This window comes from Photobacterium sp. Hal280 (assembly GCF_037162255.1).
Taxonomy (GTDB): Bacteria; Pseudomonadota; Gammaproteobacteria; order Enterobacterales; family Vibrionaceae; genus Photobacterium.
On the sequence record NZ_JARLUO010000001.1, the window covers coordinates 1,209,748 to 1,267,238 of the forward strand.

The following is a 57,491-nucleotide window of genomic DNA, read 5'->3' on the forward strand; positions in this document are numbered from 1 at the left end:
ACGGCTTTGCGCCCTTTATTCGCGGTTATGAAGAAAGAATGCGTGCCCGGCTGGTGGACCCTCGCTGGTATTACATTCATATCTGGGATAATGACCAGATTATTGGCCAGCTGGAGTTTAAGTCTTATTCCGATGAAGCCGAAACGGGCTATATCCACCTGATTTATCTTATTCCTGAATACCGTGGCTCCGGTGTGGCCGATATCGTTCAGAAGTTTATGGCAGACACGCTTTATCAGGCGGGCTGTCAGGCGATGTTGTTAACGGTCAGCCGTACCAATGAAAGGGCATTACGCCACTACCGTCGCTGGGGCTGGCAGCGTGTTGGCGAGGATGGCAGCCTGCGCGGGACGGACATTTACCGCCGCGACATTCGGATACAACCGGACGGTGAATTGGTCCTTTGTTAGGGCTGCGGCAATTCAGAAATTCCAGTTCCTGGTTCAGGATATACCACGATTGCTGGGGCTAAGTTTTGGATGCGAACGGAAGTAAGTGTGTCCGATCATACGGTCAGCGAAACAGCTTATGTTGCAGGCTTTCGCTACCTGAACGCCCGCCGGTATGGCCTGCATACCGGTCTCGACCTTGCCTTTAGTGATGAAGAAAGTGCTTTTTACTTCAAGATGGGATCGGGGTTTTAGCCGGATTTTACGAGTCGATATGTTTGAGATGATCTGATGCATTATCACCTTGAGATAAAACGTCCCACCGCTGTTGTCTGACTGGCCGGGTAAACCCGCGGTTCATATGCACTCTCATGATTAAACTGCCCTGAATGCTGTGTTATTGCCTATTCTTAAAGACTGAAAGGGTTCACAGATAACCAGCGCCCAGAATACCGACTGGTGATATGCCGTCGTCTTTGGGCGGGCTGATTTCAATTCTGGCTGAAGTGATAGCACGATATGGGCAATACACCGGATAGAAATATCGCATACCAGATAAGCGGCCTGACAAAAACGTATTACACCGGTGAGATTGCGGTCAGGGCATTGCGGGGAGTCGATCTTGATATCCGTCAGGGTGAAATGATGGTATTGCTCGGCCCTTCGGGAAGCGGAAAATCAACCTTCCTGAACCTGATCGGCGGGCTTGATACCCCGACGGGCGGAAAAATTCTTTTCGAAGGTCAGGATCTCACCGGACAGGACGAGCGGTTCCTCACACAATATCGTCGCAACTATGCTGGTTTTGTTTTCCAGTTCTATAACCTGATCCCCAGCCTCAATGCTCGGGAAAATGTCGCCCTGGTTTCGGATATTGTGTCTGATCCACTGCCGGTAGAAGAAGCCCTGGATATGGTGGGCCTGAAAGCACGTGCCGACCATTTCCCCTCGCAGCTTTCCGGCGGCGAACAGCAACGCGTTGCGGTGGCACGGGCGCTCGTGAAAAAACCGAAGGTGCTTCTGTGCGACGAACCGACTGGCGCGCTCGACAGTGCGACAGGGATCAAGGTGCTGGACGCGCTGGCCGGGGTGAATGAAAAACTGGGCACCACGACGATCATTATTACGCACAATGCCGCGATTGCTGCGATCGGAGACCGGGTTTTGCATTTCGCTGATGGCCGGATTGTTAAAGAGGAGCGCAACGAAAAACGGCAAGTCGCTTCGGCACTGACGTGGTAGAGAGTGATGCGTGCGCTGGAGAAAAAACTGATCCGCAACCTTTGGCAAATTCGCGGGCAGGCATTGGCGATTGCCCTTGTCATTGCCTCTGCGGTGGCCATGATCCTGCTGTCTTCCGGAACCTACCGTTCCCTTGAATTAACTCGCAACCTTTATTACGAACAAAACCGTTTTGCCGATATCTTCGCCACCCTCAAGCGTGCACCTGACAGTACCATTGCCGACATTGAGCAAATTCCGGGCGTGGTCGGCGCAGGGACGGGGATTCGTCAATATGCACTGCTGAGAATGCCGGATGTCATTGAACCCGTCCGGGGGCTGTTTGTTTCAATGCCGGCGGGGAAAGTCCTGCTGAACAAACTGGTTCTGCGCGTGGGAAACTGGCCGGCAGCGGATTCGGCTGATCAGGTCCTGGTTCATGAGGCGTTTGCAGAAGCGCATGATCTGCATCCGGGAGATAAGATCAATGCGACGATTTATGGCAAGCAGCATCATTTTACGGTTGCTGGTATCGCGTTATCGCCGGAGTTTGTTTATGCACTGGGACCCGGTGATCTGATCCCGGACAGCAAACGGTTCGGTATTTTTTGGATAAACCGGAATGCACTGGCAGCGGCAAGCAATTTGGACGGTGCGTTTAATGACGTTGCGCTGAAACTGAGCTCCTCCGCAAATCCACATGAAGTCATTGCCCGGCTCGACCGGCTCCTTGTACGTTACGGCGGGACAGGCGCTTACATGCGTCAAGATCAGTTGTCTGATTCCTTCATCGACAGCGAGTTGAAGCAACTGAAGTCCATGACACGTATCATGCCGCCGATTTTTCTGGTGACAGCGGTTTTTCTGCTGAATATCGCCATTGGGCGGTTGGTGGAAACGGAGCGTGGTCAGATCGGTTTGCTGAAAGCCATCGGCTATAGCGATACTGCGATTGGTCTTCATTACCTGCAGGCCGCGCTGTTCATTTCCGGTATTGGTATTGTGATTGGCTGGTTCGCAGGGGCATGGATGGGCCATGGCATGGCGCAGTTGTATGTTGAATATTTTAAATTTCCCGTGCTTCGCTACCAGATCACGGCTGATGTTTTTCTCGGTGCGGCGGTCATCAGCCTGGCGAGTGCGGGACTGGGAGCAATGGCTGCTATTCGTAAGGCGGTCAGGCTGCCACCGGCTGTTGCCATGTCACCGCCCCTGCCGACGCTCTATCATACGGGGATGGGTGAGCGCACTGGCTTGATGTGGGGGGTGACGCCAACCGGCCGTATGGTCATACGGCATCTTGTGCGCTGGCCGTTTCGTTCTGGTCTGACGGTTCTGGGCGTGACGATGGCGATTGCTTTGCTGCTCTCAACACTGAATTTCTTTGATTCCATTGATGTCATGCTTGATTCATTTTTCCATCGCAGTAACCGGCAGGACATCACGATCAGTTTTACTGAAATCAGACCGGACAGCGCTGCCGCAGATATTCGTCATCTTGACGGAGTGATGAAGGTCGAGCTGCAGCGCAATTTGGCTGTGCGTCTGGTTTCCGGCCATCGTTCGAAACGGACCAGTATTCAGGGGCTTGATCCGGGGGCTGAACTGAGTCATCCGCTGGATATCCACGGTCGGGAAATTGATTTGCCAGCGGAAGGTGTGGTGCTGAATGAATGGCTCGCACGGTACCTGAATGTCAGACAGGGCGACAGGCTGGGGATTGAGATTCTGGAAGGGCGGATGCCGGATCTGTTCGTGCCTGTGGCTGGGGTTAGCAAGGAGTATGTCGGGTTGTCTGCTTATATAAACCGAACGAGGCTCAACCGCTATCTTCGCGACGGGCAGGTGGCTAATACAGCAATCATTACTGTCGATGAGGGAAAACGAAAGCGTTTTTACAGCCACATCAGACAAATGCCGTTTGTCGCAGGCGTAACGTCCCTGGAAGCGTCAGCAGCTCTGTTTCGCAAGATGATCCAGCAGAATCTGTTCACCATGGTGACCTTCTATGTACTGTTTGCATCGGTACTGGCGTTTGGTGTTGTTTACAATAATGCACGCCTGACCCTGATTGAGCGCTCGCGGGAGTTTTCATTGCTGCGCGTGCTTGGCTTCCATAAAAAAGAAGTGGCCTGGATCCTGGGGAGTGAGGTCGCGCTGCTGACTCTTTCTGCGCTGCCTTTGGGTTGTCTGCTTGGCTATGGGCTCGTCAGGCTGATGGTGACATTCATGTCGTCTGACCTTTATCGCATCCCGTTTGCGATCGATGCATCGACTTACGGTTATGCTGTAATCGCAATACTGATCGCCGCTTTCTTCAGCGGGGCGTTGGTTCTGTATCGTCTGGGAGAACTCAACCTTCTCAGTGTTCTCAAGGAAAGGGAATAACGTATGCTGGTCAGGAAATATCGCTGGACTTTCATCTTGACTTTCCTGCTGATGGCGGGACTTACCTTCGCCTTCTGGCCACGCCCGATCACTGCTGAGATTGTCGTTGTTACGGAAGGACCAATGACAGAAACAGTGGATGACGATGCCATCACGCGCCTCAAAGATGTTTACCTCATTACCGCACCGGTATCGGGTCGTCTGTTGCGGATCGATAAAGATGCCGGTGATGAGGTGACCGCCGGGTCAGTGCTGGCGGTGATGCAACCTGCTGTGCCGCAATTTCTGGACGGCCGGACCCAGCTTGAACATGAGTCCGCCATCCGTGCAGCCGCCGCGTCTCGTGATGAAGCCAAAGCACAGATAAAGAGCGCCTTGGCCCGCCTTGAGTATGCCCGGATCGATTTTAAGCGGGCAGGTAAGCTTGCCGAAAAAGACGCTGTATCGCTTGACCGGCAGGATCAGGCGCGGCAGTTTCTGTATGCAGCGGAAGCAGCGCTGGCCGCGGCAGAATCGGTATTGCTGCAAAGAGAAGCGGAATACAAGCTGGCGCAGGCAGCGATGTTGCAGCCTGGCGAGGCCGCATTAACCCAGGAAGACAAGGTGGAAATTACTGCACCAGTAAACGGAAAGGTGCTGCGGGTCTTTCAGGAAAGTGAAGCTGTCGTCAGCGCTGGCACGGCTTTGATGGAAACTGGAGATCCGGGAAATCTCGAAATTGCCGCGGATCTTTTATCTCGCGATGCAGTAAGGATCGCCCCTGGCGATCGGGTTGAAATAAATCACTGGGGCGGAGAAGGCGAATTAAGCGGTATCGTTCGGCTGATCGAACCGGCAGGTACGACGAAAGTTTCTTCTCTCGGCATTGAAGAGCAGCGTGTCAATGTGATCATCGACTTAACGGATCCGAAGCATGCATGGGCTGCGCTGGGTCACGGGTTTCAGGTGGATGTGCGCATCGCGGTATGGCATGACGGGCAGGTACTTCGCGTTCCTATCGGCGCTATATTTCGTTTCAAACGAGACTGGGCGGTATTTCGCAACGATGACGGCCGTGCCCGCTTGCAGGTGATTCGGCTCGGTCACATGACAGATCAGTATGCCGAGGTGCTGGAAGGTCTTTCTGCCGGTGATCAGGTGATTGCCTACCCCAGTGACCGTATTCAGGACGGCGTGCTCATCCGGGCGATGTCGCAGGCTCAATGAGTCTCTTGCTGCTGGTTTGCGCTATAGGGTGTCAGCGTATACAGAAGCAACCTTATTGAGCGGACTGATGATGGACCGACGATGATGTTTCTTGTTGACGGGCAATTCTCTCAATGCCCGGGCCATTTGATACTGTCTTTTGCGACTCATACAGGCTTCTTTCCTTCATTCTGAGATCTGTGTTCTGGCATGGCAGCCCTGTTAGCTGGGATACTCCAGTTAACGCAAACAATATGAAGACATAATGATTAGAGCATTTACAGACACAGACATGGAGCCGGTACTGGATATCTGGCTGAATGCCTCCCTCAAAGCGCACGACTTCATTTCCCCGAGTTACTGGCAATCACAGCTCGACAATATGCGCAGCATGTACCTGCCGGCTTCTGAAGTCTACGTCTGGGTTGAAAAAGAGACAGTCAAGGGTTTCTATGCCCTGTACGAAAACCAGCTGGCGGCCATTTTCGTCAAACCCGATGTGCAGGGGAAAGGCATAGGTAAGGCATTGATCAGTCATGCTAAAAAACGTCGTGAATCCCTGTCGCTGAATGTCTACAAACGCAATGACATCAGTTATCGGTTTTATCTCTCTCAGGGCTTTCGTGTCATCGGTGGTAATGTTGATGAACACACGGGCGAAGGCGAGTGGGTGATGGGGTATGAGGCCGGCTAAACCGGCCCTGAGTGCGGATGGCACTCAGGATCACTGAGCGAGGTTTACAGAGCCGCGGCGGCTGTCTGACCATTTACATCTGTCTCATCAGTGCAGCCACCGCGATGCCGGCGGCAATAGAGAGCAGCGGTTTTTTCAGCACCAGCGTCCCCGCAGCGGTCACCAGGAGTGCCGCTTGAGCGCCCGTATCTCCCTTGATGAACATGGGCGCTATGATTGCAATGAGCACAGAGCCTGACATCGCCGAGATAAACTGCTGAACACGCTGGCTGATAGGAATGTAAGACATAATAAAGACACCTCCCCAGCGGGTGGCGATTGTGACCACCGCCATGATGATGACAAGCAAGAGTGTGCCCATTTCAGATGTATCAATGCTCATTGTGATCCCCTTTCAGTAAGACGCCCGCCATGCCACCTGTGAGTGCACCAACAATCACGTGACTGTTTTCTGGCAGATACAGGTAAGCGGCAATCGATGAGGTGGCCGCCGCAGCCCATATCACGTACGTTTTATTATTTTTGTTGCCTCCCAGCGCCATGGTGAGCAGGAAACACCCCATCACCATGTCGACTCCAAAGGCGGACGGATTTTGGATGGCATTGCCGAAATAAAAACCGATCCAGGTCCCAATAATCCAGAAAAACCAAAGGGCGATGCCGCCGCCGAACAGTAAACCTAGCCCTTTGGACGTTTCATTTTGAGCAAAAGCCCGCATCGACAGCGCCCAGTTTGCATCGGAGGCAACCAGCATCACGCCATAACGAGTGGCTGGGTTCAGGGAGCGAATATGAGGGTACAAGGTTGCCCCGATAAGCAGATGCCGGGCATTAATGGCAAAGACTGTGATGGCTAACGGGAGCACTGGCACCTGGGTTCCCCATAGGTCTAAAGCCGCGAATTGCGAAGCCCCTGCAAACACAAGGGCACTCATGAAAACGGCGGCAGTGTCATTTAATCCTTCCTGAGCCGCAGCTAAACCGAAAGCGGCACCGAAAACGAATACGAACAACGAGATAGGGATTAAGCTGACAAAACCTTGCTGTATCGCATTCAATTCAAGTTTCAACTCTTGAGCATGCATAAACATCATCACTTTGAATCATCTGAGATTGTCGGAACAATAAACTGGAACGGGGAAATCGAAAAGCGCATAATTCAAAAACCATCCATTCGATAATCGAATAAATGAGCTATCAGGACTTACAGTTAGATTGGCTAAAGAGCTTTGTGGCTGTGGTTGATGCCGGGTCCTTATCCAATGCCACGACCTCTGTTCACCGTTCGCAATCTGCGGTGAGTATGCAGCTGAAAAAGTTAGAAAATGCCGTCGGACGGAAATTGCTCGTCAGAGGAAGCCGGCACAGTGAACTGACCGCCGAAGGCCAGATGTTGCTGGGATATGCCAGACGAATTCTTGACTTACATTCAGAAGCACAAGCCGCATTCCATGGTGAAGCGCTGGTTGGCCAAGTCAAGCTCGGGGTGCCGGATGACTACGCTGCAAAATACCTCACGCCTGTACTGCGTAATTTCGCACCGCGGTTCGGTGGGGTAGAGATTGAATTAAACTGTGAACAGTCCACTTCGCTGATCCCCAGGGTAGAGAAAAATGATCTGGATTTGGCCTTAGTCTCCAGAGACAACCCCAGTCGGGGTACACTCCTTTTCCATGAACCTATGGTCTGGGTGGGTGCATCTCAGTTTGAAATCTGGCGTCGGGAAACACTGCCGATTGCTGTCTATGAAAGTACCAGTCTTGCCAGAAGAAGTGCAATTCACTCGCTGGCTTTGCAGGGTAAACCTTACAAAGTGGTGTATAACAGCTCGAGCCTGGCAGGTCAGATTGCCGCAGTGGAAAGTGGTCTTGCGATTGCGGTCTTCACACAGTGCAGTGTGCCCCCTCATCTTGAAATACTCGGAGAAGAACAGGGATTGGGGCCGTTAGAACCTATGGAAGTCTCTGTATACCGGAGTAAAAAATCAAAAGGCTCCCCTGCTGTGGATTACCTTCATGATTTATTGGTTCGAACACTGAGAATATCAGCCGTTTGATTGTCACTCGGATTGGAAGCCTTTAGCATGAGTTTGCGCCGTTACCTGCCGCCGATGCCGTTCAATACCGGAGATCCAATCCAATGTCTTATTGATAGTTCATCCTGTTGTTGTATCGGATGGCGGGCAATTGTGTTCTGAAACCTGGATATGTCAGCAGTGCACTGACACCGTCTGGAGAGTGAGGCACGTTGGGAATCAGGCGCCGGAGGATACTCGTGCAGCCTAATTCCCAGTCAGCCGATCTTAATTTCCGCTGTTGATCATCAACTCTATCCGATAGTCAGCAACTTCGTTCCGGCGTGCGGCAGAGCGCATCATATACACTCTGACTTTGTAATCACCAGACGCAGGCAGTTTACCTTCATACTGGTTATCACTGACAGAACCGTTAAACATGGCAGCTTCGTTTTCACCTGGTGCCAGTATGTTGAAATAGGTGGCGGTATGCTTCGTTGCCATACTGACGTTCATCTGCTGGCCTTCTTTGGCATTGAGCACATAATCAACGACCTCATAGCCTTTGATGCTCCCTTCGATCACCGCGCCGTTTGTGCCTTTCTGAAATTGAACGCGTTCAGTGCGAATATCATCGGCAACGGCTGCGACTGAAAACATCAGCGATAAGCCGCAGAGCAAGAGATTCAGGGAATGACTTTTAAAAAGATATGCCTTCATACAATTTTCCTACTACTTCAAGAAGTTCAAAGTCGTGTTGTTGAGTGAACAGCAAAAGGCTAACACCGCCTGACAGATTGCATTCAGTATGGCTGCTTGGTTCTAATTTGCCAGTTTCTGACGGCTGAACCAGTGGCTGAATCTCAGTCACTGTGATTGCGTGTCGTCATCAGGCTTTTGACACTGCTGGTGTGGTGCGTCTGCCTCCCACTTCCCGCATCCATTTCATCAATGGGCGTTCGAATAAGTAGTAACTGAATGTGGAAACGCAGATCAGCACAGCGGTAAAGAGAAAGATACCCGTCAGCACGGTGACCAAGGATGTTTGCGCATACCACCATACGGTCCAGTCCGGGTTGATATGATGGATCACTTCCACCCCTGCGAGTAGCAATACAGAGTGCCACAGATAAATGGAATAAGAGATATCACCTAAAAATTGTGTGACTTTATTGTCGAGTAAACCGAGCAACAACGAAGAACGATTCTGCTGGTTGGCCGCGACGAGTACCAAAAGCGCAAACAGCACATAGGTGGTCATCGTAACTGTGTCGCTGATGCTGAACTGAAGCACAGTGATGAGTGCAATCATGAGCGCAATCAATAGCCCATCATGATTCAGCTAGTTTTTCATTCTGGGACCGAATGAGATACGGGATAACCACATCCCTAATGTGAAGCCGCAAAGGCCACGAACGAATGCACTCAGGGTTGAAGTGATATCCAATGTTCCATGCATGCTCACCATGCCGCTCAGTACCAGCATAATCAGGACTGGAAGCCAGGCGTTACGCTGTGCGGGTTGCAAAAGCACGGGTATGAGTAATGGAAAGACCAGATAGCACAGCCATTCAATACTCAGCGACCAACCGGCAATGTTCCAGCTTAAAGGCTGGGAAAGGATACCATTGACCAGAAACAGATTGGGGACCAGGGTTTCCGTTCGGTTAAACGGGCCGGTAAATGGTGGGATGCCTGTGGCTCCCCAGGCATCAAATAATGGGCCGGCATAAAAGCCGATTTGGTGAAGCGATTTGTAATATTCCCAGAAAAAGAGAACAGCCAGCGTGACAAAGAACAGAGGATAAATCCGACTGAAACGTAACCACATAAATCCTCGCCATTTTTTGAAGCTACTGCCTGTGGCGAACGTGGACTGATAAACATACATCATGACAAAGCCACTCAAGATGAAAAATATATCCACCCAGAGATAGCCGTTTTCCAGAAAATGTGTGGATTGCGCAATACCGTCCCGCCATTGCGGAAACAGAATTAAACGGGCATGAAAGTAGGTGACGATGAGTGCGGCAATCCCGCGAATCGGTGTTAATAAAGGAAGTTGACCTGGCATGTATTTGTCCTGTTTTTTATTTTTTCTGTCTTTGCAGGAATTGGTCCCGCGGTGGGCCATTGCCGTCCTGGCATTCTTTGTGATGATTTTATGGCAAGAAATGATAGGCGTCTTGTTGCATTTAATTTGCAAGGCATTGGAAGGTTAAAATCGTGACTCTCGCGGCGTATTCACTGTAACTAATTGAAATGTTGGCAGTTCAATGCAGTGTCAGTGCATCCGCTTCTGCTGCAGAAGTGGATGCATCTGTGTTTCTCGTCCCGATTGTTTGCTGATCAACCCCCCGATAATGGGGGGCTGATATGCCAGTGAACGTGCTGGTCTGATTATCCTGCACTGACCAGACGATCGATCATTCCCTTGATTGCCTTCATTTGCGGGGCGTCTTTGGTGTAATAGTTGTAGGGCGGCTGGCTTAAGGTACTGTAACCCCAGAAATCCCAGCAGCCGCGAGGGTTATAGGGGATGAATTCAGATTTTTTCACTTGCGGGAACAGCACAATGATCTCATTGGTATCGGCAACGTTCAGGTAGCCGGTTTCTTGAATATACCTTGTGCCGATGACAGCGATGCCCTGACGGCAACCGTGCACAGCGACATGCACTTTACAGGATGCCGAGCGGCAACTGGCCGGAATGTAGACATATGCTGTGTCATCCATGCTGGTGTTCGGGCTGCTGATGAATTCACTTTGATTAAATGCCACTAAGTCACCGCCCGGCGTCGTTGCGGGTGGGTTCAGCGGGCCGTAAATGTGCGCCAGAATTCGCATGGCCTGCGGGATATCACAGTTATTGATATAAGGCGCTTGTGTGAGATCACAGGGGGTATCTGCCGGATCGCTGGTAATAAAGGCATGGCCGGCATCCACGCTGCTGTTATAGCGGATCTGCGAGTCAGGCACCCCCAGCTTCTGGTAAAAGGTGACAGCAGAATCGACCACACCGGTGACGACCGTTTCATCCAGCCTGCCCGAGAAAAGGTAAACCTGATCGTTCTTCAGGTTTTCAGGATCGTCAATCCGGCCGTTGTTTGCGGTTACTTTAGCCAGCTCCGCTAAGTATCCGCTGTTGGGGAACTGGGATGACGAACAACCAAGCAGACTATTTTCACAGGGGTTCATGCAAGTGGTCGTGGCGTTAAGCAGCGGATTCACAAAGGGATTATTGCCCGCGCAGTTCCAGGGGCCACCCGCAACAATCCCGGCCCCGACCAGCGATTCAGAAAAGGCCACATGAAATTGTGCTGCCATGAAGCCACCGGATGACAGACCAGAAATCGAGGTTTGATTAGCCTGTGCATTTAATGGCGGCAGCAGCACGGTTGTTGCGTGCGCTGAAACAGAGAACAGCAATGCGAAGGCTAATAAGCGTTGTAGCAGCGTGTGCAGCATCTTGAACTCCTGTCTGATGAGATGACGTCCTTGTCGTACGCTTTGAGCGTGACTCTGGAAGGAGTATAGGTGCGGATAAGCAATTTGTTGCGCAAATGTGAATTTCAGATTTGAATCGAAAAGGCGGGTGATTTTTTGCGAACGGCTAAAATGACAACACTCACGCAATGGGAAATTGGTTGCTGAATAGTTTATTATCTGCGATATCCAAATGCTTACTTGGTGTTGAGTGAGCATTTGTTGAAGCCCTAAGGGAATGTTTACTTATCCCCCAACTTGCTGGGCTCCTTGCTCACTGGAACTTTTCAATCAATTCGCTCTGTATCTCTTCGGTAACCACATCAATGATCGGGGTGTGTTTACGGCCATGTTTGGTAATTAAGCCATAGGCATAATTGGGTAAACCGTTAACTGGCCGGGCGCTCAGGCCATCCTGTCTGACACCGCTCAGCAAAACGCTGTTGACAATTGTGATGCCCAGTCCGCTGGCAACCAGTGCGCAGGCCACACCAACTGAATGAGCCTCAATTTTTATCTGGGGTTTGATCCGGTGCTGGTGGAAAAAAATCGATATCTTTACGGGTATTACTCTGCCGGCCGAGTAATACCAAGGGCTGACGGGCAAAATCTTTGGCTTCAATCTGGTTCAAGGCCTTAAGTGGATGATCGTCCGGCATGACACAGACTGATTGCCCTTCTGCAACGCGCCTGAAGTCGAAGCGCGGATTGTCGTACAGACGCGTGAAGCCGATATCCGCATCCCCTTGATCAACGCATTGCTCTATATAACCGTAATTACCTGTCAGGATTTCGATCACGACATTTGGATTATTTTTCATCACTCGGGAGACAACTTTAGGGATGAAGTCGAATGCGAATGTATGAGGAACAGCAATTTTAATCAGCTCTCTTGTGCGATGCCCTTTCTTGATATCAGCCGCTTGCTGATAGAGTTTTTCAGATTTTTCCAACAGTTCTGAAGCGGTCATTAATAAACACTCAACGTCTTTTTTTGCAATGAGCCGCCCTTTGTAGCGAATGAATAATTCAATGTCTAACTCTTGTTCAAGCTGACTGATTAAGCGACTGACCCCTGACTGCGACAGACCTAAATCTTTTGCTGCTGCGCGGGTTGAACCTGAGTTCATGACAGCCTGTAAGGCTTTTAAATGTTTTATGTTCATTGGGTATTAGTACAAATCTGCATCGCATTATGCAGGAAACTCATACGGTTGTGCCTGCGTCTGAATTAACGATATGTTGCTTTCATATTACACATATTTAACAAAATGTGTGACACAATCCAGCTCATGGAGAGATAACAACAATGAAAGTAACGGAAGCAACTCTTACTCCGTCGTTACACGGAACGGCGAACAGTGGACCTATGAACCCTACAACAAAACAACTGAATCCGGTCATTATTTTGCTCTTTGTCGTCTTGGCCGCAGTACTCATGACTTACTTCATCGACTCAGGCACTTTCCAGCGAGAGGGAAAGGTCATTGTGCCCGGTACTTATCAGGTACTGGATAAAGAAGTTTCCCCGCTGAACCTGCTGGGCATTTACAGTGACGGTGCGCAAGCCAAGGCCGTCAGTTTGCTGGACGCATTGGTCAGTATTCCCAAAGCGATCGACAAGCAGGCCGGGATGATCTTCATGGTGCTGTTTATTGGCGGTATGTTTGGCGTGCTGAACAAAGTCGGAGCGATCGAGACCGGCCTGGAGCGTATGCTGTCAGTCACAAAAGGAAACGTCTACCTGCTGGTACCGGCAATGATGATCGTGTTCTCGATGGGAAGCACCTTTATGGGCATGGCTAAAGAATTCCTGCTGGTGATTCCCATGGTCTGTGCGATGGCTAACCGGATGGGCATGTCCAATCTGATCGGTCTGGCGATTGTCGCGATTCCGGTGAAAGTCGGTTATCTGGCTTCAATCACGAACCCTTATGCGCTGTCGATTGCCCAGCCGCTTGTGGATGTCCCTGTGTTCAGCGGCATGGGGATGCGGGTGTTCGTGTATGTTGTGCTGATGCTGATCGGGATTGCCTTTGTGCTGTGGAGCATCCGGAAAGAAGTGCGTGATACGCAAGTAGAACAGCAGTGGGATACCTCCCCTTGTCTTTGCGTCATCAGCTGGTTCTGACAACGCTGGCCCTTGGTGTGGGCTTCCTGGTATATGCTTCTCAGACCTGGCACTGGAAGTACGATGAGTTGTCTGCGTACTACCTGGCGTTGGGCGTGTTGTTCGCCATTATCGGCGGTTTGAATGCTAACGATACCGTGGATGCTTTTGTCGGAGGCATGAAGAAAGTCTTAATCGCCGGTGTGCTGATTGCTCTGGCAACCTCGGTCGCTTTGCTGCTGGCGCAGGGTAAAGTTTTAGACTCCATTGTCTATACGCTGGCATCACTGGTGGGGAATGACAATCCGACCTTTGCTGCTTACGGCATGTTTTTCTCACAGTTGCTCATTGATGTTGCGATTCCGTCAACCTCGGGTCAGGCCGCGGTGACTATGCCGATTCTTGGTCCGCTCGGGCAGCTTGCCGGGGTCGATCCGCATACCACAGTCCTGGCTTTCCTTATGGGGAATGGCGCGACAAATATTATTACTCCGACCTCAAGCGGCCTGTTGATTTTCCTGGCCACGGCCCAGGTCGGGTGGGGACAGTGGGCGCGTTATGTACTGCCCTTCTTCCTGATCATCATCGCGTGTGCGATGGTCTTTCTGTCAATCAGTCTGGCCGTTTACGGTTAATCATAAAGGTGGGAGGTGTCGCTGTGATGAAAAGCCTACTCGATCAGAAGGTGATGACCCGGGACAAGATTGCGCTGGCAACCGATGTGTATTTACCATCCGGCAGCGAAGGCCCGTGGCCGGTTGTTCTGGAACGGACACCGTATGATAAATCGGCCCCGTCCCGTTCGGAGATTAATCTCGACGGAACACGGCTAGGGCGACAGAAGATGGCCCGTGCATTTACCGATGCCGGTTTTGTGGTGGTGTTTCAGGACTGCCGGGGTCGATATGGTTCGGAAGGTGTTTTTGCCAAGTACATTCATGAAGCCGAAGATGGTTATGACACGTTAGTCTGGCTGACGCAGCAGCGCTGGTGTAATGGCAAAGTTGGCACCATGGGGCTGTCTTATGCAGCCCATACCCAGATGGCGTTGGCTTGTTTGAATCCGCCCGGGCTGTCAGCCATGGTGCTGGATTCCGGTGGTTTCTCCAGTGCCTATCATTGTGGGATTCGGCAGGGTGGTGCGTTCGAGATGAAGCAGGTGACTTGGGCATACCGGCAAGCACTTTGCAGCCCGGAAGCTGAGGCGGATCCTGTACTTAAAGCGGCACTGGCACAGGAAGACATTCTTGAATGGTTCAGGAAAATGCCCTGGAAGCCGGGCCATTCGCCGCTGCGCCATCATCCGGATTATGAACAATATCTGTTTGAGCAATGGTCGAAAGGGGAATTCAGTGATTACTGGCGTAAGTCCGGAATTTATGCGATAGACAATTACGCTAATATTCCGGATATTCCGGTCTTACTCATGTCCAGTTGGTACGATGTGTATGTCAAAAGTACATTGGACAATTTCAAGGCACTGAGTGAGAAAAACCGTTCACAAACCGCCTTGATTATGGGGCCCTGGCTACACGGCGACCGCAATGATACCTTCAGCGGCGATGTGGAATTTGGCAACACAGCGTCCTTTGATGGCAACCTAGATACAGATTGGCTGACTTGCCGTATTGACTGGTTTCAGCGCTGGCTCAAGGACAATACTGAGTCGACCGACAGACAGGAAACACCGGTCAGGTTGTTTCGGATGGGGGGCGGTGAGGGTAATAAAAATGATCAACAGCGACTCATGCATGGAGGGCAGTGGCTCACCGGAGAGTGCTGGCCGCTGAAAAATACCTGTTCCCAACGTTTCTATTTTTGTGAAAACGGGCAGTTAACTACGTCACCGTCAGCGCAACCTAACGAGAAAAAGCAATATATCAGCGATCCGGATAACCCGGTCCCTACAATCGGTGGGGCATTGACATCAGGCAAGCCGGTTTTTGTTGGGGGCGCGTTTGATCAAAGGGAAGACAGCCGCTTCTTTGGTGCTCGTGGTGATAACCTGCCACTGGCAGCACGTGCTGACGTGCTGGTGTTTGAAACAGAGCCGCTGGAATCTGATGTCGTGGTCGCCGGTGAGGTCAGTGCCAGATTGTTTATTGAAAGTGATGCACCCGACACGGATTTCACGGTGAAGCTGGTGGATGTGTATCCGGCCAACGAAGATTATCCGCAGGGATTTGCCATGAATATCACAGACGGTATTTTTCGCTGTCGTTATCGCCATGCCTGGGAACAGCCAGCGAGGCTGATAGCTGGTGAAATTGCAGAAATCACCGTAGAGCCCTTCGCCACCTGCAATCTGTTCCGTAAAGGACATCGTATTCGGGTTGAGGTGGCCAGCAGTAATTTCCCTAAGTTTGATGTCAATCCGAACAGCGGGGAACCGGAAGGGCAGGCGTTTCTGAAGCGAAAAGCACTCAATACCGTGTATTGCAGTGGTGATAAGGCCTCGTATATCGAGTTGTCTGTGTTGTCTGCATCCCAGTAATTGCACCTGTCCTTCAACCGGTGCCAATAAAAAGCCAGCCTCGGAGAACGAAGCTGGCTTTTTTGATTCAGGTTAGCTGGATGACAGGGCAATCAAATTTGTATCGAAAGACAGTTAATTATGAGACTAGCTGAATGGACAAACTTTTGCTGGGGTATCGAGGCTATGTCTTTGTCGGTTATACCCAGGAGCATAAACTCTCAGAAGGGGATATGACTCATCCCGTATTATTTACCTTATCAAAGGTAACCGATGATTTGCCTTTCCATAGCACCGGCGTGCAGGCAATGAGGGCGATTGCCACATACGTCATTGTTGAAAAGTCGACAGATAAATCCGAATTTGAAGTAACAAACAGGCTCCCTAAGGCGCCGCCCAGACCGACCGCGAAATGCTGGAGAGCGTTTTGCAGGCCGATAATAATCACCCGATCTTGTGGCGTGAGAGCGCTGATTAACTCGGTAATTAAGATAAGCGTTCGCGCAGAGCTGACAATGATAAAAATAACGAAGGCCAGTGCGGCAAGATTGACAACTTCTGTGTGAAAACCCAGTCCCACAGCAATCGCCATCATGAATGAAAGCCGGACGATTAACTTGCCAACTGCAGCATCACTCATTTTCGCTCTTGCGTAATATTGAATGAATACAAAAGAGCCCAGACCGCTTGCCATGTAACAAAAACTCAGAAGTTTTTCAGAAATAGCAAGATTGACCGTTAGCATGACAGGGTATTGGGTTGAAACGATAAAAGTGCTCAAAATGGCGGTGAAAATCAGTGTAGCAGCGAAAAGTAATGGTTTGTAATTTCTGAGTGGGCTGACTGACGTATTTTGCTTTGTATTCTTCGTAGAACCTGATGTCAGCAATGGTTTTGGAGACGCAAAATGAACGATTAAAAACAACAAGGCAGAAAATATCAAAGCCATGCCTAACAGCTGAAATCCAATCTGCCAGTGAGTGCCGGCGGACACCATGAGGAGACCTGGTACACCAAGCGCGAGTGCTAACGGAAAGGCACTGACCAATATTGCGGTGTTTTTCTTTTTTTCTGTTCATCAGAGATCAAGATTAAATAATTCAGGTTTACGACAGCCAATGCACCGCCAAAAAATCCCGTCCCTATCCGAGCCAAAAGCAACAGAGTAAAGTTATCCAGCGTTGAGGTGATGAGTGTCGTCATCGCAATCCCAGCAAGATAAAAAAGGATTCTCTTTCTTTCGCGAGTCACATCCTGCGAGCCTTGAATCAACAGACAAGTCAGCGCTGCTGCAATAGCGTAAACAGACGTCAGATAGCCGGACTGTGATGCCGGAACTTTCGCTTCCATGGCCATGACCGAGCTGAAAGGCACAATCACTAACGCATCAAGCGCAACCAGAAAATGAATGATGAAGCAAATAAAGAGATTGTATTCCGACATGCGGCGTGACGAAAAAAATGAAGTAATCATGATGAAGCCTTTCTGTCTTGAGGGGAGCGTCGATGAAAGACTTGATTGTATTCGCCCGGAATGAGTAATAAAGTGCGGTTTATTGGTTTGATAATCCAACAATTCGGGATAATAAATGATTGAGCAGATCGAGCAGCAATGGCTGAAAAGTTTTCACTGCGTTTATGAGCACAACAGCTTTAAAAAGGCAGCAGAACAGCTTCATTTACCCACATCAAACGTCAGCCGTCATGTCGCCTTACTGGAGGAGAAGCTCGATACCCGGTTACTGGAAAGAACGACACGTCGTATGACCCCAACCGAGGCGGGAGAGCAGCTCTACGCGACGACACGGGGCTTGTTAGCGGCGCTGAACGATGCACTTGAAGAAGTGAATCAGCACGCTCAATCGCTAGCAGGTTCGCTCAGAATCCTGATGCCGGATATTCCGGTACTCGCAAAGGCAGTCGTCGATTTTTGTGTTGAACATCCAGCCATATCCTTATCTTGTGAAACCAGCCTGAGCCCCAAAGAGAGCTTACTGGATGGGTTTGATCTGATTCTGAGTTATCAGCGAGGAAAATTAACCGATAGTGGCTGGGTGGCGAAAGAGATCGTCAGGCTGCGAAGCATTGTGGTCGCGGCACCGGGCTTGATCAGACAACATGGCCGTCCTGAGAAACTGGCCGATTTGAACCACTTGCCTTGTATCACGAGCTTAACGGCGTTAAATGGCACACCCTGGGTATTCAGACATTCAAACGGTCAGCTGCTTACGCAGCATGTGAAATCGTCATTTAAAGTCAACAGCGGCAACATGGCTAAGTTTGGTGCGCTGGCAGGTCTTGGCTTCGCGATATTGCCTGAGGAGTCGTGTACCGATGAATTAAACGCAGGCACCTTGCAGCACGTAGCGTTAGACGCTGAACCTGAGCCTCTGGCTCTTTACGCTTTCTATGCCGGGCGAAAACATTTAGCAAAAAAGATCACGATTTTCATTGAACACCTGCAAAAACACCTTCAAAAACAAATGAGCACTGAGTGAAATGCGCTGGATGCAGCGCGTTTGGGGCATGTCCGGATTGCTCAGGAAGATTGCAGTGTTTGCCGGATACAGTCGATGAACCAGTGATAACGTGAGGCCAGCTCACGATGGCGTTTCCGGACCAGATACAAAGGCTCTCTGGCATTGACGCTGCGGTGCACAATACGCAGTTCGGGTGCGTATGGCGACTCTGAAATCGTACTTTCCGGCAGGACAGTAAAACCAATGCCGAGTGAAACCGGCAGTAAAATCTGGCTGAGCTGATTGATATAGCTGCGTACCGGCAGTGAATCGTTCGGCATGGAAAACGGCAGATCCAGCAACACACTGTCGAGATACCGGCGGGCGTTGGGGTGATCGATAAACCCGGTTTTTGTGAGCAGCGCCGGCGACAACTCAGATTGATCCTGTGCGGCAGGAAAAACCAGACACAGGGTTTCTTCACCCATTTGCTCACGGTGAAAACGCGCTGGTGCAGGCGGCTCGGTGACAATACCCAGATCGATCTCGTCCTGTTCCAATAGGTGAAGCACACGCTGATCCGGCGCAGACTCAATGCTCACCCCCAACCTCGGATGGGCAAGCTGGCGCTCAAGAAAAAGCGGGTAAAGCAGATTGGCCAGCGTACCGGACATGGCAAACCGGCACGGACCGGCTTCCGGGTTATCCTGTAACAGCGCCTGTTGCAGGCGCTGTTCTTCTGCCTTCAAAGCCTGGCAGTGTTGATACAGCACTGTGCCTGCATGGGTGAGTTCAAACTTTTTCCCTGTCCGGACCAGAAGTGCCTGTCCCAGTTGTTGTTCCAGTTTACGGATGTGCTGACTGACACCGGGTTGGGTCATATGAAGCCGGGCAGCGGTTTCAGTGAACTGGCCGACCTCGACCAGCGTGGCGAAGGTATGGAGCCATTGCCTGTTGAGTCTCATGGATAACAAATCGTGATGGAAACAAGAATAAATGATAATTTTTAATTCGCATTTTGGCGAATTAAAGTGAAGCTCTCAACAACAGGAGGGTTTCCCCCATGAAAACGAACGAACATCAGCCTTACCCAAGAACATTTTCTCATATTGGTATTTCGGTGCCGGATCTGGAAGCGGCGGTGAAGTTTTACACCGAAGTGCTCGGTTGGTATCTGATCATGTCTCCGACAGAAATTGTGGAAGATGACAGCGCCATCGGTGAAATGTGTACCGATGTGTTTGGCGAGGGCTGGGGACGGTTTCGGATTGCACACCTCTCAACAGGGGATCGCATTGGGGTGGAACTGTTTCAGTTTGAGAATCAGCAGCAGCCGGAAAATAACTTTGAATACTGGAAAACCGGTGTGTTTCACTTCTGTGTGCAGGACCCGAATGTCGAGGAACTGGCAGAGCGCATTGTGGCAGCTGGTGGGAAAAAACGCATGAAAGCACCGCGCTATTATTACCCGGGTGAGAAGCCGTATCGCATGATTTACATGGAAGACCCGTTCGGGAATATTCTGGAAATCTACAGCCACAGCTATGAACTGCATTACGCCAGTGGCGCCTACAGCCAGTGAGCTGATGGGGAACAGAGAGTGGAATTAAAAAAGCCAGCTTCATTGCGAAGCTGGCTTTTGCTGTTATGTCAGTCAGACAAACCTTATGACAGGACAGGTTCTTCCTGAATGTTTTCCGAGGTTGCCAGATGCAGGAAGTGCATGTGGCGCTCGTACTGGGTTAAGGCATCGGCAATGATTTGCTCCTGATTGTAACCCATCACATCATATTGCTGGCCGCCCTGCAGCAGGAAGACTTCTGCGCGGTAGTAATCGTCATACGATTCATTGGCATAGGCTGGCAGCGCGAAGTGGCGCAGGCGAATGCCATAGGCAAAATCTTCCACCTCTTCTTTTTCAACCACTAACCGCACCCGCGACTCATCCAGCACCTGAAGCTTCACCGCCAGGCCCTGAACTTTCATTTCTTCGACCAGGTTTGTCAGCGCCGGTATGGCTGTTGAAGTCATGAATTTCTCAGCTTCATCCTGCTTCGGATGGTTCACCATGGCTGAAATACGGGATTTCCAGCTCACACTGGCCTGAGTGTACTGCACGCTGGTGTTGTGTGTCTGGATACTGTTTTGCAGCATGTAGTCGTTCCGCAGTGCTTTGAACAGGCAGTAACAGAACAGCAGCATCAGAATCATGATCGGGAAGGCGCTGGCAATGGTCATGGTTTGCAGGGCAGACAGACCACCGGCAGCCAGCAGCGCCGCGGCCACGATACCTTCAATCACAGCCCAGAAGATACGCTGCCAAACCGGTGGCTCAGCCGCACCGCCTGAGGTCAGGGTATCAATCACCAGTGAGCCGGAGTCGGAGGAACTGACGAAGAAAGTGATCACCAGTGCCACACCGATGACAGACAGTACCGTCGACATTGGCATGTGTTCGAAGAACTTGAACAGGGCAACGGGCACATTGTCACTCACGGCCTGGCTCAAATAAGCCGCACCGTGGTTCATGATGGCGTCGATGGCGGTGTTACCGAAAGCGGTAAACCACAGGAAGCCGAACAGGGATGGGATCAGCAGGACACCCACCAGGAATTCACGAATTGTCCGGCCACGTGAAATACGGGCGATGAACATCCCCACGAACGGTGACCAGGAGACCCACCAGCCCCAGTAGAGCAGTGTCCAGCCGCCGATCCAATCTTCTTTCGGCTCGTAAGCATAAAGATTGAAGGTTTTGTTCACGATATCGCTCAGATAGGCGCCGGTGTTTTGCACGAACGACTTCATGATCAGCGCGGTTGGACCGGCAATGATGACAACGGCCAGCAACAGCACAGCCAGGAACATATTGATGTTCGACAGGCGTTTGATGCCGCCGTCCAGACCCATAACAACGGAAACCGTCGCGATCAGGGTGATGGCGGCAATCAGAAGGACCTGAACTGTGGTGTTTTGTGGCATATCAAACAGGTAGTTAAAGCCTGCATTGACCTGCACCACACCAAAGCCTAAAGAGGTTGCGACACCGAACAGCGTGCCGATCACGGCAAAAATGTCGATCACATGACCAATCGGGCCATAGATTTTGTCGCCAAGGATAGGGTACAGGGCGGAACGTGGCAGCAGTGGCAGCTTATGACGGTACGCGAAGTAGGCCATCGCCAGAGCAACCAGCGCGTAGATCCCCCAGGCATGCAAGCCCCAGTGGAAGAACGTAATCTTCATGGCTTCACGTGCCGCTTCTACCGATTGCGGATCACCGACAGGCGGGGATGTGAAGTGCATCACAGGTTCTGCGACGCCGAAGAACATCAGGCCAATGCCCATGCCGGCGGAGAACAGCATCGCCAGCCAGGAGCTGTAGCTGTAATCGGGTTCGGAGTGATCGGGCCCGAGCTTGATATCGCCCAGGCGGCTGAACATCACAAAGATGAGGAAGATCAGGAATATAGCGACAGCCAGGATATAGATCCAGCTTGCCTGAGTGATGATCCAGCCTTGAATGTTTTTAAAATAGGCTTCCATGGCTTGCGGCCACATCACACCTATAAAGAGAGAGCGGCAATAAAAATTGCCGAGGTAAAAAATACCGGTTTATTTAAATCTGACTTAATTTCCATAAATCCTTCAAATCTTACGGTTGCTATGTCCGGTTAGGGGGCGCCATGATAGTGGCAGAGGCCTTAGTGAAAATTGATGTAAATCAATTCAACGGACAGTGAAATAGGCCATGATGTAAGCAAAATTTTGCGCCATGACCTCTTGTTAAGCAGGTATTCCAGATTTTTCTGCTTATGAAAAACGGGGAGATATTATCAATTTTTTGCTTAGTGTTCAAAGTGTGATCTTGGTCTAACTTTAGGTTTTAGCTCTAATTAATAATCTATCTTGTTGTTTTTTAAGGGTAATGACATCTATTTGAGTGATTTGATAAAAATTCGTGGGCGATTGTTTTGAGCTGTAAGTTTTTGGCTAAAAAAGAGCGCCAACAGGCGCTCCGGATCAAGTCGGGCCAGATTATCCACCCCAGCTCCGGCTGGAAGAACTGCCCCAGCTGGATTTGGCTGCAGCACTGGAGCCAAAACCGCCGCGCGAGATGGTACGGCTGACGGTCGGCTTGGGTTTCATCTGCTCCGGGCCGACTTTGATCTTCGACTTTTTATAGCGGTAGGAACCGTAGTCGTAGCCATCGGCTGTGGTCCAGCGGCCGTAATAACGGCTGCCCGGATAGTAGGAACTGAACATTGGCTGGCTGTAGTAACCGCGGTTACTGTCCAGCAACCGCGCAAACATAAAGCCGGCCATGGCAGGCATGAACCAGTTGTTTTCTGACGACTTCATGCAAGAGTTCGTTCCGAACTCAGTGGTACACTCCTGCAAGTTTTTGTATTTCGGTGCAGTCCGCTCCGCTTCCTTCAGCGCATTCTGATAGGCCGCTTCACACTGTTCGGAATAGCCCGGGTTGTCATCTTTACAGTCATTGACCGTATGGTAGATCACGGCATCTTCCTGCGGATCGCTGCAACCAGTCAGCAATCCCGCGGTAATGGCAGCGGTCACAGGCGCAATGGCGAAAGGGCGCCATTGCTTTCGCATACCGGAAAGATTGACGTCTTTAGTCCGTTTCATGACAGTCCCCCTTAATAGGTCATGCAGGCCGCATTGAGCAGGCCAACTGACACTGAGGTGGCAGCCATCAGCAGACCGGCAGGGATTTCTCCTGCTTCAATGCGCTCGGCAATACGGGGCATGAAACCAATCCGGACAATCACATAGGCCAGCATCTGCGCCAGTAAGGCAACGACACCCCAGATAGAAAAATCAATGAAGTTCACTGAGTTGCTGGCAGCACCAGAAATCGCCAGTGCGTAACCCAGAATTGAACCGGACAGGGTAATGGCCGCTGCGGTGTTTTTTTCTTCTTTGACCAGTTTCCATTCATCGTAGGGAGTAATGCGGACAAAGATGAACTTGAACAGCATTAAAAACACGATTGAAATCGCAAAATAAACAACAAAGGAGCCTAGCCCGGCGAGTGATTGTGTCAAAAGATCCATGGAAATCCCTGAAATTATCAATGTTTAGTCGTGATGATCTGACTCAGCCAATCAGTTTAAAATCTGTCGGGCTGAGGTCAAATCCTGTGCTCAACACCAGGCTGCGCTCAGCTCTGTTGTTGAATATTTTCTCTTCTGCAGACACCAGAACCACTTCTTTCATGTCGGCTTCTGCGTTTCTCTCATATAACATGACAAACTGATCGGTCGCGCTGGTCGTCCCGTTCTGCAGCCAGGTTTTTTCTGTCATCGCAACAGGGCGACTGTTTTCCCACACTTGTTGATAAGTGAAGTCTTCCAGTTGCCACTGGCCTTTGACGATGCCTTTGTCCAGTAAATGTTGCCATTCACTGTCCGTATCAACCGGTTTGCTGTCATAGAAGTAAAACAGTTTTACTTCGCTGACATCGGCGTCACCGGCACCGTGGGCCAGCACCTGCACAAAACCCTCGTCATCGGTGTAATAGCGTATCAGGCGGGTTTGTTCGTCCAGCCAGACTTCTCCGACCGCCTGGATGAGCTGGGTGCGCGCTGCCCCTTCAATCATCAGAGACGGTTCGGTAAGACGCAGTTTTAAATCATCCAGTTCAAAGGCTCCGCCTAAGCGAAGACCGATGATCTCGGGGGCTGCCGGCTCAGTGGTGTCAGGTTGTTTGCGTTTTTTTAACCAGTCGAACATAGCTACTCCTTGCCGGTTTAAGACGGCCAGTTGAAATCATGGACACGTTCATCGGCGATATAGAACAGGTTGGCACCGGGCAGGACGTCCAGCTCCAGCGGCGGGTTCAATTCCACACCCTGCCCGCGATCAATCGCGATCAGAGTCGCCTCGTGCTCCTCTTTGAACAAGGTAAACAGGCGGCTGATCTGGGTCGGCGAAGCGGTTTCAGGAAAGCGTACCGCATACTGGGTCATGCCATGGTGGGTACTCAGCAGTTCATGGTGAAGTTCGCTGGAACCCGGATCAACGGCGGCTTTGGCCAGCATTTCAACGGCCACGGACGGAATACATTCGGCTTTGGGACAATGTGATTTCAGCAAGTCGCTCAGTCCTTCATCCGTGAAGTAGGCGAGCAAATGCGCATCGGGGTTGCGGCTTGAGCAGTACAGTGCCGCGGCCAATGTCACATCGTCCTGTTCGTTATCGATGATGATACAGCTTGCTGTGCTGACACCGGCTTTGTCCATGTCAGTGGTATCGGTAAAGCTGACCACACGCACAAAGTCAATTTCACCCGGTAGCGGGTTTTCCATTTCAGGGCGCACGCACAGCACAATGTGACGACGCTGTCGTTCTTCGTGCTGCAGCATTTTAATCAGGTGCAAAGTACGCTGGTGATTCCAGCCGAGTACCAGAATATGGTTCTCCACGTTAATTCTCCGTTTTCCGAGCAAGCCACTTTTCCAATAGCCAATAAAGTGCGTCGCCAGGCGGCCAATCCCGATGGCAAACAGACCCAGACCGCCCGGAATAACGAACAGGGCGACCACCCACTTTCCGGCTAGTGTTTCCGGCGAATAATCACCGTAGCCGACAGTTGATGCCGTCACGACCAGATAGTAGAAAAAGTGAGTGATTGAGTGTGTAAGCGCCTGCTCACCGGCAAGTTCAAGAAGCAGCCAGGACAGGCCGACATAGCACAGCAGCGTGATGAGCAGATTTCGGCCATTGAGTTGATTGAACTGTTGATGGGCCCAACGGCGGACCAACAACCAGATAGACATGCATTTCTCCTCAATCCGAAGGGCTGATCAGCCACAGAAATGACCTCAGCCCCCGGAATTACCGCTTATTGTCGACCAAGAATGCGTGCCAGCTCATCTTCGGCAGAGGCTTTGCCGCCGCTCTTAATGCCGGCGTCGGCCAGTTTCTTGTCTAATGCACTGCCAGATTGCTCGGCGGCCATTTCCGCAGAAGCTTCCAGCTGAGCGGCTTTTTCCGCCTGGCGCTGCTTGATACGCTCCAGCGACGAGGCCGCGGTATGCATTTTGGCATTGGCACCAACATGACCGGATGACACTGCAGACTGCGCCTTTTGCACCGCTTCATTGGCTTTCACCACATCCACTTGCTGCTCTAACTGACGAAGCTTGTCTTTGGCCTGAGCGATATTGGTTCTCAGCGTCTGCTCTGATTGCGTGAACTGATCCAGATAGCTCTGTTCTGCCTGCTGCTCATTGCGCAGGGTAGCGACTTTCTGCGCACACTCCAGTGCTAAGTCCTGCTGGCCTTTTTCCATCGCGTTCCGGGCATAGGCTTCGTATTCGGTGATCCCCAGATTAAAGCTTTCCACTTTTTGCTCAGACAGTTTCCGTTTGGCGACGATGCCAACCAGCGCTTCATCAGAGCGGCGCAGCTCCGCTTTGGCTTCACGGATTTCCTGATCGAGAATGCGCAGTGCCTGGCTGTCTGCCACGGCTTCTGCAGCTTCGTTGGCACCGCCTTTCATTGCGGTGAATAGTTTTTTCCAGACACTCATGCCGTTTGCTCCTTGAGGAAGTCCTGGTACAAATCAATAAAGGCTTCAACATTACGGAAAAGCGTGGCGACTTCAATCACGACGCTTTCTGCTTTTGACTGGGAAGACAGAGAACCAAAGGCAACATAGTAGTCAGTGCCGTTGATCGCATTGATCCCTATGGTCGAGAGCGGGAACATTTTATGGGTGCGCAGTATTTCACGGTTCAGTGCATCGGTGTCTTTCACCTGTCCTGCGTCAAATAATAAGACTTCAACCAGAATCTGCTCACCTGAGACCGCCAGAAAAGCTTCAATGTTGTCTTCGTTACGGATCAGTAACGCCTGACCCTGAATATCGACCGCCCAGCCGTCATGGTCAGACAGCAGGGGAGCCAGATCGGAAAGTTGCCACATAGTCAGCATCCTTAGATTAAGAGAAAATAAATCTGTCATTCAGTCGCACAGAAGCATTCGACTGTTGCCACCTGATGAAGTTCCTGACGGGTGATGATACAGGACAGGAACAGAAAGGTGCATTTGAGTGCTCTAATATAGGGTAAATGAGCGACTGAGTATGCCCTTCTGCTCATAATTGAATGCGGGTTTTACCTTTTATGGTGTTATTTTGTGATATGCACCTGAAGAAACAAGGTGTTATTTATTGCGTTGAATCGGCTGCAGCACTGGTTCAGCGAGCATAACGACGAGAACGGCAAAGGATAGTACCCGCATGAGGGCTATACTTAGCACAATCTCCTGGTGCTGATTGCTGAGTTGCCGCCATGACCAAAAAAATCTGTTGTTAAGGTTTATCCTGCCGCTGTTGCTCGCCATGATCCTGGGGGCTGTGGTACTCAATTTCTACACCTATCATACCCGCCCGGCTGAGCTGCATCTCTCCGGGATTACACTGGCGCCGTTTTCGGGTGACAAGTCGGTGTTCCTTTTGCCTGAGCTGATCATCATGAGTCAGAAAGAGTATAACGCCCTGATTGCTGAGCGAGACGCGGCAACTGAACAAGATCCTATGCCTGGTGAGTGCCAGCGCTGGTCAGCCATCATGCCGCCCTGGTTGTTATGCGGAGATCCCGGTTATCTTCAGCACACGGATCAGATGAAGCAGTTTGCCTCCCCTTCGCAGTTAAAGGTGGAAGGGCTGCTGCAGGCGAATGCGCGCCAGAATGCGCTGTATATCTACCATATCAAACGCGATCCGGATGCTAAAGGCAGCTTGCTGTCACGGCTGGATATTTATACACATGATGACGGTGTGCCGCATTACTATCGGTACGATGAGCAAGGAAAGTTATCTAATCTCCCTTTGAGTGAGTTGCCACAACCCGTGGCCTATATCGAAGATGAGGTGAATGCCGGGTTGCAGCCTACGCTGCGTTTCAGCTTTACCAACAGCGGAGCAAGAGAGGCCACCCTCAATACGGTGCGCAGTGAGCGGGTATTTGTCGTCACGGCCCCGGCCCAGACCGGGTATCCCGGCGAGAAGGTTCCGCCAAGGCTTACGGTTCCTGCACAGGGGATGAGCCTGGGACCGGAGCGTGATGAGACGGTGACCCTGGCCGAGCCTGTCGTCCTTCAGTCGAAGCAGGACAAAGCGCTGGAAATCCCCCTCAATATTTTAGAACTCGGCCAGGAGAATTCGCCCGGATATTTGCTGGTGCGTTTTTATCTGGACTATTTCGATGGCGCTGAAAATCAGTCCATGCTGTTAGGCAATTTTCTGTTTTCCGATTACTTGCAGTTAGAGGAAGAAGAATAACGGTGATTTTATATGCACAAGCCGCTCTCACGAGCGGCTTGTAAATGAGTCGTGCTGAGCAGACTTTTTATTTACGCTGGCGGCGTCGCATCATACCCAAACCCAGCACACCAAGCCCCAGGAAGGCGACAGAGGCAGGTTCAGGGACATTGGTGATTTCCCGGCCAAATTTTTGCACCAGGGTATCTTCAAAGTCCTGGCCAAAGTTGCTGGCTTCCAGATAGAAACCCAGCGGTGTGTCTGCGGGGTTAATGCCCACTAACGCTTCAAGGAATGTCTGGTCAACGCCGCCGACACCAATCGCGTTAATGGTCGCGCCTGCATCGCGTGCGGCATTGGCTGCGGCGAGTGCATTATCATCCGGATCGCCCGGGCTGTTGTCTGAGGTAGGAACACCATCGGTTGAAATATCAATCACGAACTTATAGTCCTGCATCCCGAGAGAGAAGGCCGCCATCGCATCTTCAATCGCATCTTGTGTATTGGTTGATCCACCAGCGTACGAAGCGCCAGACAGGATACTCGCAAAACTGGACGCTGCTGAATCGCTGTCAAGTAATGTCCACCCGACGATCTGGCTGGCTGTGTCTGAGAAAGTCCAGGCACTGAGGTACACCTCATCATAGGGGCTTGGGTCAATAAAACTGTTGTAGAAACCTGATGCACTCAGAATATTGGTGTAAGCACTGATTTGGTTGGCGAAGTCAGTGGCTCCGATACTGCCTGAGCCGTCAATCAGCAATGCCAGTTCAAGCACGTCTGCATTGGCTGGCAGACTGGTGCCCAGTGTGGCTGCCAAAGCAACCGGAATGAACGCTTTTTTCATGGAAAACAACATAACGACTACTCCTCACGTACTACTCAATCGGTCACAGAGATAGGAGCAACTTTGATGCCATGATTTTAAATTGTTGTTTTTGCTTTATTATTTCACTATCGGATTGCATCGTATGTAAAGAAACCTGACAAGCTGATCTGCAGATTTTCGGCGTATTTCATGCAACAGACAGCAATGTAAATCCACCGGTTATGCACTGGCCAGTCGGAATTCATGATGCAGCCAGGCCCGCAGCGTCAGGACACTTTCCTGAACAAGCTTCTCTTTCTGGCAGACAAAATAGTAGGACTGATAGGGATTGCGGACCGACGGGCCGATCTCCGTCAGCAGTCCCTGCCGGATTTCATCCCTGACAAACAGGCGATGGGTGACCAGAATACCCAATCCTCTCAGCGTGGCCTGTACCGCCTGGATGGACGCAGTAAAACAAAGGTTGTGGCGCTGCGCCGGCACCGGCAGCTGATTGGCCTGGCACCAGGTTTGCCAGTCGTTCTCACGTCTTGGGTTGGTGACAAAAATGGGGTGATGGGCAGATAATAAAGCCTCTGCGGAGAGGGACCTGTCCGTGTCAATGAGTGACGGCGCACAAACCAGAATCAACTGGTCGTCACCGAGCTTTTCGCAATGATAGCCTTGCCAGTCATCCGAACGACCGTGGATCAAAGCGACGTCGACCCCTTCTTTGTCGAGATCAAACACATGGGTCAGGGTTGAAATACGAATATCAATCTGAGGCGCTATCGCCTGAAAATCCGGTACTCTGGGAATCCACCAGTGCAGGGCCAGCGAGTTCACCATGTTCAGTGTCAGCCGGTGCGGGTTCTGCTGCTGTAAGGCTTCACCGGCTGACACGATCTGTTCGAGCGCCGGGGCCACCTGCCGGTAATATTTGCGGCCATTTCGGTTCAGCTCCACCCGGCGGCCGACGCGCTGGAACAAAGGCAGGCCCAGCTGGCTTTCCAGCGACTTGATTGCCTGACTGACAGCCGAATGACTGACATGCAGGACTTCTGCGGCGTCAGTCATGCTGCCTGTCTCAGCAACAGCCACAAATGCATAAAGTGATTTCAGAGGAACGAGCTTTCTCATCTGTAAGTTTTTCTAACAGTTTTGGTTAATATTATTCGCTTTTTTATCATTTGTAACCCCGTTAGACTCCTCACCAGCTAAGGAGTACTGAATGACCACAGATTTACGCCCCCTTTTTTTCATGTTGGCCTCCACCTTCAGTTTGTCGGTGAACGGCTTGGTGTCCAAACTGCTCAGTGAGCAGATCAGCGTCGAAATGCTCAGTTTCCTCCGATTTTCATTGCCGGCCGTGTTACTGATGTGGCTGATGTCCCTGACGAAGTGGGCCGTACCTGACAGTAAAAAGCTCTGGCAGTCACTGGGAGTCCGGGCCTTTTGTGTCGCCGCCGCGCAACTGTGTTTTCTGTTTTCACTGAGCCACTTGAGCCTGGTGGAAACTGTGGTGCTGTTCAGTACCGGGCCGCTGTTCATTCCTGTGTTAGAAAAACTGTTATTTCAGACCCGGATTCCGCCGATGACGGTCATGAATCTGACGATCACCTTTTTAGGGGTGGTGCTGATGGCGGGTAATGCCGGCGGTTTTTCCCTGCGGCCGGAGCTGATCGTCGGGGTAGCGGCAGGGGTGTTCAATGCCGGATCTCAGGTCAGTCTGTACCGGGTGAGTAAAGGCAGCATGTCGGCGTTTGGTCTCAATGCCTGGTGCTTTACGCTTGCCAGCCTGATGTTGCTGCCTCTGGTCCTCTTTACCCACAGCACGGACATGCTGGCAGCCAGCTGGCAGCAGATAACCGATCTGCAGTCACTGCTGTTACCCTCACTGCTGTTGCTGGCCGTTTGCATCATCAATACCCAGGTCTTTCGGGTTAAAGCCTACCGTCTGGTGGAATCCGGTTCCAGTCTGGCACCGTTGATTCTGACCAACCTGCTGTTTGCGTTCATCTGGCAGATCAGCTTCTTTGAGCAGACTTTGGCATGGAACAAAGTCGTGGGGGTCAGCCTGATTGCTCTGGCGACCCTGCTGAACACGTTCGGCCCGGTGTGGTTCAGGCAGCGACAGGCGCGGCTCGGCTAAGACGATCCCCAACTCGGTGCAGCGGTGCACTAAGTTTGGCTGTCTTCATTGGCTCCAAGGCATCCGCTGTCACTGTTGCTCTCTGTAATGCACTGAAATAAAAGGATTTTAACTGTTTGGTAAATACTGGCACACAAGATGCAGAACAACTAGGGTACACGACATTCAACACTTGATACTTTGGTTTTAGGCATTGCAGCCACGTCCTCTCCCGGGGACGTGGCTTTTTTTATGCCTGAAACCGCCGCTAAGCGGGACGCGAAGGAGAAGAATATGAGCAACACAGCCGGTCAGGTTGCAGCATGTAAGCAAGGTGAAGCCGTGAAGTCAGCCTGTCCCTATTGTGGTGTCGGCTGTGGTGTGGCGGTGAAAGGTAAATTTCAGTCCGGCAGCCTGGCCAAGCAGCCTGAAATCGTCGGTGATGTCTCTCACCCGGCCAATCACGGGGCACTTTGCGTGAAAGGATCCGCGCTGAAAGAAAGCCTGAACATCCCCAATCGTCTGCTGTATCCGCGCCTGGGGAACAAGGAGGTCAGCTGGTCTGCTGCCACCGACGCTATCGCACAGAAGTTGAAAGAGACTGTGGCCAAATACGGCCCGGACAGTGTGGCCATGTATGTCTCCGGCCAGTTGCTGACAGAAGATTATTATGTCGCCAACAAGCTGATGAAAGGCTTCATCGGTACGGCCAATATCGATACCAACTCACGGCTCTGTATGTCCTCGGCGGTCGCGGCGCATAACCGGGCGTTCGGTGAAGATCTGGTCCCGGTTCATTATGACGATATTGCACAAGCGGAACTCATCGTCATCGTCGGTGCCAATACCGCCTGGACGCACCCGGTGCTGTTTCGCCGTATTCAGCAGGCCCGTGAAGCGAACCCGGAGCTGCGTCTGGTTGTGATTGACCCCAGACGGACGACAACGGCGGCGCAGGCCGATCTTCATCTGCCGATTGCGAACGACGGCGATGTGTTGTTGTTCAACGGCCTGCTGCGTTATCTGTCCGATCACCATGCGTTGAATGACGAGTTTATCGCGAGGCACTGTGAGGGCTTTGACTCACTGAAAGCGGAAATCAGCCGCGACCTATACCGTCTGGCTCGCTGCGCGGAATCGCTGGGGCTGAGCCGGGAGCAGCTCCATGCTTTTTATGCGATGTTCAAAGACTCCCCGAACACCCTGACCCTGTTTTGTCAGGGGATTAACCAGTCGACCAACGGCACAGATAAAGCCAACGCGATCATGAACGCTCACCTGGCTACCGGACGAATCGGTAAGCCGGGGGCCGGGCCATTTTCGCTGACCGGGCAGCCCAACGCCATGGGTGGTCGCGAAGTTGGCGGGCTGGCAAACCAGCTGGCGGTTCACAGAGGCTTTGATCCGCAATCCGTTTCAGCGGTCGGCGATTTCTGGCAGGCGCCGAAGATGGCCACGCAACCCGGTCTCAAAGCGGTCGAGCTGTTTGAGGCGATTCACCAGGGCAAGATCAAGTTTGTCTGGATCATCGCGACCAACCCTGTGGTGTCTTTGCCTGACAGTTGCAAAGTGGCAGAAGCCTTGTCGCGTTGTGAGTGTGTGGTCGTGTCGGATATCTCGCCGGAGGCAGATACGGCGGCATTTGCCGATGTGTTGCTGCCGGCGGCCGGCTGGGGCGAGAAAGACGGCATGGTGACCAACTCTGAACGGATGATCTCCCGTCAGCGGGCGTTTTTGTCTCCTCCCGGCGAGGCCAAAGCAGACTGGTGGGCGATCTGTGAAGTGGCGAAGAAAATGGGGTTCAGCGGGTTTGATTTCACCACTGTGGCGGACGTATATCGCGAACACGCTGCCCTGAGCCGAATTAACCGGGATTCACCCTATCTGTTTGATATTTCTTCGTTAGCGTCAATGACAGATGCCGACTATGCCCACTGGCAGCCGCAACGCTGGCCGCTGGGCAGGGAGTCACACCTGTTCAGCGACGGGCTGTTCCCGACCGCCAGCGGCCGCGCCAATCTGATCACGGTTCGTCATCGCGAACAGGCGGCCCGGCCCGGCGTCTGGTGGCTCAATACCGGACGCCAGCGCGATCAATGGCACACCATGACGCGCACCGGGCATATTGCCAGACTGGCCGAAAGTGAAACCGAGCCGACGGTTTATATCCATCCGCTGGCGGCCAGACAATATCAGCTCAGTGACGGGCAGCTGGTGTCACTGGGTTATGACGGCAACAGTATGCTGGCCAAGCTGGCGTTTGATGATGGCCTGTCGTCAAACCAGCTCTATATGTCGATGCACTGGGCCGGGGCATTTGGCTTTGCCAGCCGGGTCAATCAGATGGTAGCGCCTGAGGTGGATCCTGTATCGGGCCAGCCCGCGTTCAAATCGGCTGCTGTGACGCTGTCACCGGCCCGGGCGGCCAGCTACGGGATCTGGATGGGCATGCAGCCACCGCCGTTTGAGACCGATTTCCTCAGTTTCCAGACCGGAGACAAGGTCCATCTCTGGCGCTTTGCCTGCCGCGCGCCGCTGTCTAAATCCCACCTGTACGGCATCACACCGCAGGCATTGGTGATTGACAGTACAGCCACCGGCGGCTGGACGGCACTGATGACAGCCGACAGCCGGTTAACCGCCATGTGTCTGGTGAGCGAGCAGCCACTTCGCGCTGATCCCCAGCCCTATACCGCATTGTTTGACAAGGCATTTTCAGTCAGTGCTTTTCTGGCACTGGCGATGCAGGGACAGGCACCGTCAAAACTGGTGTGCAGCTGCTTCAGGGTCACGGACAGACAGATTGTCCAAGCCATTGAGCGCAATGGACTGACCAGCTTGGCGGGATTGCAGGCGCAACTCAAATGCGGTTCAAACTGCGGGTCTTGCCTGGGTGAAGTGAAGGCGCTGCTCAGACAGACGCAAGTGAACACGGAAGAAGTAGTGACGGAAGGAGAACAGGGATGAGTACAGCAAAACCAATGACATCGACACACAGCACAGCAACCGTGACCCGGATTCAGTCAATGCCGCGTCGTCCTTCCGTCAGTCTGGTGGGCGCAGGACCAGGCGATCCTGAACTGCTGACCTTAAAAGCCCTCAAGGCAATTGAGCAGGCCGAAGTGCTGGTGTATGACCGCCTGGTCAGTGACGCGATTCTGGCGATGGCGAACCCGGATGCTGAGCGTATCTATGTGGGGAAACGCTGCGGTCAGCCCAGTATGAAGCAGGAAGCCATTAACCAGGTCCTGATCGAGCAGGCCAGACAGGGCCGCTATGTGGTGCGCCTGAAAGGCGGTGACCCGCTGATCTTCGGCCGTGGCGGGGAAGAAGGACTGGCGCTGGCGGCAGCGGCGATCCCGTTTGATTTCGTGCCCGGCATTACCGCGGCCATTGGCTGCGCGGCATCCACCTCGATACCGCTGACGCACAGAGAACTGTCCCGTTCCGTCACCCTGGTCACCGGCCATGTGGTGTCCGGTGCGTTACCTGCCTGGGCGCAACTGATTGGCTCGGGGCAGACCATTGTCTTTTATATGGGGCTTGAGCAGGCCAGAGAGATCCAGAGCGGCCTGACCCTGGGCGGCCTGAGTAAAGACACCCCGCTGGCTGTGGTGGTGAAAGGCTGCACGCCGGAGGAGAAAGTCCATGTGTCGTCATTGGGCAAGCTCACCAAACTGGGGCAGGAATTAAAAGGACAGTCACCGGCATTACTCATCATCGGCGATGTGGTTGCACTGCGTGCCACCCTGAATCAAGCACTTAACTGCAATGATGTCACCGAGACTAACTCTAAAGAGGTATTTTACGGCTGATTTTGACTAAGTGGCTGATGGCTTGCTTCTTTATGGATGAATGCGTGTTGAACCATTGTGTACAGGGAAGACAGACCAATGGCAAAGCCAGAAAAGTCAGATCGAAAGCAAGTCGCCACTGACCATAAAGACACCCGTCAGATACTGGTTTGCAGCGACTGCACCCGGGAACAGGCAAAGCTGACCGGCGAACTGGCAGCCAGATATGACAATGTGATCGGTTGTCGTTTCAGCCAGCTTGCGGCACTGACGGCACAGACGCAGGACAGTGCACTGGTGATCAGCTGGGCCAGAGCCGATGCCGAGCTGAGAATGCTGGTAGACCATGCGGACGGCCAACGGTGGTCGCTGGTGGTCCTGCTCCGGCAGCTTGAGCATCAGGATATTGACCGGCTCCCCGCACCAAACGGCTATGTGCTTTTACCGGCGGACTCAGCAACGGCGCTGAGTGTCTGGGTCGAAAGGGCATGCCAGGTCAGGGACAACCAACGTCAGATGGAAAATGCGCTGGCGACGCTGAATCGCCGTCTTGAGGACAGGCGGCTGGTGGAACAGGCCAAAGGACTGCTGATGAAGCATCAGGGGCTGGATGAGGCACAGGCTTATCGCCTGCTGCGTGAGGCCGCCATGCACAACAGCCAGAGTTTGGGCCAGATTGCGAAAAACCTGCTGCTGAGCCTGAACCGTATGTGATTCGGCGCTCACATCACGCGCTACTGAAAAATTGATCAAGACAGCAACGTCGCTGCTCCTTCCGGGGAGGGCGGCGTTTTTTGTTTTTCACGTTTTATTTTTTATCTATGGAAGAGGTTTGGATATGGAATCGATCAATCGATGGATGATAGCCGGCATGGCCAGTGCCAGCCTGATATCGCTGCCGGCACAGGCCCAGATAGGCCCGCCGGAAAAAGATGAGCTGAAGTTCGGCTTTATCAAGCTGACCGATATGGCCCCGCTGGCCGTGGCGTATGAAAACTTCTTTTTTGAAGACGAAGGCCTGTACGTGTCACTGGAAGCCCAGGCGAACTGGAAAGTGCTGCTGGACCGGGTGATTGACGGCGAACTGGACGGCGCCCACATGCTGGCCGGGCAGCCGATTGGCGCCACCATCGGCATAGGTACTAAAGCCGAAGTGATCACGGCGTTCAGCATGGATCTCAACGGCAATGCCATCACGGTGGCCAATAACGTTTGGGACGCGATCAAGCCGAACCTGGCGAAAACGGACGACGGCAAACCCCGGCACCCAATCAGTGCCAGCGTGCTCAAGCCTGTGATTGCCTCATATCAGGCGCAAGGCAAGCCGTTCAACATGGGCATGGTGTTTCCCGTCTCCACACACAACTATGAGCTGCGTTACTGGCTAGCCGCCGGGGGAATCCATCCGGGATATTACGACCCGGCGCACGGCGACAACAGCGGCCAGCGTCAGGCGGATGTATTGCTGAGCGTTACCCCGCCGCCGCAAATGCCGGCGACGCTGGAGGCTGCGACCATTCAGGGGTACAGCGTCGGCGAACCCTGGAATCAGCAGGCCGTATCCAAAGGCATCGGCGTGCCTGTGATTACCGATTACGACATCTGGCGGAATAACCCGGAGAAAGTGTTCGGGGTCAGCAAAGCCTGGGCTGATGCCTATCCCAATACCCATATTCGTGTGGTGAAAGCCCTGATCCGCGCCGCGCACTGGCTGGACGAAAAAAACAATGCCAACCGGCAGGAAGCGGTGGCCTTACTTGCCCGCAGCCAGTATGTGGGGGCAGATGCCAGGGTGATTGCCAACAGCATGACGGGCACCTTTGAATATGAGAAAGGCGATATCCGCCCGGCGCCGGATTTCAATGTGTTCTTCCGCTACCACGCCACCTATCCGTATTACAGCGATGCCGTCTGGACCCTGACCCAGATGCGCCGCTGGGGGCAGATCCCGGAGGCGAAATCCGATGACTGGTATATGTCGATCGCCAGACAAGTCTACCGGCCGGACATCTACCGTCAGGCCGCTGAAGCCTTAATCGAAGAAGGCAAGCTGACTGCGGCCGATTTTCCTGACTGTGACAAAGAAGACGGTTTCCGTCCGCCGCAGCAAGGTTTTATTGATCAGATCACTTTTGATGGCCAACAGCCCAATGCCTACCTCAACAAGTTCGCGATTGGTCTGAAAGGCGACGACACACTTTAAGGAGTACCGCTCATGGCATCGATTCTCACATTACCGGCGATCCCAAAACCTGCCCACGTGATGCATTTCAGCCGCGCACTGGCTTTGCCTGCGCTGGGACTGCTGGTTTTTCTGGTGATCTGGCATCTGGCGGCCAGTCAGGTCAATACCTCGCTGGGCACCTTACCCGGCCCGGCGCAAACCTGGCAGCAATTCACCGGTCTGGTGGACGAACATCAGCGTGAACGCAGCCGCGAAGCCGCGTTCTACGAGCGTCAGCAACAGCGCAATGCCGCCAAGCTGGCGCAAAATCCGCAAGCGGAGGTGAAAACCCGGGAGTACACAGGCAAACCGACGTTCTTTGATCAGATTGGCACCAGCTTGCTGACTGTGGCCGCCGGTTTCTTGCTGGCTTCTGCCTTAGCCATTCCGGCCGGAATCGTGCTGGGGCTGAACAAGAGTCTGTACGCAGCCTTTAACCCTGTGATTCAGCTGTTAAAACCGGTGTCACCGCTGGCCTGGTTGCCCATCGTCACTATGGTGGTGAGTGCGCTCTATGTCAGCGACGATCCACTGGTGTCCAAGTCTTTTCTCAATTCGCTGTTTACCGTTGCGATGTGCAGCCTGTGGCCGACCTTGATCAATACGGCTGTGGGCGTCACCGCGGTCGATAACGATCTGCTCAACGTCAGCCGGGTACTCAAGCTGTCGCGCTGGCAGCATGTCAGAACCATAGTGCTGCCGTCTGCCGTGCCCATGATTTTCACCGGTCTGCGCTTGTCGCTGGGGGTGGCATGGATGGTGTTGATCGCCGCTGAAATGCTGGCGCAAAACCCGGGGCTGGGCAAGTTCGTCTGGGATGAGTTTCAAAACGGCAGCTCAGCATCGCTGGGCAGAATCATGGTGGCCGTGGTGACCATCGGCTTGATTGGTCTGCTGCTCGACCGCGGCATGCTCAGTCTGCAACGACATTTTTCATGGAATAAACAGCTGAGCCTGCGCTGAGCCAGCTGAAGACAAGGAGAGAACCATGTCACGCGAATATTTATTGCTCAGTTATCTGGGAATGCGGTTTCCGACACCAGGCGGCGAGTTTGTAGCGCTGAAAGACGTCAACTTCACCATCAATAAAGGAGAGTTCATATCTCTGATTGGTCACTCTGGTTGCGGTAAATCCACTGTGCTCAATCTGGTGGCGGGCTTGCTGGATGCCACGGACGGCGGGGTGATCCTGGAAGGCCGTGAAATTGACGGGCCGGGCCCTGAGCGGGCGGTGGTGTTTCAGAACCATGCCTTGCTGCCCTGGCTGACGGTGTACCAGAACGTTGAATTGGCGGTGAAACAGGTTGGTAAAGGCAAAGCCTCGGCGGCGATTCGCGATGAGGTGATGCACTACCTGCAACTGGTGCAGATGGATCACGCTCACGACAAGCGGCCGGATGAGATCTCCGGCGGGATGAAACAACGGGTCGGCATTGCCAGAGCGCTGGCCATGCAGCCCAAGGTTCTGCTGATGGACGAGCCCTTCGGCGCGCTGGATGCCCTGACGCGTGCGCATCTGCAGGATGCCCTGATGGCGATTCAGGCCGAGCTCAATAACACCGTCATCATGATCACCCATGACGTTGACGAAGCCGTGCTGCTGTCAGATCGCATCGTGATGATGAGTAACGGCCCGGCGGCGACGATTGGCGAGGTACTGGATATCGATTTGCCGCGGCCAAGGGACAGGGTCGCGCTGGCCGATGATCCGGTTTACCAGCGCCTGCGGCAAAGCGTGCTGCGTTTCCTCTACGAGAAACAACGCAAAGTGGCGCCGATCCCGGACAAGAAAAGCAACAAGAAGGTGGCCTGATCGGGTGCAGCAGGACATCGCGAATGTGCAGGAGAGTATTATGTTGATGCAAAGAGAAAAATTACTGGTGGTGGGCAACGGCATGGTCGGCCATCACCTGATTGAACAGCTGGTGGCGAAGAACGCCCATCAGCGCTATCAGATCATTGTGCTGGGGGAAGAGCGCTTTGTCGCCTACGACAGGGTGCATCTGTCATCGCTGTTTTCCGGCAGCGAACATCAGGATCTGCTGCTCAGCAGTGAGCAATGGTATCAGGACAATGGCATTGAGCTGCTGCTCGGTGAGCAGGTGGTGGCGATTGACCGCGACAAGCAAAGAGTGACACTGACCAGCGATACCCAACTGGCCTATGACAAGCTGGTGCTGGCAACCGGTTCATTCCCGTTTGTGCCGCCCGTGCAGGGCAGCGATCGGGACAACTGTTTTGTCTACCGGACCCTGGATGATTTGTCGTCGATCAAAACCGCCTGTGCCGGTGCCAGAACCGGTGCCGTGGTGGGCGGTGGCCTGCTCGGGCTGGAAGCGGCAAACGCTTTGCGCTTGCTGGGCCTGGAAACCCATGTGGTGGAATTTGCGCCCCGGCTGATGCCGGTACAGATTGATGATGCAGGCAGTGCGCTGCTGAAAAGTAAAGTGTCTGAGTTGGGTGTGCAGGTTCACACCCAGCGTGCCACCACGGCGATCACCGATGGTGAAACCGCGTATCACAGAATGAACTTCAGCGATCATGAACCGCTGGAAGTGGATGTGATCGTTTTTTCTGCCGGTATCCGGCCGCAGGATACGCTGGCGCGCCAGTGTGGTCTGGAGATCGGCGAGCGCGGCGGCATTGTGATCAACGATGCCTGCCAGACCAGCGACCCGGATATTTACGCCATCGGTGAATGTGCGCTGTGGCAGCAGCGAATTTTCGGGCTGGTGGCGCCGGGTTACAGCATGGCGCGCATTACGGCCGATCAGATTCTCGGCGTTGACAGCCGGTTCAGCGGGGCGGACATGAGCACCAAGCTGAAACTCATGGGCGTCGATGTGTCTGCCATCGGCAACTCGCTGGGCCAGGGCGAAGGTTGTCAGGAGATGGTGCTGCAGGACATGCGCGCCGGTGTGTACAAGAAGCTGGTGGTGAATGACACCGGCGACAAACTGCTGGGGGCGATCCTGATTGGTGATAATCAGGACTATGATGCCCTGCTGCAATGCTACCTCAATGGCATGCCGCTGCCTGCGCATCCGGCCGAGTTGCTGTTTGACTGCTCCTCGTTGCAGGGCAGCAAAGACGCCAGCGCGATCATTTGTTCCTGCCACAATGTAACACGCGGTGATATTGCTGCCGCGGTTCAGGCCGGCACACACGATCTGTCTGAATTGAAAAGCTGCACCAAGGCCGGTACAGGCTGTGGCGGCTGCAGCACCATGGTGAAATCTGTTCTCGATGAAGAACTGGCTGCGCTGGGCATGGAAGTCAATCACCACATCTGCGAGCACTTCGCTTATACCCGTCAGGAGCTGTTTCATCTGGCTCGGGTCGAGCAAATCCGCAGTTTTGACGAGCTGATTGCCCGCCATGGTCAGGGGATGGGCTGTGATGTCTGCAAACCCGCTGCCGCCTCGATTTTTGCCTCCCTGTGGAATGAGCATGTGCTGGATGCCAAGCATCAGCCGCTACAGGACACCAATGATGCCTTCCTGGCAAACATGCAAAAAGACGGCAGTTATTCTGTGGTGCCCCGGATACCGGCTGGCGAGATCACCCCGGAAAAACTGATTGTGTTAGGGGAAGTTGCCAAAAAATATGACCTGTACACCAAGATCACCGGTGGCCAGCGTGTCGATCTGTTTGGTGCTCAGCTGGAGCAGTTGCCGGATATCTGGCAGGCGCTGATTGACGCCGGATTCGAAACCGGTCATGCCTACGGCAAGTCCTTGAGAACCGTCAAATCCTGTGTCGGCTCCACCTGGTGCCGCTATGGCGTGGACGATTCCATGGGCCTGGCCATTATGCTGGAGAACCGTTATAAGGGGCTTCGCTCACCGCACAAGCTCAAGTTTGCCGTGTCCGGTTGTACCCGGGAATGTGCCGAAGCCCAGAGTAAAGACATCGGTGTGATTGCGACAGAAAATGGCTGGAACCTGTATGTCTGCGGCAACGGCGGGATGCGCCCGCGCCATGCGGATCTGCTGGTGTCGGATCTGTCGACCGATGAGCTGGTGACCATGATCGACCGAGTGCTGATGTTTTATGTCCGCACGGCCGATAAGCTGCAGCGTACTTCCGTGTGGCTGCAAAATCTGGAAGGCGGTCTGGACTACCTGCGCAGCGTGGTTGTCGACGACAGTCTGGGCCTCAACGCCGAGCTGGAAGCACAAATGAATCATGTGGTGGATACCTATCAGTGTGAGTGGAAAACCACCTTGTCAACGCCGGAAAAACTGGCCCGCTTCCGCCGTTTTGTCAATGAAGGTGACGCCGCTGCGACACCGGATTACCGGCGTGAACGCGGCCAGCGTATTCCGGTCCGGATGGTCGATCCGAAGGCCGAGTCAGAGAAGCATACAGAACAGGAGGGCGCATGAGCTGGAATCGAGTCTGCGATCTGGATGCCCTGATCGCCAATTCAGGAATGGGCGCAATTGTGGGTGGGCGACAACTGGCCCTTTTTTATCTGCCAACCCAAGAGCCGGCGGTATTTGCCCTGGATAACTGGGACCCTATCGGTCAGGCATTTGTGATGGCCAGAGGCATCGTGGGAGACATCAAAGGGGAAGTGTGTGTGGCCTCGCCGCTGTATAAACAGCATTTCAGCCTGCAAACCGGTCAGTGCCTGGAGCAGCCCGACGTCACTGTGCCTGTCTGGCCAGTGAAGGTAGAGAAAGGGGAGGTGTGGGTCAACACAACCGCATAACAGTACCCGGTTAACAACGACACACTGTATCTCACTCAAAAAATAAAAAAAGCCGCGCATCATGGTGTGACGCGGCACGAGCCAGCCAGGGGGATCCTCATGGCTGGCTTTTTCATTCAATGACTTACGTTGTCGAAAAATTGACGTTAGTAAAAATACCTCATTCTGGGAAATACCAGCCTAATTGCCTGCCAACAGAGACATTTTGTGTGAATTTTGAGCGTTATCAAATTTCAGAACAGCGGCTTTCTCAATAACTGTATGCTCATCTATTCATACAGGGAGACTCTCAAAATATAGGTTGGAATGTGTCTCTGAATACGCGGGCGGGAAATGGCGGTCGATCATTGCGGATGTATTCAGGCTGTAGGCTGCACAGTGTTGGTATTGATTGCTTTGAACCTCATGACAATAAGGAAACCGTATGAATCAGGTATTTCAGAAGGCCAGGGATAAGCACATGCAACAAGCCACGAATAACGAGCAAGACCAAGAAACGATGGCGCAACAGCAAGCCCAGTCGCATATTTTACTGGCCACATTTGAAGAGGCCGTGAACCATTTCGTTGCGCATAGCGGTGAGGCGCTGGCAGTGAATCAGGACACCATGCGCGAACTGCAGGGGCAGCATCCTCTCTGGCCGGAAGAGCAGAGACTGGCAGCGCCACAGGAAAATCAGTGAGTACGGGCAAAGGAGAATACAGAATGAAAAGCTGGTTTTCTGGATTAAGTATTGCTGCACGAATATGGATGCTGCTGGCTTTGTTTACTGTGGGCTTAGTGGTGAATACCTTTGTGAATGCCAGCAAATCGCGTGAATTTATGCGGGAAAATTATGAGCGCGGGGTAGTGAATCTGGTCGAGAGTGCCGTCAGCGTGATTGAGTATTATCACGGGCTCAGTCAGACCGGCGCTCTGAGCGAATCTCAGGCGAAGTCTGACGCCATTGCGGCCATTGCAGCCATGCGGTTTGATCAGGGTAACTATATTTTTGTGAACGATCGAAACGGGATTCAACTGGCGGGTGTCGCGTCTCTGATTGGTACCAATACGATGGATCTGGAAGATGCGGAAGGCTTCCGGTTTGTGCGCCAGCTGTATGTCGAAGCCAGAAACGGCGGTGGTTTTGTCGACTATGCCTGGCACAGTGGTCAGAGTACCAGTGCGTCTGAGCCGAAAACCAGCTATGTGCTGGAATTCGGCCCGTGGCAATGGCTGATCGGCAGTGGCATGAATATGCAGGCGCTGCAGGCGGATGTACGAAAAGCGGAAATTATCTCCCTGACGAATGTCGGTATCATGCTGGTCGTCCTGTCTGTTCTGATTGCGCTGATGATCCGCTCGATTACCAAGCCACTGAAACAAACCGTCGATGCGATGAAAGCGCTGTCCCGCGGTGAAGGGGATTTAACCCAGCGCCTCCAGGAAGAGGGCGCGCGGGAATTGGTGGATCTGTCGCGATATTTCAATCAATTTGTCGCCTCGATCCAGTCTATTTTGCAGCAGATCAATACATCCGGAACTCAGGTCGCTGCTGCGGCGAATCAGGTTTCATCGTCGATCCATACCGTCGACCATAACCTGAACCAGCAGCAAAATGATGTTGAGCAACTGGCAACTGCCATGAACGAGATGCTGGCGACGGTAGAGGAAGTCAGCCGCCGGACTGTGGAAGCCAACGATGCCAGCTTGTCGGCGGCCAAAGGGACCAAAAGCGGAAAGCTGATTGTGGACAGAAATGTCGAAGAAGCGAATCAGCTGGCCGACAACATTGCGCAGGCCAGTCAGGTGGTCGAACAACTGGCGACCAACAGCCGCAACGTGGATACCGTACTGGAAGTCATTCGCGGGATTGCTGAGCAAACCAACCTGCTGGCCCTGAACGCCGCGATTGAAGCCGCCCGTGCCGGCGAAGCAGGACGCGGTTTTGCCGTGGTTGCCGACGAAGTCCGGACGCTGTCGCAGCGCACACAGGAATCGACGCTGGAGATCCAGAAAATTGTCGAGCAGTTGCAGCACGGCGCAGAAAATGCGGTGAAAGTGATGGCAACAGGGACAGAAAAAGCCACTAATGCCTCGAAAATATCAGCAGAAGCCGGCGTCGCACTCAATAATATTAACGCTGAAGTGCAGACGATCCAGGCGATGAACCAGCATGTCGCCACCGCAACCGAGCAGCAGACCCTAACCCTGAACGACATCAACTGCAATGTGGTCAGCCTCAAAGACATGTCCTTGTCAGTGGCGACTGAGTCCAATCAAATGGCACAGGCGAGCGATGAACTGATCCATGTCTCTGCTGATCTGATGACGATGATCAACCGCTTTAAGCTGGCTTAGCTGCCAGCTTTGGTTGCTGAGTCGTATGGATTTCCGCCTTCGAGGGAATGACGACATAACATGATGATATTAAAATAGAAATCTACGTCTTTTTTGAACGCCGTGCCAGGCGACAACCTGAAAGGTTCAAGCAAGTCATGTATTGGGGGAGGGAATGTGAGACAGGCTTTGCCCCATTGTTGGTTAGAAGGACAGTGCAGTGCTTGTCCGGGCATTTTTTTGTGGCCCGGCAAAGCGGGCAAACCTTTCAGCTTGAGTTAACCCAGACGAGCGTACTTTCAGGTCGTTCGTCTGCGGTGAAGACATTGCAAAACAAAGCCGTTGTACTGATTTGTTGCCTGAAATCACACTGTGGTTGATTCAATACAGCAACTCAGAAACCGTGTTCTCATCTTGGAAACGGGATGTTTAGGGGTCTTGATAGAGCGCTTTGGCGATAGCGTGGTTTGGGGTAATTCTGAGGATTTTTCGGGTATGTCGCGCTTACGTTTAGTGGCAATCTCACCATTTCCGGATGCGCGCCAGGTACTCTTTTGAGGCAAAAAGAGTACCCAGAAATGCCTTGTTGTTCTTTAGTGTTGTCCGGGTCGGTTGTAGGCGCTCCCGGCGCCGACAACCTAAAAATTCGTCCATGAATTTTTCCCTGGGGGAGTGATTCCTTTTGATGCTGTGAATGCAAAAATCCGTCATTTCTCCGCGAATTATGGAATGCCGATTTGTTTGAGTCACTCGAGCAGATTCGGGATATGGCTTGGATATGGAAGTGCGATTACAACGAAGAGCGCACCCACGAAAGCTTAGGTCATATTCCTTCGGCTGAATACCGGAGGCAACTGGAAACCTCTAGTTTTGAATTGTCTCGCTAAAGGGGAAGTGGACACTTGTCGTGAAAGTTAATGAATGCCTTGATCCAATACAGATAGGTTTTTTCCGTTCTGATACTGTAACCACGCATACGCATTTCTTCTTGAAGACCGCTTAGAAATGGGCTTTTTACACTCATGATAACCCCCACTCAAAATGCTGTGTTTTTATACAGTATTATTTAAGATTGCCGGATATCAAGGAAAATAGTGAAAAAATTTTGCGCGTTTGTACACGTACTAATTCACATAATTCATTGTTATCAATCGCTTATGTATTTACGAATTGAGATAATAGGTTTGGAAAACACGCATGCGCATTTTTCCAGATGGTGGATTTGGCAGAAAGCTGATAAGTTCTTAACATACAGATAGTTAACTGTGCGGGTTTTCACTGGTCTAACGAGCATGCACGCTAATAAATGTTAGTTTTGTCATCAACATCATCATTTATCATCAAGGATAGAAATGGATACTTTCATTGAATTTGTAAAATCAGACATTGGGGTCACGCTGGCTTGGGTATGTACTGTAGGAAGTACGTTGTTTGCTGTGATTACATCAAAGAAAAATAAACAGTTGAAAATAAAAATTGGTGAAATAACAAACAATTCAACAGTAGATAATAGTCAGGATAGTGTTATGCAAAACGGCCAGAAGAATGTATATACAAAGAACAATTCCGGCGGCATGAAAATAGACATGTAAGGGACTCAACCTTGACCATAAGAAATGAAGGGGGAAATCCCTTGTGAATAAAACAGTTAAAGTTGAACGTAATGCTGGAAATATCATAATCGGGGATTCACCCGAATATGAGATCAGCTCAGCTATAAATGAATTGCTAAAGTCATTAGCTAATAAGCCATTTACGTTTAAGAAAAACAGAAGACGCCCATCTTCTGAAACCATTGTAAAGATAGAACACAATAATCTTAAATCTAAAAGCCATATCATAAAGCAATACTTAGATCATTCTTCAAAAGTAGAAGAAGCCTATTCCGAGATTGACTCATTGATAACTTTTGGGAAAGATACAATCCTTCAAAATTTAAACGATTTATATTATCTTGCTTTAGACGCTGTTGAAATTGACTATCTAATTTGCGATATAGACATAGCTAAAGTCAGAGAAAATTCAGAGTTCATTTTGGACTTTATCATTCAAAGATTAAAAAATATTGTATTTGAATCCAAAAACACTCCTACTTACAAAGAGCATGTTGAATTGGGAGTGAATGTTGTTGTCGCTCATGCTTTTATTGAGTGCATAATCATGGAGAATCCAACGTATGATTCCTAGAAGTGGTTGTGACCCAGAAATAAATGTTGTAAGCATAGGGGCAAAAATTCTAAAGAAAGTGGCAGAGGAAAATCCGTCCTTAGATGCGATACTCACTGATTGCTCTTTAGAGCTAAAAGTATCGATTGATCACATCATACTATCATTAGATTGGTTATTTTCAATTAAGGCCATTGGGTTTAACGGAACAGAGGTTTTTATAAATGAAGCTTGATAGCCTTGAAATACAAATAAATAAAGAAGTAATAAGATTTGTTAAATTCGAGTCTGGCTGAACCTCATCATAAACAAGCCAAATTCAGGTCGTACAGGTAACAGCGTCGGGAAATCAACATTATCAAGAGTGGTTGATTTTCTAATGCTAGGAAGCATAGACAATATCTACATTGATGAAGAGTTCAAAAAGCCAAATCTTGAAATAGAAGCACTCTTTAAGAACAACTTTGTAACTGCTTCTCTCAGTTTCTTTGACTACTCAAACAAAATAAATCAAATTTCTCGCAATTTATGTATTGATGACGAATCCGAATCTAAATTCTGGATAAATGGTGAAATTGTTGAAGAAAAGGGATATGAGTCATTTATTCAGGAAAAAATATTTAATATATCTACTAGAAGACCTTCTGTTCGAGCTGTAGCGCCGAAATTCATTAGAAATGACAGTCATAGAATGTTGAATACGACTAAGTTTCTCGATAAACGACAAGGCCCAAAAGATTATAGCGAACTTTTTTTATACCTTTTCGGTTTCAATAATACGTCTCTACTTACGGAGAAAAGAGATGCAACGAATCTGGTTAACAGGCGAAAAAGGAATTCCACATCGATTAATGCCCTAGTGAAAGAGCAAAAGCCCAAAAGTGAGATCAAGAAATATAAGGAAGATGCTAAAGAGCTAGAGAACAACCTTTTAACATTCGAATATTCATCAGAATATTCAAACCCAATAGAAAGACTTTCAGAATTACAAGTAAAAGAAGACCGATATACCGAAGAACTTCTATCTATAAAGCGAAAAGTAGACAACATCAATCATACTATCGAACTATTATATAAAGACAATGATGGTTATTTGATCAACGAGCTTAAAGCTATATATAGTTTCTCTGGTGTAGCAATTGATGGAGCCTTACGAGAACTTGAAGATGTTATTTTGTTCCATAGAAATCTCGTTGAGAAAAAGAAGCACTTTCTTAAGGTTGATTTACCTAAATTGAATGAGGAGTCTGAATGTCTTCAGGCAGAGCTCAGTTCAATAAGGAAAGATAAGTTACAAGTTTTTTCTGATATGAGGTCTAAGGAAAGCTTAGACAATGTTACTAAAAACCTGAAACGACTTGGTGAGCTTAAAGTTGAGCTTGGAAAGTTAGAAGGTCTAATGGAGCAGCAGTCCAAAGCAAAATCAGATCAAACTGAAGCAGAAGCTCAATTGCAAAAGATTCTTGAGGCTATTTCCAAAGAGATTGACAATGTTTATGAGTTTGAGAAAAAATTCAATACACATTTAAGGTCTCTTACCAAAAGTCTTCACGATGAAGAATACAGCATAGACTTAGATTTCGATAAGGATGGTGGTACTTGCAGTATAGAAATTAATAACTCAGCAACTAATCCTGAGGGCGGGAAGAAAAAAGCCGAAGTTATTGCTTTTGATTTTGCATATATACATGCCATTAATGAGTTAAAGCTGAATCGACCAAATTTTGTTTTCCATGACAGCATTGAGGATATTGACAAAAAACAGATTGAAGATATTTTAAAAGAAGCAAACAAGATTCCGGGTCAACAGATTTTGTCAATGCTATCAGATAAAATATCAGAAGAAACTTATAAGAAGATATCCCAAAATATAATCTTGTCTCTAGATGAGGATGAAAAATTCTTTTGTGTTTAAACAAAAACTAACAAGTCAAATCACTCGGACGCAGCAAATCTGGGCCGGTGTTTGAAGCGTTAGGTTTTAATTGATTTTTAAGGTAAATATACGTGACAAAAGAAAAAGGTGATATGGAACGCATTGATAGTATGTTTAATAAGTCCGTTTGGTTGATTGGCATAATCTGGACAATTACATTAGGCGGTGGTGCGTTTGCATTTTCAACTTCGTTCTCATATCTGGATAATTTGATTACAAACTCTGAAAGTAAAATTGAGAAAATCACTAAGAATGCCACTGAGAAAATTGATGCTGCGGTCTTGGATACTTCCCAAAAAATCACTGAAGATTTAGCAAAAAAAATTGATGTCGTTCAGATTGCTGAAGATCTCAAAACCCAAAGAATACCAGCAATCGAAGCGGAACTTACGAAGACAATTGAAAACTTCAAGTTGAGCATCAATAACGATCTTAAAATAGTAAAAGATGACGTTAATCAAACTCGAACCGATGTGCAAATCTATAAGCAGTTACTGAGTGACTTGATTGAAGTTAAAGAGGTTTCTGAAGCGTTGGAAGTGAATGTATATGGGTTGGATATTGAACCGAACTTACCGCGTGTTGGAAACCCAGCTCAAATATTGGCACGCATAAACGCCCCTAAACTGAGTAAAAATCAAAGCTTAAAAACACTCATTACCGTTGACTTTTTAGGATATGAGTATAAGAAAGACCTAATTCTTACCAGTGGGGAGTTTGCCGATTTGTCTTTTCCTATTGTTGTTAACAAAACGATCAAGGATTCAGCTGTCGAAGTAGGGAGAGGCAAGTATGCTGTAAGTCTAAAAGTTACTGATATGTCGGGTACAGTTATACTTGTTAAAGACTCGGGTTTATTTGAACTATACGATTAACCTAACAAATAAGGATACGTGTCGCGCAGCCGACACTTCTATCCGGGTGTTGAACAAGCCCGGTCAGCCTTATTAAGCAAATTGTTCGATTGGCATTCGGTGGGGGTTGCGCCCGCGGGTTTCATCGATGATCGGCCGATTTGATCCAGACGAAGCGCGTTGAAGGACGGATGACAGCTGTGCAAATGGCAACGGCGTCATTGAGATCGTTTTTGGCACCCGTCCTGAAAGGTGCCACATACTTCGACGCCATGATCTTTGGCGTATGGCTGAGCTTCGCCAGTTATTGTGTCCTGTAACAAATATCTACTATCGATTTTAAAACTTAGATGTATTCACAGATCAGGGGAAAAATACATGGATGTATTTTTAGGTTGTCGGCGCCGGGAGCGCCTACAACCGCCCCGGCCAACATCAGAGAAACAAAGGCATTTCTGGTTACTGTTTGTGCCAGCAAAGAGTAACTGGCGCGCGTCAGACAATGATGAGAGAAGCACCGAACTCAAGCGCGACATATGATCAGCAAGAATCAAGGCTTTAATTCGGAAATGTCCAAAAACGATTTATCCGTTTGGAATCTCCATTATCCCAGAGACAAATTCACGGAAAAAATTCTAGGTTTGGCGCCCGGAGCACCCCAAGTACCTCAGCCAAGCCAAAGTAATCAAACTACTTCTGGGAATGTTCCTGCCCACAGTCGGGGCGTATTCACATGGTTTGAATTGGCTCGACTTCACACCACGCTTGAGCTTGAGAGTGCTCCCTAGCTCACGGCATACCCCCCGATCTGTTTAAAACAGATCCCGCCCCAAACAGAGTCACTCGGTTGCCGTAAAATCTCAACCAGCTCTGACGCAGAAACAGTTTGATTCAAATTGAAGAAGCCCCCGAATGGTTCGGGGGCTTTTTGCTGACTCTGTCTGTCCCGTCCTGAAATGGCATTCAATAAACTGACAATATGATTCCCGTCAGATATAACCCCACACCGTATGAAGTATGAGCCAGCAGGCTGCGTAATCTGGCGGTATTGGGCTGTGGCGTCTTTGACGCCGCGACGCCTGCTCCCATACCCGGTTGCATCAGGAAAAAAGGTGCAACGACAGTCAGCACACCCACAATTAACGCGGGCAGTAAGGTCGGAGAGGCCGCCCATTCCAGTCCCCAGCCCCACAGCAGCACGGCGGCGAAGCAAATACCTATCGCATAGTGTGCCGACCAGCCAAGCAGAGTTTCACCTGCGACGGGTTCAGCCTTACCAATATTGGCGTGGGAGAATTGCCCTTTAGGGAAGTGCCCGATCCAACGGCCAACCATGGCATAGTTCAAAGAAGGGATCTTAAAACAGACTTTCAGGAACAGTGCCCACAGGTCCATGACCAGGGTGGCGCCGATACCCAGAGCGATGGCGCTTAGTATGAAATCAGGTTCCATCTTGATTCTCTCCTTGTTGTTTATCGCAGGTTGTTGCGTGTTTACCTATAAAAATGTCAGCAAATGAGGCAACTGCGGTATCAATTCACTGATAATGCTATATAATTCAATAAATCGATTGAATGATGGGGCAGTTAATCTTCTATGTCAACAATAAACAATCAGTATCATATTTATTCTGAGTTGGCTGACCTCGCCCGGCCATTAGGAAACGCCCACCGGCTGATACTGCTGGAACATATCGCTCAAGGGGAGAAGCCCGTTGAAAAGTTGGCTGAACTTGCGGATCTGACCGTGGCAAACACCTCCCAGCACTTGCAGCAGCTCAAGCGAAATGGCTATGTTCAGACCCGCCGTGAAGGCAAGCATGTGTTCTATCGTCTTGCAGACGCGCCTGTTGTTGAACTCTTGATGGCATTGCGTCAGTTTGCCGAGTTCAATCATTCTGAGATCAGAAAGCTGGTGAAAGGCACTTTGCATCATCAGCAGGATGTGGAAGCCATTTCTCGGGAAGAGTTACTGGTCCGAATGCAGGAAAACAGTGTGACTTTACTGGATGTGCGTCCTGAAGAAGAATTCGAGCAAGGGCACTTGCCCGGCGCGATCAATATTCCCCTCGGCGAGCTGGAAGTACGGCTGTCAGAGCTGCCAAAAGAGCAGGAGATTGTCGCTTATTGCCGTGGCCCATATTGTTCGCTATCGATCACAGCGGTGAATGCGCTGAAAGAAAAAGGCTTATCTGCCCGCCGATTAAATGATGGCGTGCCAGAATGGAAAGCAGCCGGGCATAAAATCGACGCGCTCTGAGTAAAATCTAGATCAGCGTTTTTGCAAGCGTTTCACACAAATACGTATCAGTGTGAAACCTTTCTTTCTGGCTCTCGGATTAGACACTCTGAATATCTGTCTAACGTTGACACATAGGTGATTCGTATCCTATGCTAACCATCATTCAATAATTCAATTGAATGATATTATTAAATTCAAACAATGTTAGTTGGCTATTTACATAAGGATTCCGGGATGACTCTCGAGGAACAACAGGATGAACAGGTGACACTGGGTACTCAGCTGTCGCCTGCATCTAAACTTGCTTTCCCCCTGCTGGCTGTGGTGCAGGCGACACTGATTTTTACCATTGTGATGATTGGTATCCCTCTGCCGGATATTGGAAGAGAGTTCGGGCTGCAGGCTTCAGATCTGCTTCTGGTCAGCACGGCATATGGGCTGCCTTTCAGCGGATTGCTGTTGTTCGGTGGCCGGTTGACCGACAGATTTGGCGGATTGAAGTTATTCACACTGGGTCTGTGTGTGTTTGGTCTCGCTTCGGCGGTTGCGGCTTTTTCCACTCACTTTCACATGATGGTTGCGATGCGCTTTTTGCAGGGAGTGGGCGCTGCTTTGACAGCACCTGCCGCTGTGGCTGTGTTGCGCACACTGTTTCCGGACCCGGGCGCTTTCATGAGAGCCATGGCAACCTGGGGAGGCGTCTCCGTGCTGGGTGGTGGCGTGGGCTTTCTGGCTTCCGGTGTGGTCACGACCTGGGTTTCCTGGCGTTGGATGTTTGTTGTTCCTGTGATTATCGCCGTGATCGGATTAATGGCCGTGAAATGGGTCTTACCGAAAGATGAGCACGCCCAGGCGGCTGGACCTAAGATTGGGCTTGATCCTCTCGGTGCCTTGCTGGCCACATTGGGTATTTCTATTGGAAGCTATGGTCTGATCGCCAGTGGTGAACTGGGTTGGTCAACCCCTGCTGTTTTTGTTCCTGTACTGGTGGGCCTCTGCCTTGTCCTCCTGTTTATGGCTGTTGAACGGCGTGTCAGTGATCCGTTGCTGCCAAAAGGGTTTATCGGTGAGCCGAACCGTGTCGTGGGACTGGTGGGTATTCTTCTGGCTGCCGCCAGTATGGGGCTGGTCACTTTTCTGTTGTCCTTGTTCCTCCAGATTCAACAAGGCTGGACGCCGCTTGAAACGGCAGGTGCCTTTGTGCCCTACACCTTAACCTTACTGATCATGAATCAGGCGGCAAGTCGCATTGTCGGGTGGTTGGGGCCATTGAAAGTGACAATCGGTGGTTTGGTGGTTGGCGCTGTCGGGCTAAGTCTGCTGGCGGGTATTCATCAGGAAGTCACCTATGTCTCAGGACTCTTGCCGGGCATTGTTATTCTGACCTTGGGTACGTCCCTGATGTTTTCGGGATCCGCTGTGCTGTCTACCATGAATGTCCCTCAGCATCAGGCCGGTTTGGCAGGGGGCGTGATGAATACCTCCATGGAATTAGGTCCCACATTCGGGCTGGCTTCTTTGATGGCCATTACAGGCATCGCCTCTGATGTGGTCGGTGGGTATAGCCTGGCGTTTGCCACAGCCGCAGGTGTTTATGTGGCGGCAGCCTTGCTGGCCTGGTTGATCACCAGGCGTCGATATCAATCGACAGTGCAAACAGCGAGTGAGCAATCGGGCTAACTGTGATGTTGAGCAACAAAGTGCTTATAGAGCGACATCTTGAGTTGCTGTAAATATTGCCTTTGATCATATATGTCGCAGGTGCATACAAAACAATCAATTGATCACTTGACCTAATAATGTGTCGCCTTCTAGTTTGTAACCTATCTACTTGTTGCATAGTAACGGGTAGGTAGGTTTTTGCGTTTTAGATAATAACAATTTTATTAAATGCAAATGATTGAAAGACAAACTAAGGACACATGACCCATTATGAACTGTGATCAAGTTGGCAAACTAATCTTTAAAAAACAGATAGTTAAAATAAACGGCCGCCTGACGTTCGAGCACGGAGGAGAGGTGTTACACCAAACAGGCCAGGGCGATGCATCTCTTGATGCCCTGTATCGTGGGCAGTTACCTTTGCATCAGCCACTGGCTGAGCCAATGACGACTGTTTCTGAATCACACGAACAGCCATTAACAGACATTCAGTATGCGTATCTGATTGGGCGAAACACAGGTCTGGAACTCGGAGGATTATCCAGCAGTTACTACCTGGAGCTGGATGTCGACGCTCTGGATGAGGAGCGTTTCAAATATGCGGTGAATCAGATTATTGGCCGGCATGCCATGCTCAGGGCTGTGGCTGTTGCGGGCGGTAAGCAAAAAATTGTGCCGGCTTGCAGCTTGTATTGCATGAAATCAAAAGATATTCGTGCCTGGGAAGCTCCAGATCAAGACACGTATCTCACCACATTGCGCCAGAGCATGGAAAAGCAACAGCTGTCGCTAGACGAGGCGCCGTCATTTGAAATGCGAATCACCCGGTTAAAGGAGAACACATGGCGGCTGCACTGCCATTTTGATCTCATGTTTCTTGATGTGATCAGTGTAAGGTTAGTGCTGAAAGACATCTGGCGTGAATATCAGCTGCAGGGAGATACCACACCGGTGAAGTTACCGGATTTCCTGAATTATGTCGCCGCAGAGCGCATACTTCAGGGGGAGGCGCAGGGCCAGAACGACCAGCAATTCTGGCTTGAACGCATAAATCATCTTCCCCCAGCTCCTGAACTGCCACTCAAGATTTCCCCGCAACAAATTGAACACCCCAATATTCAACGCCTTTCCAGATTGTTACCTATGCAGACCTTAGCGTCATTAAAACAAGCGGCTGATAAGCATGGCCTGACAGCGGAAGCCTTAATGCTGGGGTGTTATACCGAGGTTATCCGTCAGTGGTCAAAACGCCAGGATTTCACCCTGACACTGACCCAAATGGGGCGCAGGCCTTACGAAGAGGCGATTGACCAAACGGTAGGAAATTTTCTCCAACCCCAACTGCTACCCGTATCTTGTGGCGCGGAAAGTACTTTTTCAGAGCGGATGCTAGACGTGCAAACCTCCCTTTATCAGGGAAAGTTACATGCGACTTTTAATGGTATTCAGGTGCTGCGCGAGCTGACCAGCCGCAAACAGGAAAATCGCGCGATCGCTATGCCTGTGGTGTTCAGTAATACATTGACGCCTGAGTTAGCGGAGTGGGTGCCCGACTGGCGGGGACCAGGCAGCAGGCAGGTGTATGCCAGCAATCAAACCCCGCAGATCTGGCTGGAAAACCAGATCACCCTCGAAGAGCAAGGTCTGGGGATTCATTTTAATTATGTGGATGGCTTATTCCCGGCCAATCTGGCACAAGACATGATGGACGCTTATCTGGACCTGCTGAACCAGGCGATTTCAGATGAAGCGCTCTCGGAACAAACCATCTGGCAGAAAACCGGCGCTGTGGTGAGCATACCTGAGTCAGACAGAGCAGAGCGGCATGCGGCGAATGATACTTTTGTCGATATCCGCCCCAGATTGCTGCATGACAGCTTGCTGGATGCGGCGAAAAATCGTCCGGATGCGGTTGCCATAGAGCAGGGAGACAGACGCCTCACTTATGGTGAACTGGTCGCAAAATCTACGCATCTTGCGGCGAAATTGCGGGAGTCTGCGCATATTGAAGCCGGAGATATCATCGCGGTGTCTTTGCCGCAAGGACCGGATTTGATCGTTGGTATTTTGGGGATTTTGCAGTCTGGCGGCGCCTATGTCTCAATAGATCCCGCGCTACCGCAGCAAAGGCGGTTGCAATTGCTGCACCGCTGTCAGGCCAAAGCGGTCGTGACCACCACAGAGATTTACACCAACCCTGAAGAATATCAGCCTTTTTTAAGAGTAGATCTGGATATCCTGCCGGATGAATTGCCTTTAGAGACGGTGTCACCCATTCAGTGCGCTGATGATCTGGCCTATGTGATTTTCACATCCGGATCAACCGGTGAGCCAAAAGGCGTCATGATCAGTCACAGCAATGCCGTCAATACCCTTGAGGACATCAATCGTCGCTTTCGGGTGACCGCCGACGATGCCGTCCTTTCTATTGCGCCGGCAGGGTTTGATTTATCGGTTTATGACTATTTCGGGGTCTTGGGTGCAGGCGGTCGTTTGGTGTTTTTGGCCGCAGACGCTCAAAACGATCCCAAAATCTGGTGTGAAACGCTGATTCATCACGACATTACAATCTGGAATAGCGTTCCGGCACCGGTCAAAGTCATGGTGGATCGGGCCAGTGATCTGCTCGCCAGCAGCAAATTGCGACTGATTTTAATGAGCGGCGACTGGATTCCGGTGGATTTGCCGGATGCGATCCGCAACGCACTGCCGGCTGCGCAGGTCATCAGTCTGGGCGGTGCAACGGAAGGCTCCATCTGGTCGATCTGCTATCCCATTGCGGATGTGGAGAAAGACTGGGTCAGCATTCCCTATGGCAAGCCCCTGGCGAACCAGCGCTTTCATGTACTCAACGAGTGGCTGGAAGACTGTCCTAAATGGGGGATCGGTGAGCTGTATATCGCAGGCGACGGGGTTGCTCAAGGCTACTGGGCCGATCCGGAGAAAACGGCGCAGCGATTTTTCACTCACCCGAAAACCGGTGAACGTTTGTATAAAACCGGGGACTTGGGTCGGTATATCCAAAATGGCTTGATAGAGATTCTGGGCCGGGAAGATAACCAGGTCAAAATCAATGGCTACCGGGTTGAACTGGGGGAAGTGGAATTTGCTTTGCTGAGTCTGCAAGCCGTCAACCATGTTGTGATTGATGCGCCGGTTCACCCTAAATCGGGACAGCGACAGCTGGTGGCTTATCTGGTGCTGCATGATAACGTTGATTGTGACCATGAAACCCTGAAACAGCGCTGCCGGGAGCAGGTACAAAGCACCTTGCCGCCCTATATGGTGCCCACTTACTTCGTTATTTTGCCTTACATGCCACTCACCGCAAACGGCAAGATCGATCGGAAAGCACTGCCGGCACCCTGGCCGGAAGAGCATACCCAGACAACAGAGACCAAACCGGTTTCTGCCACGGAAAGCCGGTTACTCAACCTCTGGCGGGAGCTGTTACAACACGATGATCTGGATGTGAATGCCGGGTTCTTTGATGTTGGCGGCGACTCGCTGATTGCTGTGGCACTGCTGAGCACACTGCGTGAAGAATTCAAGGTCACGGCGGTTCAGGAACAGGATCTGATCGAAGGTCTTTTCATGAACACCAGCATCCGTCAGTTTGCCCAGATCATTGAATCGATGAAACAACTGGATGGAGTCAGCCTGGGATGAGTGCGCTAGCCGAAGAACCACTGGCTCAGAGCCAGTTTGATTTCATCATTGTCGGTGGCGGGTCTGCGGGCTGCGTGCTTGCAGCCCGCCTGACGGAGGACAGTCACACACGGGTGTTGTTGCTCGAAGCCGGACCCGAGTCAGATGCCCACCTTGCTGACAGTCCGCTTGCTGATGCATCGCGTTTGGTGCTGGAAGGTTACAACTGGTCGTATCAAGCGCAATTAAAAGGCAGCCTTAGCCCGGCCGGTGACCTGGTTCGCCATCTGTCTGCTGATCAACAGAAGGAGACATTTCCACCTCCTTTCGACTACCGAGTGGGGAAAGTGCTGGGCGGATCATCCGCCGTGAATGGCGCCGTTGCACTGCGGACTTTTCCCCGTGACTTTGCGCGTTGGGCCGAGATGGGATGTCCGCAGTGGTCGTGGCAACACGTCCTGCCCTGGTATCGCCGTCTGGAAACCGATACGGATTTTCCGGGCGATGACTTACACGGCGATCAGGGACCTATGGTACTGCGTCGTCCTGACGCTGACAGCCTGCATCCGTTAGATAGGGCTTTTTCTGCCGCCTGCCAGAAGCAAGGGATTCCATATACCGAGGATCTGAATGCCGGTGAAGCACCCGGTGTCGGCCTGGTACCTTCCAATGTCAAACAGCACGCCCGGCGTTTGGATGCCTATCAGGCTTATCTGGCGCCGGTTCAGGACAGGCCGAACTTAACGGTACTGACAGATGTTCTTGTTTCTACCATCAGGTTCAGCGGGACGGCGGTATCGGGCATTGAAGCCATTTATCAGGGACGCTGCCATCGCTTTGAAGCCAGTGAAGTGGTGTTGGCGGCAGGCGCCATTGGCACTCCTGCTTTGTTACAGCGCTCCGGGATTGGTGATCCGGCACATCTGGATGCCCTGAATATTCCTGTGCGGGTTGACCGGCCAGCCGTTGGCCGCCATCTGCAGGATCATGCCTCACTGGTGATCTGGGCGCTTCCCAAAGCCGGTGTCTGTCGTCGCGGTCTGCCGTGGCGCCAGATTGCGGCCCGCATCTGCAGTGGTGCAGACGAGGAAACCGATGTCCAGATTGGCCTGCTCAACAATGTTGAGAGCCATACCGTCCCTAAATTCAGGCACAGGCTTGAATATCCCATGATCGTTGGCGCTTCTGCCATGCTGATGCAGCCTGCGGCGCGGGGTCAGGTTTTCATCACCAGCCGCGAGGCCGAAGTGCTGCCAGCCATACAGCTTCCCTTACGTGAAA

Annotated in this window: 52 protein-coding genes and 4 pseudogenes (2 of these 56 only partly in view); 34 read left to right on the plus strand and 22 right to left on the minus strand. The window is 51.2% G+C overall.

Translation table 11 applies throughout. From position 1 onward, the window contains the following. The 6 genes and pseudogenes from P4S53_RS05785 to P4S53_RS05810 all read left to right on the plus strand — a co-directional run. Positions 1-410: the 3' portion of a GNAT family N-acetyltransferase gene (locus tag P4S53_RS05785; RefSeq protein WP_337111821.1), read on the plus strand. It extends 97 nt beyond the left edge of the window; 410 of the gene's 507 nt are visible here — the last part of the coding sequence; the start codon falls outside the window, past its left edge; it ends in the stop codon at positions 408-410. 108 nt (positions 411-518) lie between these two features. Further along, positions 519-644: pseudogene (locus P4S53_RS05790) on the plus strand (glyceraldehyde-3-phosphate dehydrogenase); the annotation flags it as partial. Between the two features lie 264 nt (positions 645-908). Beyond that, positions 909-1,631: an ABC transporter ATP-binding protein gene (locus P4S53_RS05795; protein ID WP_337111822.1), complete on the plus strand. Its 723-nt coding sequence runs from the start codon at positions 909-911 to the stop codon at positions 1,629-1,631. Positions 1,632-1,637: 6 nt separating this feature from the next. Further along, on the plus strand, positions 1,638-3,998 hold the full coding sequence (locus P4S53_RS05800) for an ABC transporter permease (RefSeq protein ID WP_337111823.1): 2,361 nt from the start codon (positions 1,638-1,640) through the stop codon (positions 3,996-3,998). 3 nt (positions 3,999-4,001) lie between these two features. Beyond that, entirely contained in the window at positions 4,002-5,204 is a 1,203-nt protein-coding gene (locus P4S53_RS05805) for an efflux RND transporter periplasmic adaptor subunit (protein ID WP_337111824.1), read from the plus strand. Positions 5,205-5,448: 244 nt separating this feature from the next. Then, a complete protein-coding gene (locus tag P4S53_RS05810; RefSeq protein WP_337111825.1) occupies positions 5,449-5,877 on the plus strand; it encodes an N-acetyltransferase in 429 nt (142 codons plus the stop codon). A 73-nt stretch (positions 5,878-5,950) separates the two neighbouring features. Here P4S53_RS05810 and P4S53_RS05815 read toward each other — a convergent pair whose 3' ends face one another. Next, the gene (locus tag P4S53_RS05815) at positions 5,951-6,259 is read right to left on the minus strand and encodes an AzlD family protein (RefSeq protein ID WP_337111826.1); all 309 of its coding nucleotides are present in this window, start codon (positions 6,257-6,259) and stop codon (positions 5,951-5,953) included. Further along, positions 6,249-6,971: an AzlC family ABC transporter permease gene (locus P4S53_RS05820; protein WP_337112073.1), complete on the minus strand. Its 723-nt coding sequence runs from the start codon at positions 6,969-6,971 to the stop codon at positions 6,249-6,251. Before P4S53_RS05820 ends, P4S53_RS05815 begins: the two co-directional genes overlap by 11 nt. A gap of 95 nt (positions 6,972-7,066) precedes the next feature. Between P4S53_RS05820 and P4S53_RS05825 the strand changes: the two genes are divergently transcribed. Further along, positions 7,067-7,933, plus strand: a complete 867-nt coding sequence (locus P4S53_RS05825) for a LysR family transcriptional regulator (protein WP_337111827.1) — start codon at positions 7,067-7,069, stop codon at positions 7,931-7,933. Between the two features lie 246 nt (positions 7,934-8,179). Here P4S53_RS05825 and P4S53_RS05830 read toward each other — a convergent pair whose 3' ends face one another. The 5 genes and pseudogenes from P4S53_RS05830 to P4S53_RS05850 form a co-directional block, all read right to left on the minus strand. After that, a complete protein-coding gene (locus P4S53_RS05830) occupies positions 8,180-8,611 on the minus strand; it encodes a hypothetical protein (protein ID WP_337111828.1) in 432 nt (143 codons plus the stop codon). Between the two features lie 169 nt (positions 8,612-8,780). Beyond that, positions 8,781-9,203 (minus strand): acyltransferase family protein, encoded by a 423-nt coding sequence (locus P4S53_RS05835; protein ID WP_337111829.1) that lies wholly within the window; start codon positions 9,201-9,203, stop codon positions 8,781-8,783. 30 nt (positions 9,204-9,233) lie between these two features. Continuing rightward, positions 9,234-9,965 (minus strand): acyltransferase family protein, encoded by a 732-nt coding sequence (locus P4S53_RS05840; protein ID WP_337111830.1) that lies wholly within the window; start codon positions 9,963-9,965, stop codon positions 9,234-9,236. Between the two features lie 326 nt (positions 9,966-10,291). After that, positions 10,292-11,359, minus strand: a complete 1,068-nt coding sequence (locus P4S53_RS05845) for an extracellular catalytic domain type 2 short-chain-length polyhydroxyalkanoate depolymerase (RefSeq protein WP_337111831.1) — start codon at positions 11,357-11,359, stop codon at positions 10,292-10,294. A 292-nt stretch (positions 11,360-11,651) separates the two neighbouring features. Further along, positions 11,652-12,543, minus strand: a pseudogene (locus tag P4S53_RS05850) (LysR family transcriptional regulator). Positions 12,544-12,746: 203 nt separating this feature from the next. Between P4S53_RS05850 and P4S53_RS05855 the strand changes: the two are divergent. The 3 genes from P4S53_RS05855 to P4S53_RS05865 are packed head-to-tail and all read left to right on the plus strand — an operon-like array spanning position 12,747 to position 15,981. Further along, positions 12,747-13,508, plus strand: coding sequence for a hypothetical protein (locus P4S53_RS05855; RefSeq protein ID WP_337111832.1), 762 nt, complete (start codon positions 12,747-12,749; stop codon positions 13,506-13,508). Continuing rightward, a complete protein-coding gene (locus P4S53_RS05860; RefSeq protein WP_337111833.1) occupies positions 13,481-14,122 on the plus strand; it encodes a Na+/H+ antiporter NhaC family protein in 642 nt (213 codons plus the stop codon). Before P4S53_RS05855 ends, P4S53_RS05860 begins: the two co-directional genes overlap by 28 nt. Positions 14,123-14,148: 26 nt before the next feature. Then, a complete protein-coding gene (locus P4S53_RS05865; RefSeq protein ID WP_337111834.1) occupies positions 14,149-15,981 on the plus strand; it encodes a CocE/NonD family hydrolase in 1,833 nt (610 codons plus the stop codon). Positions 15,982-16,198: 217 nt separating this feature from the next. Here P4S53_RS05865 and P4S53_RS05870 read toward each other — a convergent pair whose 3' ends face one another. After that, positions 16,199-16,957 carry a hypothetical protein gene (locus tag P4S53_RS05870; protein WP_337111835.1) on the minus strand — a complete coding sequence of 253 codons (759 nt, stop codon included), beginning with the start codon at positions 16,955-16,957 and terminating at the stop codon, positions 16,199-16,201. Positions 16,958-16,986: 29 nt separating this feature from the next. Continuing rightward, the gene (locus P4S53_RS05875) at positions 16,987-17,433 is read right to left on the minus strand and encodes an MFS transporter (protein ID WP_337111836.1); all 447 of its coding nucleotides are present in this window, start codon (positions 17,431-17,433) and stop codon (positions 16,987-16,989) included. 115 nt (positions 17,434-17,548) lie between these two features. Between P4S53_RS05875 and P4S53_RS05880 the strand changes: the two genes are divergently transcribed. Further along, positions 17,549-18,457 (plus strand): LysR family transcriptional regulator, encoded by a 909-nt coding sequence (locus P4S53_RS05880; RefSeq protein WP_337111837.1) that lies wholly within the window; start codon positions 17,549-17,551, stop codon positions 18,455-18,457. A gap of 41 nt (positions 18,458-18,498) precedes the next feature. Here the strand turns inward: P4S53_RS05880 and P4S53_RS05885 are convergent, their stop codons facing one another. Next, positions 18,499-19,383, minus strand: coding sequence for a LysR family transcriptional regulator (locus P4S53_RS05885; protein ID WP_337111838.1), 885 nt, complete (start codon positions 19,381-19,383; stop codon positions 18,499-18,501). A gap of 98 nt (positions 19,384-19,481) precedes the next feature. Here P4S53_RS05885 and P4S53_RS05890 point away from each other — a divergent pair, with 98 nt between their 5' ends. Then, positions 19,482-20,000, plus strand: a complete 519-nt coding sequence (locus P4S53_RS05890; RefSeq protein WP_337111839.1) for a lactoylglutathione lyase family protein — start codon at positions 19,482-19,484, stop codon at positions 19,998-20,000. Between the two features lie 83 nt (positions 20,001-20,083). Here P4S53_RS05890 and P4S53_RS05895 read toward each other — a convergent pair whose 3' ends face one another. The 7 genes from P4S53_RS05895 to P4S53_RS05925 form a co-directional block, all read right to left on the minus strand. Next, positions 20,084-21,982, minus strand: coding sequence for a BCCT family transporter (locus P4S53_RS05895; RefSeq protein ID WP_337111840.1), 1,899 nt, complete (start codon positions 21,980-21,982; stop codon positions 20,084-20,086). Between the two features lie 474 nt (positions 21,983-22,456). Continuing rightward, the gene (locus P4S53_RS05900) at positions 22,457-23,068 is read right to left on the minus strand and encodes a DUF1190 family protein (protein WP_337111841.1); all 612 of its coding nucleotides are present in this window, start codon (positions 23,066-23,068) and stop codon (positions 22,457-22,459) included. An 11-nt stretch (positions 23,069-23,079) separates the two neighbouring features. Next, positions 23,080-23,496, minus strand: a complete 417-nt coding sequence (locus tag P4S53_RS05905) for a DUF350 domain-containing protein (RefSeq protein ID WP_337111842.1) — start codon at positions 23,494-23,496, stop codon at positions 23,080-23,082. Positions 23,497-23,539: 43 nt separating this feature from the next. Continuing rightward, on the minus strand, positions 23,540-24,175 hold the full coding sequence (locus tag P4S53_RS05910) for a YjfK family protein (RefSeq protein ID WP_337111843.1): 636 nt from the start codon (positions 24,173-24,175) through the stop codon (positions 23,540-23,542). 17 nt (positions 24,176-24,192) lie between these two features. After that, positions 24,193-25,221 (minus strand): potassium channel protein, encoded by a 1,029-nt coding sequence (locus P4S53_RS05915; RefSeq protein ID WP_337111844.1) that lies wholly within the window; start codon positions 25,219-25,221, stop codon positions 24,193-24,195. 65 nt (positions 25,222-25,286) lie between these two features. Next, a complete protein-coding gene (locus P4S53_RS05920; protein WP_337111845.1) occupies positions 25,287-25,976 on the minus strand; it encodes a PspA/IM30 family protein in 690 nt (229 codons plus the stop codon). Continuing rightward, positions 25,973-26,371 (minus strand): DUF2170 family protein, encoded by a 399-nt coding sequence (locus tag P4S53_RS05925; RefSeq protein ID WP_337111846.1) that lies wholly within the window; start codon positions 26,369-26,371, stop codon positions 25,973-25,975. The genes P4S53_RS05920 and P4S53_RS05925 overlap by 4 nt, the downstream gene beginning before the upstream one ends. 385 nt (positions 26,372-26,756) lie before the next feature. Between P4S53_RS05925 and P4S53_RS05930 the strand changes: the two genes are divergently transcribed. Beyond that, entirely contained in the window at positions 26,757-27,731 is a 975-nt protein-coding gene (locus tag P4S53_RS05930; protein WP_337111847.1) for a hypothetical protein, read from the plus strand. 67 nt (positions 27,732-27,798) lie between these two features. On the opposite strand, the gene P4S53_RS05935 is transcribed toward P4S53_RS05930, so the two are convergent. Together P4S53_RS05935 and P4S53_RS05940 are read right to left on the minus strand one after the other, a co-directional pair. Beyond that, the gene (locus P4S53_RS05935; RefSeq protein WP_337111848.1) at positions 27,799-28,569 is read right to left on the minus strand and encodes a vWA domain-containing protein; all 771 of its coding nucleotides are present in this window, start codon (positions 28,567-28,569) and stop codon (positions 27,799-27,801) included. 189 nt (positions 28,570-28,758) lie between these two features. Next, positions 28,759-29,658 carry a LysR substrate-binding domain-containing protein gene (locus P4S53_RS05940; protein ID WP_337111849.1) on the minus strand — a complete coding sequence of 300 codons (900 nt, stop codon included), beginning with the start codon at positions 29,656-29,658 and terminating at the stop codon, positions 28,759-28,761. A gap of 91 nt (positions 29,659-29,749) precedes the next feature. Here P4S53_RS05940 and P4S53_RS05945 point away from each other — a divergent pair, with 91 nt between their 5' ends. The 12 genes and pseudogenes from P4S53_RS05945 to P4S53_RS06000 form a co-directional block, all read left to right on the plus strand. Continuing rightward, on the plus strand, positions 29,750-30,670 hold the full coding sequence (locus tag P4S53_RS05945) for a DMT family transporter (RefSeq protein ID WP_337111850.1): 921 nt from the start codon (positions 29,750-29,752) through the stop codon (positions 30,668-30,670). A gap of 273 nt (positions 30,671-30,943) precedes the next feature. Next, positions 30,944-33,616 (plus strand): nitrate reductase, encoded by a 2,673-nt coding sequence (locus P4S53_RS05950; protein ID WP_337111851.1) that lies wholly within the window; start codon positions 30,944-30,946, stop codon positions 33,614-33,616. After that, entirely contained in the window at positions 33,613-34,464 is an 852-nt protein-coding gene (gene cobA, locus P4S53_RS05955) for a uroporphyrinogen-III C-methyltransferase (RefSeq protein ID WP_337111852.1), read from the plus strand. The genes P4S53_RS05950 and cobA overlap by 4 nt, the downstream gene beginning before the upstream one ends. A 78-nt stretch (positions 34,465-34,542) precedes the next feature. After that, positions 34,543-35,157, plus strand: a complete 615-nt coding sequence (locus P4S53_RS05960) for an ANTAR domain-containing response regulator (protein WP_337111853.1) — start codon at positions 34,543-34,545, stop codon at positions 35,155-35,157. A 157-nt stretch (positions 35,158-35,314) separates the two neighbouring features. Continuing rightward, positions 35,315-36,646 carry a CmpA/NrtA family ABC transporter substrate-binding protein gene (locus P4S53_RS05965; protein ID WP_337112074.1) on the plus strand — a complete coding sequence of 444 codons (1,332 nt, stop codon included), beginning with the start codon at positions 35,315-35,317 and terminating at the stop codon, positions 36,644-36,646. 60 nt (positions 36,647-36,706) lie between these two features. After that, positions 36,707-37,630, plus strand: coding sequence for an ABC transporter permease subunit (locus P4S53_RS05970; protein WP_442958642.1), 924 nt, complete (start codon positions 36,707-36,709; stop codon positions 37,628-37,630). Positions 37,631-37,655: 25 nt separating this feature from the next. Next, positions 37,656-38,480 (plus strand): ABC transporter ATP-binding protein, encoded by an 825-nt coding sequence (locus tag P4S53_RS05975; RefSeq protein WP_337111855.1) that lies wholly within the window; start codon positions 37,656-37,658, stop codon positions 38,478-38,480. Between the two features lie 46 nt (positions 38,481-38,526). Then, positions 38,527-41,055, plus strand: a complete 2,529-nt coding sequence (nirB, locus tag P4S53_RS05980; RefSeq protein WP_337112075.1) for a nitrite reductase large subunit NirB — start codon at positions 38,527-38,529, stop codon at positions 41,053-41,055. Next, positions 41,052-41,384, plus strand: a complete 333-nt coding sequence (gene nirD / locus P4S53_RS05985; protein ID WP_337111856.1) for a nitrite reductase small subunit NirD — start codon at positions 41,052-41,054, stop codon at positions 41,382-41,384. The genes nirB and nirD overlap by 4 nt, the downstream gene beginning before the upstream one ends. Positions 41,385-41,808: 424 nt before the next feature. Beyond that, positions 41,809-42,066, plus strand: a complete 258-nt coding sequence (locus P4S53_RS05990; protein WP_337111857.1) for a hypothetical protein — start codon at positions 41,809-41,811, stop codon at positions 42,064-42,066. 23 nt (positions 42,067-42,089) lie between these two features. After that, positions 42,090-43,724 (plus strand): methyl-accepting chemotaxis protein, encoded by a 1,635-nt coding sequence (locus tag P4S53_RS05995; protein ID WP_337111858.1) that lies wholly within the window; start codon positions 42,090-42,092, stop codon positions 43,722-43,724. Positions 43,725-44,404: 680 nt separating this feature from the next. Further along, a pseudogene (locus P4S53_RS06000) lies at positions 44,405-44,590 on the plus strand (integrase core domain-containing protein); the annotation flags it as partial. Here the strand turns inward: P4S53_RS06000 and P4S53_RS06005 are convergent. Continuing rightward, positions 44,587-44,727 (minus strand): phage integrase N-terminal SAM-like domain-containing protein, encoded by a 141-nt coding sequence (locus tag P4S53_RS06005; protein WP_337111859.1) that lies wholly within the window; start codon positions 44,725-44,727, stop codon positions 44,587-44,589. The pseudogene P4S53_RS06000 and the gene P4S53_RS06005 sit on opposite strands and share 4 nt — an antisense overlap. A gap of 328 nt (positions 44,728-45,055) precedes the next feature. Here P4S53_RS06005 and P4S53_RS06010 point away from each other — a divergent pair, with 328 nt between their 5' ends. From P4S53_RS06010 to P4S53_RS06030, 5 genes are all read left to right on the plus strand, one after another. Further along, positions 45,056-45,295: a hypothetical protein gene (locus tag P4S53_RS06010; protein WP_337111861.1), complete on the plus strand. Its 240-nt coding sequence runs from the start codon at positions 45,056-45,058 to the stop codon at positions 45,293-45,295. 43 nt (positions 45,296-45,338) lie between these two features. Continuing rightward, on the plus strand, positions 45,339-45,890 hold the full coding sequence (locus P4S53_RS06015) for an ABC-three component system protein (RefSeq protein WP_337111863.1): 552 nt from the start codon (positions 45,339-45,341) through the stop codon (positions 45,888-45,890). Next, positions 45,880-46,104, plus strand: a complete 225-nt coding sequence (locus P4S53_RS06020) for an ABC-three component system middle component 6 (protein ID WP_337111865.1) — start codon at positions 45,880-45,882, stop codon at positions 46,102-46,104. Before P4S53_RS06015 ends, P4S53_RS06020 begins: the two co-directional genes overlap by 11 nt. Before the next feature lie 144 nt (positions 46,105-46,248). Beyond that, positions 46,249-47,784, plus strand: coding sequence for a hypothetical protein (locus P4S53_RS06025; protein WP_337111866.1), 1,536 nt, complete (start codon positions 46,249-46,251; stop codon positions 47,782-47,784). 92 nt (positions 47,785-47,876) lie between these two features. Beyond that, complete coding sequence (locus P4S53_RS06030; RefSeq protein ID WP_337111867.1) at positions 47,877-48,680, plus strand: hypothetical protein; 804 nt, start codon at positions 47,877-47,879, stop codon at positions 48,678-48,680. Positions 48,681-48,804: 124 nt separating this feature from the next. On the opposite strand, the pseudogene P4S53_RS06035 reads toward P4S53_RS06030, so the two are convergent. Both P4S53_RS06035 and P4S53_RS06040 read right to left on the minus strand, forming a co-directional pair. Then, positions 48,805-48,963, minus strand: a pseudogene (locus P4S53_RS06035) (IS110 family transposase); the annotation flags it as partial. Between the two features lie 659 nt (positions 48,964-49,622). Then, complete coding sequence (locus tag P4S53_RS06040; protein ID WP_337111869.1) at positions 49,623-50,111, minus strand: DUF2938 domain-containing protein; 489 nt, start codon at positions 50,109-50,111, stop codon at positions 49,623-49,625. Positions 50,112-50,255: 144 nt separating this feature from the next. Here P4S53_RS06040 and P4S53_RS06045 point away from each other — a divergent pair, with 144 nt between their 5' ends. From P4S53_RS06045 to P4S53_RS06060, 4 genes are all read left to right on the plus strand, one after another. Beyond that, on the plus strand, positions 50,256-50,918 hold the full coding sequence (locus P4S53_RS06045) for an ArsR/SmtB family transcription factor (RefSeq protein WP_337111870.1): 663 nt from the start codon (positions 50,256-50,258) through the stop codon (positions 50,916-50,918). Positions 50,919-51,134: 216 nt separating this feature from the next. Further along, positions 51,135-52,580 carry an MFS transporter gene (locus P4S53_RS06050; RefSeq protein WP_337111871.1) on the plus strand — a complete coding sequence of 482 codons (1,446 nt, stop codon included), beginning with the start codon at positions 51,135-51,137 and terminating at the stop codon, positions 52,578-52,580. 339 nt (positions 52,581-52,919) lie between these two features. Further along, on the plus strand, positions 52,920-56,231 hold the full coding sequence (locus P4S53_RS06055; protein ID WP_337111872.1) for a non-ribosomal peptide synthetase: 3,312 nt from the start codon (positions 52,920-52,922) through the stop codon (positions 56,229-56,231). After that, positions 56,228-57,491 carry the 5' portion of a GMC family oxidoreductase gene (locus P4S53_RS06060; protein ID WP_337111873.1) on the plus strand. It continues 383 nt past the right edge of the window, so only the first 1,264 of its 1,647 coding nucleotides appear in the window; the start codon lies at positions 56,228-56,230; the stop codon falls past the right edge of the window. The genes P4S53_RS06055 and P4S53_RS06060 overlap by 4 nt, the downstream gene beginning before the upstream one ends.

Excerpts from the sequence above, each read along its gene's own strand:
- P4S53_RS05795 (WP_337111822.1), top strand. The coding sequence starts at position 909 with ATGGGCAATACACCGGATAGAAATATCGCATACCAGATAAGCGGCCTG.
- P4S53_RS05800 (WP_337111823.1), top strand. The coding sequence starts at position 1,638 with ATGCGTGCGCTGGAGAAAAAACTGATCCGCAACCTTTGGCAAATTCGC.
- P4S53_RS05805 (WP_337111824.1), top strand. The coding sequence starts at position 4,002 with ATGCTGGTCAGGAAATATCGCTGGACTTTCATCTTGACTTTCCTGCTG.
- P4S53_RS05810 (WP_337111825.1), top strand. The coding sequence starts at position 5,449 with ATGATTAGAGCATTTACAGACACAGACATGGAGCCGGTACTGGATATC.
- P4S53_RS05815 (WP_337111826.1), bottom strand. The coding sequence starts at position 6,259 with ATGAGCATTGATACATCTGAAATGGGCACACTCTTGCTTGTCATCATC.
- P4S53_RS05820 (WP_337112073.1), bottom strand. The coding sequence starts at position 6,971 with ATGATGTTTATGCATGCTCAAGAGTTGAAACTTGAATTGAATGCGATA.
- P4S53_RS05825 (WP_337111827.1), top strand. The coding sequence starts at position 7,067 with ATGAGCTATCAGGACTTACAGTTAGATTGGCTAAAGAGCTTTGTGGCT.
- P4S53_RS05830 (WP_337111828.1), bottom strand. The coding sequence starts at position 8,611 with ATGAAGGCATATCTTTTTAAAAGTCATTCCCTGAATCTCTTGCTCTGC.
- P4S53_RS05835 (WP_337111829.1), bottom strand. The coding sequence starts at position 9,203 with ATGATTGCACTCATCACTGTGCTTCAGTTCAGCATCAGCGACACAGTT.
- P4S53_RS05840 (WP_337111830.1), bottom strand. The coding sequence starts at position 9,965 with ATGCCAGGTCAACTTCCTTTATTAACACCGATTCGCGGGATTGCCGCA.
- P4S53_RS05845 (WP_337111831.1), bottom strand. The coding sequence starts at position 11,359 with ATGCTGCACACGCTGCTACAACGCTTATTAGCCTTCGCATTGCTGTTC.
- P4S53_RS05855 (WP_337111832.1), top strand. The coding sequence starts at position 12,747 with ATGAACCCTACAACAAAACAACTGAATCCGGTCATTATTTTGCTCTTT.
- P4S53_RS05865 (WP_337111834.1), top strand. The coding sequence starts at position 14,149 with ATGAAAAGCCTACTCGATCAGAAGGTGATGACCCGGGACAAGATTGCG.
- P4S53_RS05870 (WP_337111835.1), bottom strand. The coding sequence starts at position 16,957 with ATGGTGTCCGCCGGCACTCACTGGCAGATTGGATTTCAGCTGTTAGGC.
- P4S53_RS05875 (WP_337111836.1), bottom strand. The coding sequence starts at position 17,433 with ATGATTACTTCATTTTTTTCGTCACGCCGCATGTCGGAATACAATCTC.
- P4S53_RS05880 (WP_337111837.1), top strand. The coding sequence starts at position 17,549 with ATGATTGAGCAGATCGAGCAGCAATGGCTGAAAAGTTTTCACTGCGTT.
- P4S53_RS05885 (WP_337111838.1), bottom strand. The coding sequence starts at position 19,383 with ATGAGACTCAACAGGCAATGGCTCCATACCTTCGCCACGCTGGTCGAG.
- P4S53_RS05890 (WP_337111839.1), top strand. The coding sequence starts at position 19,482 with ATGAAAACGAACGAACATCAGCCTTACCCAAGAACATTTTCTCATATT.
- P4S53_RS05900 (WP_337111841.1), bottom strand. The coding sequence starts at position 23,068 with ATGAAACGGACTAAAGACGTCAATCTTTCCGGTATGCGAAAGCAATGG.
- P4S53_RS05905 (WP_337111842.1), bottom strand. The coding sequence starts at position 23,496 with ATGGATCTTTTGACACAATCACTCGCCGGGCTAGGCTCCTTTGTTGTT.
- P4S53_RS05910 (WP_337111843.1), bottom strand. The coding sequence starts at position 24,175 with ATGTTCGACTGGTTAAAAAAACGCAAACAACCTGACACCACTGAGCCG.
- P4S53_RS05915 (WP_337111844.1), bottom strand. The coding sequence starts at position 25,221 with ATGTCTATCTGGTTGTTGGTCCGCCGTTGGGCCCATCAACAGTTCAAT.
- P4S53_RS05920 (WP_337111845.1), bottom strand. The coding sequence starts at position 25,976 with ATGAGTGTCTGGAAAAAACTATTCACCGCAATGAAAGGCGGTGCCAAC.
- P4S53_RS05925 (WP_337111846.1), bottom strand. The coding sequence starts at position 26,371 with ATGTGGCAACTTTCCGATCTGGCTCCCCTGCTGTCTGACCATGACGGC.
- P4S53_RS05935 (WP_337111848.1), bottom strand. The coding sequence starts at position 28,569 with ATGTTGTTTTCCATGAAAAAAGCGTTCATTCCGGTTGCTTTGGCAGCC.
- P4S53_RS05940 (WP_337111849.1), bottom strand. The coding sequence starts at position 29,658 with ATGAGAAAGCTCGTTCCTCTGAAATCACTTTATGCATTTGTGGCTGTT.
- P4S53_RS05945 (WP_337111850.1), top strand. The coding sequence starts at position 29,750 with ATGACCACAGATTTACGCCCCCTTTTTTTCATGTTGGCCTCCACCTTC.
- P4S53_RS05950 (WP_337111851.1), top strand. The coding sequence starts at position 30,944 with ATGAGCAACACAGCCGGTCAGGTTGCAGCATGTAAGCAAGGTGAAGCC.
- cobA (WP_337111852.1), top strand. The coding sequence starts at position 33,613 with ATGAGTACAGCAAAACCAATGACATCGACACACAGCACAGCAACCGTG.
- P4S53_RS05960 (WP_337111853.1), top strand. The coding sequence starts at position 34,543 with ATGGCAAAGCCAGAAAAGTCAGATCGAAAGCAAGTCGCCACTGACCAT.
- P4S53_RS05965 (WP_337112074.1), top strand. The coding sequence starts at position 35,315 with ATGGCCAGTGCCAGCCTGATATCGCTGCCGGCACAGGCCCAGATAGGC.
- P4S53_RS05970 (WP_442958642.1), top strand. The coding sequence starts at position 36,707 with ATGCATTTCAGCCGCGCACTGGCTTTGCCTGCGCTGGGACTGCTGGTT.
- P4S53_RS05975 (WP_337111855.1), top strand. The coding sequence starts at position 37,656 with ATGTCACGCGAATATTTATTGCTCAGTTATCTGGGAATGCGGTTTCCG.
- nirB (WP_337112075.1), top strand. The coding sequence starts at position 38,527 with ATGCAAAGAGAAAAATTACTGGTGGTGGGCAACGGCATGGTCGGCCAT.
- nirD (WP_337111856.1), top strand. The coding sequence starts at position 41,052 with ATGAGCTGGAATCGAGTCTGCGATCTGGATGCCCTGATCGCCAATTCA.
- P4S53_RS05990 (WP_337111857.1), top strand. The coding sequence starts at position 41,809 with ATGAATCAGGTATTTCAGAAGGCCAGGGATAAGCACATGCAACAAGCC.
- P4S53_RS05995 (WP_337111858.1), top strand. The coding sequence starts at position 42,090 with ATGAAAAGCTGGTTTTCTGGATTAAGTATTGCTGCACGAATATGGATG.
- P4S53_RS06005 (WP_337111859.1), bottom strand. The coding sequence starts at position 44,727 with ATGAGTGTAAAAAGCCCATTTCTAAGCGGTCTTCAAGAAGAAATGCGT.
- P4S53_RS06010 (WP_337111861.1), top strand. The coding sequence starts at position 45,056 with ATGGATACTTTCATTGAATTTGTAAAATCAGACATTGGGGTCACGCTG.
- P4S53_RS06020 (WP_337111865.1), top strand. The coding sequence starts at position 45,880 with ATGATTCCTAGAAGTGGTTGTGACCCAGAAATAAATGTTGTAAGCATA.
- P4S53_RS06025 (WP_337111866.1), top strand. The coding sequence starts at position 46,249 with ATGCTAGGAAGCATAGACAATATCTACATTGATGAAGAGTTCAAAAAG.
- P4S53_RS06040 (WP_337111869.1), bottom strand. The coding sequence starts at position 50,111 with ATGGAACCTGATTTCATACTAAGCGCCATCGCTCTGGGTATCGGCGCC.
- P4S53_RS06045 (WP_337111870.1), top strand. The coding sequence starts at position 50,256 with ATGTCAACAATAAACAATCAGTATCATATTTATTCTGAGTTGGCTGAC.
- P4S53_RS06050 (WP_337111871.1), top strand. The coding sequence starts at position 51,135 with ATGACTCTCGAGGAACAACAGGATGAACAGGTGACACTGGGTACTCAG.